52 protein-coding genes and 2 tRNA genes are annotated in these 56452 nt (G+C 69.3%); 31 read left to right on the top strand and 23 right to left on the bottom strand.

Going from position 1 to position 56452, the window contains the following annotated elements:
- The first annotated feature begins 21 nt into the window (after positions 1-21).
- Both QRN44_RS02330 and QRN44_RS02325 read left to right on the top strand, forming a co-directional pair.
- Positions 22-405, top strand: a complete 384-nt coding sequence (locus QRN44_RS02330; protein ID WP_064296559.1) for a cold-shock protein — start codon at positions 22-24, stop codon at positions 403-405.
- A complete protein-coding gene (locus tag QRN44_RS02325; protein WP_285038191.1) occupies positions 398-1099 on the top strand; it encodes a DUF3027 domain-containing protein in 702 nt (233 codons plus the stop codon). The genes QRN44_RS02330 and QRN44_RS02325 overlap by 8 nt, the downstream gene beginning before the upstream one ends.
- A gap of 86 nt (positions 1100-1185) precedes the next feature.
- Here QRN44_RS02325 and serC read toward each other — a convergent pair whose 3' ends face one another.
- Positions 1186-2298, bottom strand: coding sequence for a phosphoserine transaminase (gene serC / locus QRN44_RS02320; RefSeq protein WP_071261172.1), 1113 nt, complete (start codon positions 2296-2298; stop codon positions 1186-1188).
- Positions 2299-2441: 143 nt separating this feature from the next.
- On the opposite strand from serC, the gene QRN44_RS02315 reads away from it, so the two are divergent.
- From QRN44_RS02315 to QRN44_RS02290, 6 genes are all read left to right on the top strand, one after another.
- Complete coding sequence (locus QRN44_RS02315) at positions 2442-3143, top strand: iron-dependent transcriptional repressor DtxR (RefSeq protein ID WP_079001918.1); 702 nt, start codon at positions 2442-2444, stop codon at positions 3141-3143.
- 249 nt (positions 3144-3392) lie between these two features.
- On the top strand, positions 3393-4562 hold the full coding sequence (locus QRN44_RS02310; RefSeq protein WP_158596534.1) for a CHAP domain-containing protein: 1170 nt from the start codon (positions 3393-3395) through the stop codon (positions 4560-4562).
- A gap of 427 nt (positions 4563-4989) precedes the next feature.
- A complete protein-coding gene (locus tag QRN44_RS02305) occupies positions 4990-5487 on the top strand; it encodes an HNH endonuclease (RefSeq protein ID WP_175116209.1) in 498 nt (165 codons plus the stop codon).
- A gap of 25 nt (positions 5488-5512) precedes the next feature.
- A tRNA-Arg gene (locus QRN44_RS02300) sits at positions 5513-5584 on the top strand.
- Between the two features lie 78 nt (positions 5585-5662).
- Positions 5663-6505, top strand: a complete 843-nt coding sequence (locus QRN44_RS02295) for a LysR family transcriptional regulator (protein ID WP_064296553.1) — start codon at positions 5663-5665, stop codon at positions 6503-6505.
- Between the two features lie 182 nt (positions 6506-6687).
- On the top strand, positions 6688-7341 hold the full coding sequence (locus tag QRN44_RS02290) for a ScbR family autoregulator-binding transcription factor (RefSeq protein ID WP_285038190.1): 654 nt from the start codon (positions 6688-6690) through the stop codon (positions 7339-7341).
- Positions 7342-7557: 216 nt separating this feature from the next.
- Here QRN44_RS02290 and QRN44_RS02285 read toward each other — a convergent pair whose 3' ends face one another.
- Together QRN44_RS02285 and QRN44_RS02280 are read right to left on the bottom strand one after the other, a co-directional pair.
- Complete coding sequence (locus QRN44_RS02285; protein ID WP_285038189.1) at positions 7558-8229, bottom strand: response regulator; 672 nt, start codon at positions 8227-8229, stop codon at positions 7558-7560.
- The gene (locus QRN44_RS02280) at positions 8226-9968 is read right to left on the bottom strand and encodes a sensor histidine kinase (protein ID WP_285038188.1); all 1743 of its coding nucleotides are present in this window, start codon (positions 9966-9968) and stop codon (positions 8226-8228) included. The genes QRN44_RS02285 and QRN44_RS02280 overlap by 4 nt, the downstream gene beginning before the upstream one ends.
- Positions 9969-10196: 228 nt before the next feature.
- On the opposite strand from QRN44_RS02280, the gene QRN44_RS02275 reads away from it, so the two are divergent.
- Positions 10197-11621, top strand: a complete 1425-nt coding sequence (locus QRN44_RS02275; RefSeq protein ID WP_121290346.1) for a CitMHS family transporter — start codon at positions 10197-10199, stop codon at positions 11619-11621.
- 19 nt (positions 11622-11640) lie between these two features.
- Here the strand turns inward: QRN44_RS02275 and QRN44_RS02270 are convergent, their stop codons facing one another.
- Positions 11641-12138, bottom strand: coding sequence for a LysM peptidoglycan-binding domain-containing protein (locus QRN44_RS02270; protein ID WP_175116207.1), 498 nt, complete (start codon positions 12136-12138; stop codon positions 11641-11643).
- A gap of 164 nt (positions 12139-12302) precedes the next feature.
- Here QRN44_RS02270 and QRN44_RS02265 point away from each other — a divergent pair, with 164 nt between their 5' ends.
- Positions 12303-13337, top strand: coding sequence for a Gfo/Idh/MocA family protein (locus tag QRN44_RS02265; RefSeq protein ID WP_085510392.1), 1035 nt, complete (start codon positions 12303-12305; stop codon positions 13335-13337).
- On the opposite strand, the gene QRN44_RS02260 is transcribed toward QRN44_RS02265, so the two are convergent.
- Positions 13300-14502 (bottom strand): glycosyltransferase family 4 protein, encoded by a 1203-nt coding sequence (locus tag QRN44_RS02260; RefSeq protein ID WP_285038187.1) that lies wholly within the window; start codon positions 14500-14502, stop codon positions 13300-13302. The genes QRN44_RS02265 and QRN44_RS02260 overlap by 38 nt on opposite strands.
- A gap of 116 nt (positions 14503-14618) precedes the next feature.
- Here QRN44_RS02260 and QRN44_RS02255 point away from each other — a divergent pair, with 116 nt between their 5' ends.
- The 3 genes from QRN44_RS02255 to QRN44_RS02245 all read left to right on the top strand — a co-directional run bounded on the left by QRN44_RS02255 (position 14619) and on the right by QRN44_RS02245 (position 19902).
- Positions 14619-15833: an ROK family transcriptional regulator gene (locus QRN44_RS02255; RefSeq protein ID WP_285038186.1), complete on the top strand. Its 1215-nt coding sequence runs from the start codon at positions 14619-14621 to the stop codon at positions 15831-15833.
- Positions 15834-15932: 99 nt separating this feature from the next.
- A complete protein-coding gene (locus QRN44_RS02250) occupies positions 15933-19670 on the top strand; it encodes an AAA family ATPase (protein WP_194602036.1) in 3738 nt (1245 codons plus the stop codon).
- 16 nt (positions 19671-19686) lie between these two features.
- Positions 19687-19902 (top strand): hypothetical protein, encoded by a 216-nt coding sequence (locus QRN44_RS02245; RefSeq protein ID WP_121289797.1) that lies wholly within the window; start codon positions 19687-19689, stop codon positions 19900-19902.
- 36 nt (positions 19903-19938) lie between these two features.
- Here QRN44_RS02245 and mscL read toward each other — a convergent pair whose 3' ends face one another.
- From mscL to QRN44_RS02230, 3 genes are read right to left on the bottom strand one after another with little or no spacing between them, the layout of a single operon-like run.
- On the bottom strand, positions 19939-20385 hold the full coding sequence (mscL, locus tag QRN44_RS02240) for a large conductance mechanosensitive channel protein MscL (RefSeq protein WP_064296544.1): 447 nt from the start codon (positions 20383-20385) through the stop codon (positions 19939-19941).
- Positions 20386-20436: 51 nt separating this feature from the next.
- Positions 20437-20778 (bottom strand): FmdB family zinc ribbon protein, encoded by a 342-nt coding sequence (locus QRN44_RS02235; RefSeq protein WP_285038185.1) that lies wholly within the window; start codon positions 20776-20778, stop codon positions 20437-20439.
- Positions 20779-20810: 32 nt separating this feature from the next.
- Positions 20811-21410 carry a 5-formyltetrahydrofolate cyclo-ligase gene (locus tag QRN44_RS02230; RefSeq protein WP_285038184.1) on the bottom strand — a complete coding sequence of 200 codons (600 nt, stop codon included), beginning with the start codon at positions 21408-21410 and terminating at the stop codon, positions 20811-20813.
- 153 nt (positions 21411-21563) lie between these two features.
- Here QRN44_RS02230 and galU point away from each other — a divergent pair, with 153 nt between their 5' ends.
- The 9 genes from galU (at position 21564) to QRN44_RS02185 (ending at position 30601) form a co-directional block, all read left to right on the top strand.
- Entirely contained in the window at positions 21564-22457 is an 894-nt protein-coding gene (gene galU / locus QRN44_RS02225) for a UTP--glucose-1-phosphate uridylyltransferase GalU (protein WP_064296542.1), read from the top strand.
- A gap of 135 nt (positions 22458-22592) precedes the next feature.
- Positions 22593-23246, top strand: coding sequence for a GNAT family N-acetyltransferase (locus QRN44_RS02220; protein WP_064296541.1), 654 nt, complete (start codon positions 22593-22595; stop codon positions 23244-23246).
- A gap of 84 nt (positions 23247-23330) precedes the next feature.
- Entirely contained in the window at positions 23331-24356 is a 1026-nt protein-coding gene (locus QRN44_RS02215; protein WP_285038183.1) for a hypothetical protein, read from the top strand.
- Between the two features lie 107 nt (positions 24357-24463).
- Positions 24464-25117 (top strand): hypothetical protein, encoded by a 654-nt coding sequence (locus tag QRN44_RS02210; RefSeq protein WP_147427088.1) that lies wholly within the window; start codon positions 24464-24466, stop codon positions 25115-25117.
- A 51-nt stretch (positions 25118-25168) separates the two neighbouring features.
- Positions 25169-25245, top strand: a tRNA-Ala gene (locus QRN44_RS02205).
- 147 nt (positions 25246-25392) lie between these two features.
- Positions 25393-26568: a N(5)-(carboxyethyl)ornithine synthase gene (locus QRN44_RS02200; protein WP_285038182.1), complete on the top strand. Its 1176-nt coding sequence runs from the start codon at positions 25393-25395 to the stop codon at positions 26566-26568.
- 335 nt (positions 26569-26903) lie between these two features.
- Entirely contained in the window at positions 26904-28175 is a 1272-nt protein-coding gene (locus QRN44_RS02195; protein ID WP_285038181.1) for an HNH endonuclease signature motif containing protein, read from the top strand.
- A 402-nt stretch (positions 28176-28577) separates the two neighbouring features.
- The gene (locus QRN44_RS02190; RefSeq protein ID WP_064296592.1) at positions 28578-29753 is read left to right on the top strand and encodes a mechanosensitive ion channel family protein; all 1176 of its coding nucleotides are present in this window, start codon (positions 28578-28580) and stop codon (positions 29751-29753) included.
- A 185-nt stretch (positions 29754-29938) separates the two neighbouring features.
- Positions 29939-30601: a MurR/RpiR family transcriptional regulator gene (locus QRN44_RS02185; RefSeq protein ID WP_197479103.1), complete on the top strand. Its 663-nt coding sequence runs from the start codon at positions 29939-29941 to the stop codon at positions 30599-30601.
- A 13-nt stretch (positions 30602-30614) separates the two neighbouring features.
- Here the strand turns inward: QRN44_RS02185 and QRN44_RS02180 are convergent, their stop codons facing one another.
- Positions 30615-32078 carry an MFS transporter gene (locus QRN44_RS02180; RefSeq protein WP_064296535.1) on the bottom strand — a complete coding sequence of 488 codons (1464 nt, stop codon included), beginning with the start codon at positions 32076-32078 and terminating at the stop codon, positions 30615-30617.
- 229 nt (positions 32079-32307) lie between these two features.
- On the opposite strand from QRN44_RS02180, the gene QRN44_RS02175 reads away from it, so the two are divergent.
- Positions 32308-33768, top strand: a complete 1461-nt coding sequence (locus QRN44_RS02175; RefSeq protein WP_285038180.1) for a serine hydrolase domain-containing protein — start codon at positions 32308-32310, stop codon at positions 33766-33768.
- A gap of 62 nt (positions 33769-33830) precedes the next feature.
- Here the strand turns inward: QRN44_RS02175 and QRN44_RS02170 are convergent, their stop codons facing one another.
- From QRN44_RS02170 to QRN44_RS02160, 3 genes are all read right to left on the bottom strand, one after another.
- Positions 33831-34082 (bottom strand): response regulator, encoded by a 252-nt coding sequence (locus QRN44_RS02170; RefSeq protein WP_079001938.1) that lies wholly within the window; start codon positions 34080-34082, stop codon positions 33831-33833.
- 25 nt (positions 34083-34107) lie between these two features.
- Positions 34108-35073, bottom strand: a complete 966-nt coding sequence (locus QRN44_RS02165; RefSeq protein ID WP_436278712.1) for an aldose 1-epimerase family protein — start codon at positions 35071-35073, stop codon at positions 34108-34110.
- A gap of 72 nt (positions 35074-35145) precedes the next feature.
- Positions 35146-36492: an MFS transporter gene (locus tag QRN44_RS02160; RefSeq protein ID WP_285038179.1), complete on the bottom strand. Its 1347-nt coding sequence runs from the start codon at positions 36490-36492 to the stop codon at positions 35146-35148.
- Positions 36493-36621: 129 nt separating this feature from the next.
- On the opposite strand from QRN44_RS02160, the gene QRN44_RS02155 reads away from it, so the two are divergent.
- The gene (locus QRN44_RS02155) at positions 36622-37758 is read left to right on the top strand and encodes a hypothetical protein (protein WP_285038178.1); all 1137 of its coding nucleotides are present in this window, start codon (positions 36622-36624) and stop codon (positions 37756-37758) included.
- Positions 37759-37770: 12 nt separating this feature from the next.
- Here the strand turns inward: QRN44_RS02155 and QRN44_RS02150 are convergent, their stop codons facing one another.
- Positions 37771-39048 carry a DUF445 domain-containing protein gene (locus tag QRN44_RS02150; protein WP_285038177.1) on the bottom strand — a complete coding sequence of 426 codons (1278 nt, stop codon included), beginning with the start codon at positions 39046-39048 and terminating at the stop codon, positions 37771-37773.
- Between the two features lie 83 nt (positions 39049-39131).
- Between QRN44_RS02150 and QRN44_RS02145 the strand changes: the two genes are divergently transcribed.
- The gene (locus QRN44_RS02145) at positions 39132-39410 is read left to right on the top strand and encodes a metal-sensitive transcriptional regulator (RefSeq protein WP_064296530.1); all 279 of its coding nucleotides are present in this window, start codon (positions 39132-39134) and stop codon (positions 39408-39410) included.
- 27 nt (positions 39411-39437) lie between these two features.
- Here QRN44_RS02145 and QRN44_RS02140 read toward each other — a convergent pair whose 3' ends face one another.
- The 4 genes from QRN44_RS02140 to QRN44_RS02125 form a co-directional block, all read right to left on the bottom strand.
- Positions 39438-40628: an acyl-CoA dehydrogenase family protein gene (locus QRN44_RS02140; protein ID WP_285038176.1), complete on the bottom strand. Its 1191-nt coding sequence runs from the start codon at positions 40626-40628 to the stop codon at positions 39438-39440.
- Positions 40625-41539, bottom strand: coding sequence for a DUF4349 domain-containing protein (locus tag QRN44_RS02135; RefSeq protein ID WP_285038175.1), 915 nt, complete (start codon positions 41537-41539; stop codon positions 40625-40627). Before QRN44_RS02135 ends, QRN44_RS02140 begins: the two co-directional genes overlap by 4 nt.
- A 128-nt stretch (positions 41540-41667) precedes the next feature.
- Positions 41668-42516, bottom strand: coding sequence for an alpha/beta fold hydrolase (locus tag QRN44_RS02130; protein ID WP_064296527.1), 849 nt, complete (start codon positions 42514-42516; stop codon positions 41668-41670).
- Between the two features lie 22 nt (positions 42517-42538).
- Positions 42539-43390: an aldo/keto reductase gene (locus tag QRN44_RS02125; protein WP_121289817.1), complete on the bottom strand. Its 852-nt coding sequence runs from the start codon at positions 43388-43390 to the stop codon at positions 42539-42541.
- Between the two features lie 48 nt (positions 43391-43438).
- Here QRN44_RS02125 and QRN44_RS02120 point away from each other — a divergent pair, with 48 nt between their 5' ends.
- Positions 43439-44005: an NADPH-dependent FMN reductase gene (locus tag QRN44_RS02120; RefSeq protein ID WP_285038174.1), complete on the top strand. Its 567-nt coding sequence runs from the start codon at positions 43439-43441 to the stop codon at positions 44003-44005.
- Between the two features lie 11 nt (positions 44006-44016).
- Here the strand turns inward: QRN44_RS02120 and QRN44_RS02115 are convergent, their stop codons facing one another.
- On the bottom strand, positions 44017-45225 hold the full coding sequence (locus QRN44_RS02115; protein ID WP_079001947.1) for an MFS transporter: 1209 nt from the start codon (positions 45223-45225) through the stop codon (positions 44017-44019).
- 353 nt (positions 45226-45578) lie between these two features.
- On the opposite strand from QRN44_RS02115, the gene nrdH reads away from it, so the two are divergent.
- From nrdH to nrdF, 4 genes are all read left to right on the top strand, one after another.
- Positions 45579-45812 (top strand): glutaredoxin-like protein NrdH, encoded by a 234-nt coding sequence (gene nrdH / locus QRN44_RS02110; RefSeq protein ID WP_056007615.1) that lies wholly within the window; start codon positions 45579-45581, stop codon positions 45810-45812.
- 84 nt (positions 45813-45896) lie between these two features.
- The gene (gene nrdI / locus QRN44_RS02105; protein WP_064296523.1) at positions 45897-46310 is read left to right on the top strand and encodes a class Ib ribonucleoside-diphosphate reductase assembly flavoprotein NrdI; all 414 of its coding nucleotides are present in this window, start codon (positions 45897-45899) and stop codon (positions 46308-46310) included.
- Positions 46311-46333: 23 nt separating this feature from the next.
- Positions 46334-48439, top strand: a complete 2106-nt coding sequence (gene nrdE / locus QRN44_RS02100; RefSeq protein ID WP_285038457.1) for a class 1b ribonucleoside-diphosphate reductase subunit alpha — start codon at positions 46334-46336, stop codon at positions 48437-48439.
- A 194-nt stretch (positions 48440-48633) separates the two neighbouring features.
- A complete protein-coding gene (nrdF, locus tag QRN44_RS02095; protein ID WP_056007612.1) occupies positions 48634-49608 on the top strand; it encodes a class 1b ribonucleoside-diphosphate reductase subunit beta in 975 nt (324 codons plus the stop codon).
- Positions 49609-49696: 88 nt separating this feature from the next.
- Here the strand turns inward: nrdF and QRN44_RS02090 are convergent, their stop codons facing one another.
- From QRN44_RS02090 to QRN44_RS02080, 3 genes are all read right to left on the bottom strand, one after another.
- Positions 49697-49912: a hypothetical protein gene (locus QRN44_RS02090; protein ID WP_285038173.1), complete on the bottom strand. Its 216-nt coding sequence runs from the start codon at positions 49910-49912 to the stop codon at positions 49697-49699.
- Between the two features lie 128 nt (positions 49913-50040).
- Positions 50041-50421 carry a DoxX family protein gene (locus QRN44_RS02085; RefSeq protein ID WP_064296521.1) on the bottom strand — a complete coding sequence of 127 codons (381 nt, stop codon included), beginning with the start codon at positions 50419-50421 and terminating at the stop codon, positions 50041-50043.
- Between the two features lie 96 nt (positions 50422-50517).
- Positions 50518-51141: a flavin reductase family protein gene (locus tag QRN44_RS02080; protein WP_502928601.1), complete on the bottom strand. Its 624-nt coding sequence runs from the start codon at positions 51139-51141 to the stop codon at positions 50518-50520.
- A 208-nt stretch (positions 51142-51349) separates the two neighbouring features.
- On the opposite strand from QRN44_RS02080, the gene QRN44_RS02075 reads away from it, so the two are divergent.
- Positions 51350-52201, top strand: coding sequence for a sulfurtransferase (locus QRN44_RS02075; RefSeq protein WP_285038172.1), 852 nt, complete (start codon positions 51350-51352; stop codon positions 52199-52201).
- Between the two features lie 81 nt (positions 52202-52282).
- Here the strand turns inward: QRN44_RS02075 and hrpA are convergent, their stop codons facing one another.
- Both hrpA and QRN44_RS02065 read right to left on the bottom strand, forming a co-directional pair.
- Positions 52283-56158 (bottom strand): ATP-dependent RNA helicase HrpA, encoded by a 3876-nt coding sequence (gene hrpA, locus QRN44_RS02070; RefSeq protein ID WP_285038171.1) that lies wholly within the window; start codon positions 56156-56158, stop codon positions 52283-52285.
- A partial coding sequence (locus tag QRN44_RS02065) for a hypothetical protein (protein WP_285038170.1) occupies positions 56158-56452 on the bottom strand: 295 nt, incomplete at its 5' end. The genes hrpA and QRN44_RS02065, both read right to left, overlap by 1 nt.

Genomic DNA, 56452 nt, shown 5'->3' with positions numbered 1-56452 from the left:
ACGACACACAGCGAGGTTCCCATGCCCACCGGCAAGGTCAAGTTCTACGACGAGGAGAAGGGCTTCGGCTTCATCAGCTCCGATGACGGCCAGGAGGTCTTCCTGCACGCTTCCGCACTGCCCGCGGGCACGGCCGGCGTGAAGCCGGGGACGCGGCTCGAGTTCGGCATCGCCGACGGCAAGCGCGGCGCCCAGGCGCTGTCCGTGCGCGTCCTCGAGGCTCCGCCCAGCCTCGTCAAGCTGAAGCGCAAGCCGGCCGACGACATGGCGATCATCGTCGAGGACCTCGTGAAGCTCCTCGACGGCATCGGTGGCGACCTGCGCCGCGGCAAGTACCCGAACAGCAGCCACAGCAAGAAGATCGCTGCCGTGCTGCGCAAGGTCGCGGACGAGCTGGATGCCTGACGCGGGCCAGGAGACACCGGCCGAGGATCGCGACGTCACGGCCGACGCGGACGCCCGACCAACGTCGGACGAGCACCGCTCGGACGACGGCGCCGACGGCGAGCCGACCCCGGCACCCGTGCCGGACGAGACGCTGATCGCGGCCGTCGAGCTCGCGCGTGAAGCGCTGCAGGAGATCACGCCCGCGAGCACGGTGGGCGAGCCGGCCGGGCACGTCGTGGTCGACGATCACGTCGTCTCGTTGCTGTTCGCGAACACGATGGCCGGCTACCCGGGATGGTTCTGGACGGTGACGCTCTCGCGGACCGCCGACGACGCCGCGCCCAACGTGCTCGAGACGGAGCTGATGCCCGGTGACGGCGCGTTGCTGGCTCCGCAGTGGGTGCCGTGGTCGGAGCGCCTCGCGGACTACCGCGCCGCGCAGGAGGCCGCGGCCGCTGCCGCGGCTGACGACGCGCTCGACGACGCTGATGACACCGACGAGTTCGACGACGACGTCGCGCTGTCCGGGGATCCCCGCGACCGGGACCGCGACGGCATCGAGCTCGAGTACGACGAGGACGACGTCGATGCGGCGTCGGACGACTCCGACGACGACGAATCGGACGACGACGACTCCGATGAGGACGACGAGGACGATTCCGACGAGGAAGACGACTCCGACGAAGACGACGACCGGTTCGAGGACGAGTAGCACTCGCGCACCACGCGACAGACGAACGGGCGGCCGGACCTCGAGAGGATTCGACCGCCCGTTCGGCGTTCAGCGGGGGAGGCGGATCAGAGCGCCCCGACGACGTGTTCGATGCTCGCGATGAGCTGACGGACGTCTGCGGGGTCGATCGCCGTGAAGGTCGCGACGCGCAGCTGGTTGCGACCGAGCTTGCGGTAGGGCTCGGTGTCGACGATGCCGTTCGCCCGCAGGGTCTTCGCGACCAGCGCCGCGTCGATGGCGTCGTCGAAGTCGATCGTGACGACGACCTGCGAGCGGTGGTCGGGGTCCGTCACGAACGGCGTCGTGTAGGAGGTGCGCTCGGCCCACTCGTACAGGGCGCCTGAGGATTCGGCCGTCCGTGCCGACGCCCAGGCGAGGCCGCCGTTGCCGTTGATCCACGAGATCTGTTCCTCGAGGAGCACGAGCGTCGACAAGGCAGGCGTGTTGAGCGTCTGCTCGAGCCGGGAGTTGTCGACCGCGTTCTTCAGGCTCAGGAACTCCGGGATGTAACGCCCGCTGGCGGCGATCCGTTCGATGCGCTCGATCGCTGCGGGGGAGCAGAGGGCGAACCACAGGCCGCCGTCGGATGCGAAGTTCTTCTGCGGTGCGAAGTAGTAGACGTCCGCCTGGCTCGCGTCGAAGTCCACACCACCGGCGGCACTCGTCGCGTCGATCACCGTGAGTGCACCGGCGTCGCCGGATACGCGTCGCACCGGGGCCATGACACCGGTCGAGGTCTCGTTGTGCGGCCAGGCGTACACGTCGACGCCCTCGACCACCTCGGGATCGATGCGGGATCCACCCGGCACCTCGCGGACGTCCGGGGCGGTGAGCCACGGGGCGCCGGCCGCCTTGGCGAACTTGCCGCCGAACTCACCGAAGACGAGGTTCTGGCTGCGCTGCTCGATGAGGCCGAAGGCGGCGGCATCCCAGAACGCGGTCGAGCCGCCGTTGCCGACGATGATCTCGTAGCCCTCGGGAGCGCGGAACAGCTCGGCCAGGCCGGCGCGGACACGGCCGACGAGCTGCTTGACGGGAGCCTGTCGGTGGGAGGTGCCGAGGAGGGACAGGCCGGCCTCGGAGAGCGCTGCGATCTGCTCGGGTCGGATCTTGGAGGGGCCGCAGCCGAATCGACCATCGGCGGGCAGAAGGGACGTGGGAATCGTGATCTCCGGCATACGGCGATTCTAGAGGCGGGGGCCTCATGGCGTCGTGCCACGCAGCCGGATGCGTCCACCCGGGGCGGAGTGGCTTGGCGCGGGAACGTCGCCGCCGCGCACTAGGCTTACCGGGAACGTGCAATCGGGCAGGGAGGGCGTCGATGACCGATTTGATTGACACCACAGAGATGTATCTCCGCACCATTCTGGAGCTCGAGGAGGAGAACATCATCCCGCTTCGTGCGCGGATCTCCGAGCGCCTCGGGCACTCCGGACCGACGGTCTCGCAGACGGTCGGGCGGATGGAGCGCGACGGACTCGTCGTCGTGTCGGGGGACCGGCACCTCGAGCTCACCGAACCGGGTCGTCGCAAGGCTGTCCACGTCATGCGGAAGCACCGCCTGGCGGAGCGCCTCCTGAGCGACGTCATCGGCCTGGAGTGGGAGTTCGTCCACGAGGAAGCCTGTCGCTGGGAACACGTCATGAGTGAGCAGGTCGAGCGCAAGCTGCTCGACATGCTCAACCACCCCACCGAGTCGCCGTACGGCACCCCGATCCCGGGACTCGACGAGTTCGGCGACAGCCCCGCCGTCGCCTTCTCGCAGGGCGTCATCAACATCGTGGGTCTCGTCGAAGGACGCACCGAGCCGGTCACGGCGACGGTCCGACGTCTCGGCGAACCGGCGCAGGTCGACCCCGAGCTGCTCCTGCAGCTCAAGCAGGCCGGCGTCATGCCGGGTCGCGCGGGAACCTTCGCGGCAGCGGGCGGCTACGTGCTCGTCACCATCGACGGTGTCGAGGGCGGCCTCGAGCTGCCCAACGAGCTCGCGACGCACATCTTCGTGGAGACCCCTGCCGCGTGAGCATGAGACGCGTATGAGGATTCCCTCATGTGCCCGTTTTCCCGTGATCGAAACGTGACTTTCTGAGGGGTAACCCGTAGGCTGTCACTCGTCCTGAAGGCCATGATCTGGCTCAAGGAAGACGACCGAGGCACCCCCTAGCCCGTCCCTCGGCCACACGAACCGACATCAATCGTCGGATGGGGCTGCGCCATGCCGATCGCACGACCGCGATCGTCGTCGCTCATGCGGGGTGCCGGAGGAATCCACTTGACTGCAGCTGGCGAGAGCGGCCCCGACCAGGCCGAGACGACCCCGAACGTCCCCCTCACCCGGAAGCAGCTCCGACTCCAGGAGCAGGCCGCGAAGCAGGCGGAGGCGACCACCCCGTCCCAGACGGAAGCAGACGACGCGCTCGTCACCGAGGTCGCTCCGGACGCACCCGTCGACCACCCCGAGATCGTCCTCGACGATGCCGTGGTCGAGGAGGTCGACGCCGCCGTCACGACCGGTGAGGTCCGTGTCGACCAGCGGCCGCTGACGAAGCCCGCCGCACCGGAGCCGACGGCCCCGCAGTCCTTCACCGTGACGTCCGCCACCGACGCCTCGCTCGCGACCGTCGCTCCGCTCCGCACCGGTGCGGATCGCGTCGCCCGCAACAAGCCCCCGGTCAAGCCGTCCGCGTCGACGGTCGCCGTGCGCAAGCCGAAGCCGTCCGGAGCCCGACCCGGCTCCGTCCGCGGCGTCGCCACCATGGCCTTCCTCGTGCCGGCACTGGTCGCCACCGTCGCCCTCCCTGCCTATGCGGCGAGCAGCAGTGCGCAGACCGAGTACGGGACGTCCGCCTCGGAGCAGCTGAAGGCCTCCGGTGCCCAGAGCGTCGTCGCTTCCGACAAGGTGGCCGACGCACCGATCTCCCGCGACCTCTACAGCGCGACGACGCCGGACGAGCTCGCCGAGCGCCAGCGGCAGCTCGACGCCGCTGCAGCTGCCAGCAACGCCACCTACTCGATCACCGTGGGCGCACGTCAGGCCGGCGACGACTACCCGTGGTTCGACCAGGCGACCGACGACGAGGGCGGCGGGCTCTCGCCGCTGCGGTACTACTACCGCGAGTGCGTGGACTTCGTCGCCTGGCGACTCAACCGCGACGCGGGTACGCCGAGTGGGAACTGGGCCTTCACCTGGGGCAACGGCCTGCCGCCGAGCAGCGCCTACGGCTGGGCCGACTCGTGGCAGTACAACAAGGGGACCAACGCCATCGCCGGCTCCGTCGCCTGGTTCAACTACAACCACGTCGCCTATGTGCAGTCGGTCAACGCCGATGGGACGGTCACCCTGGAGGAGTACAACTGGGGATCCGCACGGCACAGCTACAACACGCGCACCATCGCGGCCAGCGCCGTGGCGCTCTACCTCTACCCGCCGGGTGTCGGCTGAGCCGAACCGCTCGACCTGGATCGCGTCCCTCCGTCGGAGGGACGCGATTCGTCGTCGTACGCGGTGACCGTTCGCGACCGAGCGGTGTCCGTCGTCCGAAGCCGAGGTGGCGCGGAGGGGAATTCTCCTGCAACGTGCGGAAATCCGGTCGGTGTGGGTTAATCTGGTGCTCTGCAACTCGGAGAGGTTCAGGAGCTGATGCACGCTATACGTCGCCACGTGGTCGCGAATGGTCGCGGCCTCTACGTGCTGCGGCATTCCAGCCAAGCGTGCCGTGGCTCCGCCGTGGGTCAAGAGGGTGCTGTCGTCATGACAGTGCCCTTTTTTGTTCCCCGGAAACGACTCGATCCGCCGCGTCAGGGACGCAGCAGGTGATGATCGTCGACCGGTCGCGGCAGCCGTCGTGGCCCTTCGGAAGGGAACGTGCATGCGCACACTGGTGTTGAACGCGGGCTATGAGCCGCTCGCGATCGTCTCGTTCAAGCGGGCCCTCGTGCTCGTGATGCATCACAAGGCGACCGTCGTCGAGATCGACTCCTCGCATCCCGTGGTGGCGACGAGTGGATCGTTCGATCGGCCGTCGGTCATCCTGCTCACCAGATACGTCCGGATCCCGAACGCCCGCCGGGTGCCCGTGACCCGCCGCGGCGTGCTGCGCCGCGACGGCCACCGCTGCGCCTACTGCGGGAAGGCGGCGACGACGATCGACCACGTGCAGCCGCGCTCGCGCGGGGGTGTGGACAGTTGGGAGAACCTCGTGGCCTGCTGCCTGCGCTGCAACAACGTGAAGGGCGATCGCACGCCGGTGGAGATGAACTGGAGCCTCCGGGTCTCGCCGCGGACGCCGCACGGCTCGCAGTGGATGGTGCGGGGCGTCGAGCGCTCGGAGCCCGACTGGGAGCAGTACCTGGCGCCTGCCGCCTGAGCGACCGGCTACACTCGACGGGTCAGCCTCTGTAGCTCAATGGAAGAGCAGTTCCGTCCTAAGGAAAGGGTTGGGGGTTCGAGTCCCTCCAGGGGCACTGTCCGAGGTGCGGCCGTCCAGGCGAGCACGGCTTCGCATGTCGGGTAGCGCTGCGAGCACGCCGTAGGCTCGAAGCATGACGCACGACCTCCACCGCCAACTCGAACGCGACGCCATCACTCTTCGTCAGCTCCGGTCGGCCGTGGTCGTCGCGGATGCTCGGACGCTCGGCGCCGCGGCGAACCTGCTCGGGGTCGCACAGCCGAGCCTCGCGCAGCAGCTGCGGCGGCTCGAGGCAGCGCTCGGGGTCGAGCTGTTCAGCGTCCTGGGGGAGGAGTACCGCCCGACGCGCGAGGGGCAGCGCTTCCTGCTGAAGGTCCGTACCTTCATCGACGTGGTCGCCGACATGGACCCAGCGTCACCGGCGCGGCACATCCGGGTCGGCCGTCCGCCGACGACGTGGGACGCGGTCGTCTCCGAGGCCGGTCGCCGCATCGACGTCCCGGCGATCGCGGTCACGATCGAGCCGGTCGAGCAGCTGCACCTCGTCACCACCGGTCGTCTCGACGCCACCATCGTGCGCCTGCCGATCGAGCTGCCGGACGAGCTCGCCGCCGAGGAGATCGCCGCACTCCCGCTCGGGGTCGTCATGCGAGCGGCGCACCCGCTGTCGGCGAAGGACGTCATCGAGTGGTCCGATCTCGCCGACCAGGAGCTGCTTCGTCCCGAGCCCGGCAAGGACCCGGCGTACTCGGCCTGGCTGGCCGGCGCGCTCGCGGCGCGCGGCTGGTACCCGCGCTCCCTGACGATCGACGCGGGGAACGACACGCTGTTCCTCGACGCCCTGCGCTTCGGTGAGCGACTCGTCGCCCTCCGTCCGGTGGCCGCGATGCGGGAGGGCGACGGCCTGTGCTGGCGGCCGTTCGCCGACGCGCCTGAGCTCCGCGAGCGGTTCGCCCTGGTCACACGACGCGAGTGAGTCCGCTCGGGGCCGGTCGGCGATGACACCCTCTACGCGCCCTTTTGCGACGCGACCGGGATCTTCTCCCGATCAAGTCGGTCGACTTGTTCCGGATTTCTGCCGCGTTCGACACCGTGTTCTCAGCTCGGAGTGGGTACGCTTATCCCTGAATCGGGGGATGACAGAAGCAGGATACGCACATGCCCGAACGACGACCACAGCAGCAACGAGGTCATGAACGACGCCAGACCGTCGTCGAAGGTGCCGCGCGCATGTTCGACCGGGTCGGCTACGGACAGGCGAGCCTGTCGGACATCGCCCGTGAGGCGGGGACGACGCAGGGCTCGCTGTACTTCTACTTCCCCTCGAAAGAGGAACTGGCGATCGCCGTCATCAACGAGCAGAGTACGCGCTCGATCGCTGCGCTGACCGCGCCGACCACCGCGCCCTCGCCGTTCGGCGGGCTCGTCCAGGCCTCCCGCGCCATCACCGAGCAGCTGCTCACCGACCCCATCACCCGCGCCGGCCTGCGGCTGTCCCTCGAGCAGGGCGTCATCCAGGCTCCGACGACCGCGTTCCACGAGCAGTGGATCGCGAGCGTCGAGGAGCGGGTGCGGGCCTCGATCGAGCTCGGTGAGTTGCAGTCTCCGCTCGAGCCGGCGGAACTGGCGAGGTCCTTCGTCGCGTTCTTCACAGGGACCCAGCTCGTCTCGAACCTGCTGGCCGGTCGGACCGACCTCCTCAACGCGGTCGACGCCATGTGGCGGATCCTCATCGCGGCGGTCATCGTCGCGGACCGGCAGGCCGAGGTGCTCGCCGTCCTTGACGCCGCCTTCGACGCGCAGGGCGCCTGAGCGGCCGGGTGCACGTTAGGGGGTAGCCCTGACGCATGCGCCGTGAGGTCACCCTAAACTGAATCGGGTGATTAACTCACTTTGCTGATCGTCGTGCGACGACGGATGGATCACGGTGTGCGGGGGCATTCCGCGTTCCATCGGCGAAGAGTTGGTTCACGTGCCGGGCTGGGCGATGTCGTGGGGGGATCGCCCAGCCGACGGCGTGTGGACGCCTCAGCGGCTGATGTTTGGCGGCGCGTACCGGTGCTCTGGACGCCCCGTGGTCCCGTACCGCAGCTGCGTCGTCAGGAGACCTCGGGCGGCCAGCGCGGAGAGATACCGTTGCGCCGTCGCGCGTGAGACGCCGACCAGCTCGGCCACCTCGGCGGCCGAGCGCTCGCCGTCCGCCTCCGACACCGCTTCGAGGACGGCCGTCTCCGTGGCGGACCTCGACCGGGTCGTCGCCCCGGCGTCGCCGGAGTGCAGGATGCGCAGAGCGCGCTCGATCGTCTCCTGGTCGGCGTTCACCGCCTCGCCGAGGACGTTCCGGAACCGGGCGTAGGCGGCGAGTCGGTCCTGGAGGACCTGCGGCGCGAACGGTTTCACCAGGTAGCCGAGGGCTCCCGCACGAAGCGCTCTGCGCACGGACGCTCCGTCCGATGCTGCGGAGACGATGATGGTGTCGATCGGGAGGTCCACCAGGAGCTCGAGCCCGTTCCGATCGGGAAGGTAGCCGTCGAGGAGCACGAGGTCGGGTGGCTCGGTGGCGATGCTCTGCGCGGCCTCGGCGGCCGACCCGACAGGACTGAGCGCGCGGAAGCCGTCGACCTCGTCGACGATCCGGCAGTGCAGGCGGGCGACGTGGAAGTCGTCGTCGACGACCAGCACGGTGAGATCGGCCGTCATCGTCCCTCTCCCGCCAGGGACGGCGCCGGATCGACCGTCCCGGGGAGCCGTGCGCAGAAGACCGCTCCGTGTTCGCCGCGGACGCCGGGGGACGCCAACCAGACGTCGCCTCCTCGACGACGCGCGATGTCGCGCGAGAGCGGCAGACCGAACCCGTGGCCGTGGACGTCGTCCGGGTCGCCAAGGCCGATGGTCGGGGCGGCGGTTGGCGCGTCGTCCTGGCCGGTCGCCGCGACGCCGTCACCTGAGTCCATCACGGAGCAGTGCAGCTCGGTGCCGTGGTCGAGGACCTCGACCTCCACCCAGGCCGGTCGGACCCGGCCCGCGACGGCCGCGTTCACCGCATTGTCGAGCAGGTTGCCGAGGACGGTGGTCACGTCCTCAGGATCGCACAGGGAGCCGGTGACGAGGGTCTCGGAGCCGATGGTGACGAGTACCCCGCGTTCCGCGGCTTCGACCCCCTTCGCACCGAGGAAGGCCTGGAGGTAGGGCTCGGTGAGGCGGTCAGCGTGCTGGACCGGGTACTTCAGCGGTCCGTGGTCGAGTACGTTGGCGAGATACTCGCGTGCCTCGGCGTCCTGCCCGGTCTCGAGGAGGCCGGAGATCGCGTGCAACCGGTTCGCGAACTCGTGCCGCTGCGCGCGGAGGGCGGTCGTCATCGTCGCGACCGCGTCGAGCCGCCGGGTGAGCGCCTCGACGTCGGTGCGGTCGCGGACGACGACCACTCGCCCGAGGTCGACGCCGTCCCGGGACACGGGCCGGACGTCGACGAAGAGGACGCGGGACCCGACGACGAGCTGGGCCGAGGTCGGCCTCGCGGCGTCGTCCGCGACGAGGTGCACCAGTCGCTCGGGCAGGTCGAGGTCGTCGAACCGACGCCCGATGACCGACCCGATGTCGAGGAGCCTGGCCGCCTGCTCGGTGCACACCGTCACGTCGCCGTCCGGCGAGACACCGAGGACGCCTTCGCCGACCCCGCCGAGGACCGCAGCCTGGTTCTGCACGAGCGCGGCGAGTTCCTCCGGTCCGAGGCCCAGGGTCAGCCGCCGCAGCCGCCGCCGGATGAGCATCGAAGCGATCAGACCGATCGTCAGCGCGAGCAGCGCTGCGCCCGCGACCAGCATGGTCTCGCCCACGACGTCGGCGAACACGCGCTGCGGGGCGAACCCGACGCTGATCTCGCCGACGACCTCGCCGGCGCCGGACGAGACCACGGCCCCACCGGTGTCGGAGGACTCGGCGGCGAAGACGGGCACCTTGGCGCGGGCGGACGGGCCGAGGGTGCCGGTCTCCCACGAGACCGACTCCGTCCCGGCCAGGGCCGCCTCCGCACTGGTGCTCACCCGGAGCCCGAGCTGGTCGGGGTCGGGGTGCGCCAGACGGATCCCGCGCTCGTCGGTGATGACGACGAAGAGCGCCCCGGTCCGTGTGCCGACCTCCGTGCCGAGCTCCTGCAGGGGACCGGTCCGAAGGTCGGCCGCCGTCGGCGTCCCCGGGGTACGTGCCTCGAGCGTCACGGCGGTCCGGACGTCGGGATCGCTCGCGACGCTCTGGGCGATCGCGAGCGCGGTGGACTGGGCTTCGTGCACGAGGCGCTCGCTGCTCATCCAGGCGAACACGCCCGTGCACACGGCGACGACAGCGATGACGACGACCAGCTGCAGCACCAGCACCTGCGCCGCGAAGCTGGAGCGCCCGGCCCGTCGTCGACCTGGCAGCTCCGCTTCCTCGCCGATCATGGCTCCGATCGTACGTCGCCGGGGCGATGGGCGGCGTCGACCGCGTGATGAGCAGAATGCGCAGAAGGCGGTGTAACCCGCAGTTCCGAGCCGAACGCCCACAAGCGAGACAGCTCCGTGCCACTCCCGTACGGTTCCGGGAACGCCCGCCGCGCTCGGTCCATCGCCCGTGTCGCCGCGTGGCGTCCCGTCGTGCACACCGCGGTGCACGCAGACGAAGGAGTCGACATGCTGGTCATTCTCGGATTCGCGATGATCCTCACCTTCATGGTGCTGATCATGACGAAGCGCCTCACCCCGATGGTGGCGCTCATCATCGTCCCAACGGTCTTCGGGCTGTTCGCCGGCGCCGGACTCGGGCTCGGCGACATGGTCATCGAGGCGATCGGCAGCCTCGCTCCGACCGCCGCCCTGTTGATGTTCGCGATCATGTACTTCGGGATCATGATCGACGTCGGGCTCTTCGACCCGCTCGTCCGGTTCATCGTCCGTGCGCTGGGCAACGACCCGGCGAAGATCGTCGTCGGTACGGCGCTCCTGGCGGGCGCGGTGTCACTCGACGGCGACGGGTCGACGACCTTCATCGTGACGACCGCCGCGATGCTGCCGATCTACCTCAGGCTCGGCATGAACCCGGTCGTCCTCACCTGCGTCGCCGGGCTCGCGAACGGCACGCTCAACATCGTCCCTTGGGGCGGGCCGACCGTCCGCGCCGCCTCGGCCCTGGGCGTCTCACCGACCGAGATCTTCGTCCCGATGCTGCCGTCGCTCGCCGCCGGCCTCGTCCTCGTGTTCGCCTTCGCCTGGTTCCTCGGGCTGGGGGAGCGCAAGCGCCTCGCGGGCGTCGACCTCCTCGGCGAGGGTGCCTCCGGCGTCGCCGCACCGGCTTCGGGTTCCGGGCCCGCCGACCACCCGCTCACCGGCGGCATGTCGACGACCTTCTCGACCAGTGCCCGTGGGCGCCTCGCGACCCTCGTCCGCCCCGACGACACGGCCATGGCGGACACGATGCTCGACCCGGAGCGCGACACCCTGCGCCCGCGACTCATCTGGGTCAACCTCGTGCTCACGGTCGCGGTCATGACGATGCTCGTGCTCGACCTCGTGCCGTTGCCGTACGTGTTCATGGTCGGCACCGCCATCGCCCTCCTGGTGAACTTCCCGAGGCTCGCGCAGCAGTCCAAGGAGATCGTCGCCCACGCCCCGAGCATCGTCGGCGTGGTCTCGATGGTGCTCGCGGCCGGTGTGCTGATCGGTGTCCTCAACGGGACCGGCATGGTCACCGCGATGGCCGACTGGATCGTCGACATCATCCCGACGGAGCTCGGTCCGTTCCTCGCGGTCATCACCGGGGTGCTCAGTATCCCGATGACGTTCTTCATGAGCAACGACGCGTTCTACTTCGGCATCCTGCCGGTGCTGGCCGAGAGCGCCTCGACCTTCGGCATCGAACCGGTCGAGATGGCGCGTGCGTCGATCACCGGTCAGCCGGTCCACCTGCAGAGCCCGCTCGTTCCGGCCATCCTCCTGCTCGTCTCGCTCGCCAGCGTGAACCTCGGCGACCACCACAAGAAGGTGCTGTGGCGCGCCGCGATCGTCTCGCTCGTGATGCTCGTCGTCGGCGTGCTCGTCGGCACCATCCCGTTCGGCTGACGCCGGCGGGCGCCGAGGCTCAACGCGTGGTCGTCCAGTCGAGGTTGACGACGTCGCCGATGTAGATGTCGAGTCCGAGGCCGGGGATCGACGGGTTCATGCGGAGCAGCTGCTGCTGTGGTAGGTCGAAGCGCTGCGCGATGTCGAAGAACACGTCGCCGGCGACCACCGTGTAGGTGAGCGGGTTGCCCTCGGCATCCGTGGCGACCGGGCCGAGCGCGCCGTCCCGCGGCCCGAGGTCGAACGCGGGGCCCTCCGGAAGGGGTTCCGCCGGTTCCGCCGGCGCGTTCGGCACGATCGGTGCCGGCTCAGGAGGCAGGGCGTCGCGCGCGGTCGAGGTGGGCACCGGGGCGACCGAGGGCGACGGGTCCGGCTGCTGGGTGACGACCACCGTCACCGGAGGCGGGGCCGGCTGCGAGACGCAGCCGCTCAGGGCGAACAGACCGGCCACGCCGATCGCGAGGGTCCGGGCGTACGCCAGTGCACGTCGACGCCCGGTCGATTCCTTCGGCCCCACAGCGCATCCCCCCAGGATGGACCAGGCCCGCAGCGCGGTCGGCTGGGCTCGGTCGAACCCTCAGCCTACGGCGAGGCGCGGCGAGTCCGAGCAGGGCTAGCCCCGAAATCGCGAGCGCCGGAGGCCCTCCAGTAGGCTGCTGGAACGCGCATCGAAGGAGAGCCATGACGGAGCAGGACATCGACCGGACCGGAACGGGAACCCCCGCGGCAGGACCGTCCACCGGTTTGCGATGGGGCATCCTCGGCCCCGCCGGTGTCGCGAAGAGCTTCACCGCCGACCTCCGACGGCACGGCTTCGACGTCCGAGCCGTCGCCTCGCGATCCGCCGAGACCGCAGCCGCGTTCGCCGCCGAGTTCGACATCCCGAACGTCCACGTGGGGTACGAGGCGCTCGCCGCCGACCCCGAGGTCGACGTGATCTACATCGCGACCCCGCACCCGTTCCACGCCGAGCAGGCGGTGCTGGCGCTCGACGCCGGGAAGCACGTCCTCATCGAGAAGCCCTTCACCCTCAACGCCGCCGAGGCGCAGGCCGTCGTGGCGCTCGCCGCGGAGCGTGGCCTGGTCGTCCTCGAGGCGATGTGGACCCGGTTCCTCCCGCACATGGTCCGGCTCCGCGAGTTGCTCGCCGACGGTGTCATCGGACAGCCGCGCAGCCTCGTCGCCGATCACACCCAGCTGCTCTCGGACGACCCGGAGCACCGCATGAACAACCTCGAGCTGGGCGGCGGGGCGCTGCTCGACCTCGGCGTGTACCCGGTCTCCTTCGCGTCGTCCGTCTTCGGGACCCCGACGACGATCCAGGCCACGGCCGCGCTCCGCGACACGGGGGCGGACATGCAGGTCGCGACCCTCTTCGGCTACGCGGACGGCCAGGTGGCGAACACCCTGTCGGCGAGCAACACCGTCGGCCCGAACCGCGCGGCCATCGTGGGGACCGACGGCTGGATCGAGTTCGACCGCGTCTGGTACACGGCGACGACCTTCCGGGTGTTCGGCACCGACGGCGAGGTCGTCGAGACCTACCGTTCCGAGGTCGACGGCCGCGGGATGCACTTCCAGGCGTGGGAACTCGAACGGCTCGCCTCCGAGGGCCGCCTCTCCGGTGACATCATGCCGCTCGCCGAGACGGTCGCGATCATGGAGACCCTCGACGAGGTCAGGCGCCAGATCGGCGTCCGGTACCCGGGCGAATGACCCGAGGCGCCTGAACACGCGGGTCGAGACCGATCCGTCGTGCCCGAGCGCCCTCGTGCAACTCGATGGCGTCGCTGTAGTGCCCGATCAGGGCGCTGCTGACGCTCTTCCAGCTGCGCGGCAGGACGCCGGCCCGAGCTGCGGCACCGAACGCCGCCCGCTTCACCTCGTCGCCCACGAGGTCCTGGACGAACCCGCGCAGCTGTTCGAGCCTGCCGGGTTCGTAGAGCCACCCGGTGCGGCTGGAGTCGACGAGGTCCACCGGTCCGCCCCGACCGGTCGCGACCACGGGTACCCCGGAGGCCATCGCCTCCTGGATGGTCTGGCAGAAGGTCTCCGACTCGCCGGGGTGGACGAACACGTCCAGCCCGGCCATCGCGACCGCCAGCTCCTCGCCGCCCAGGAATCCGGTGAAGACCGCGTTCGGAAGTCGCTGTTCGAGCGAGGCACGCAGCGGCCCCTCGCCGACGATGACGAGCTTCACGCCCGGGAGTCCGCCGAGCACCGCGAGGTCCTCGACCTGCTTCTCGGCTGCGAGTCGACCGACGTAGCCCACGATGCGCTCGCCGCCGGGAGCGATGGACCGACGCCAGGCCTCGCTGCGCCGTTCCGGGGAGAACCGGACGGCGTCGACGCCCCGCACCCACAAGCGGACCCGCGGGATGGCGTGCGCCTCCAGCTGCGCGATCGACTGCCGTGACGGCGCGAGCGTGAGCGTCGACCGGCCGTGGAGGCGCTCGACGTGTTGCCACAGCAGCGCTTCGGCGACCGGGAACCCGTACCGTCCGGCGTAGGCCGGGATGTCGGTCTGGTACACGGCGACGGTCGGGACGCCCAGGCGCTCGGCGGCCTGGACACCGCGCCAGCCGAGGACGAACGGCGAGGCCAGGTGCACCACGTCGGGGCGGAAGCCGCGGAGGAGCTCCGTGATCCGGCCGACCCCGCCGGCGGCGACCCGCACGTTCCGGTAACGGGGGAGCGGGATCGACGGGACGCCGTCCACCCGGAAGCCCTCGTGGAGCCGCGGCGTCGAGGCTCCGGCGCCGGGGGCGATGACGAGCACCTCGTCCCCTCGGTCCGCGAAGTGCTCCATGATGCGGAGCAGGGAGTGGGTGACGCCGTTCATCTGCGGCAGGAACGACTCGGTCACGATTGCGATCCTCACACCCACGATGCTCCGCGTCGTACGGGTCGCAGCGGTGCCCGGCGGGCGACGTGTCGGTGACCATCGGGTGACATCGCGGTGCCGCACGATGAGGCGCAGCCTGCTTTACTTATCGCATGAGTGCTGGTGGATTCGGAAGCGGCGGCGGGAGCGCGTCGGAGCGGATCGAATCCTTCTCGTACACTCCGGCGCGGCGGCTCCGGCCGAACGCGAAGGTCCTGCCGGAACACGCCCGTGGTCATAACCGGGCGCTCGTCCTCCAGACCCTCTTCGCCAGCGGTGCCATGAGTCGGGCCGACATCGCCCGCGCCACCGGCCTGACCCGGGTGAGCATCTCCGACCTCGTCGCCTCGCTCATCGCGGACAACCTCATCGTCGAGGTCGGCCTCCGCGAGACCTCCCGCCCGGGCAAGCCCGCCACACTCATCGACATCAACCGCGACGAGTTCCAGATCGTCGGCCTCGACCTCTCCGACACCGAGGTGTTCAGAGGTGCTGTGCTGACCCTCGACGGCGAGGTCGTGACGATGCTCGAGGTGCCGCTCGACGGTGCCACGGGGGCGGACGCGATCGCGAAGGCCGTCGCGCTCGCCGCAGACCTCGTCGAGGAGGCGACGGTCGAGGTGCTGGGCATCGGGGTCGGTTCGCCCGGCGTCGTCGACATGACCGGGACGGTCCGCAGCGCGCCGAACCTCGGCTGGACCGACGTCGACCTCCAGGGGGCTATCGAACAGGTCGCCCAGGTGCCGGTCCTCGTCGCGAACGACGCCAATGCCGCCGTACTCGCGGAGTACAGCTTCGGCGGGGCGGACGGCGACCTCATGCTCGTGAGCGTCGGGAACGGTGTCGGGGCGGGGCTGCTCGTGGGCGGTCACCCGCTCTTCGGGAGCCGGTTCGCAGCCGGCGAGATCGGCCACGTGGTCGTCGGCACCGACGGCGGACCGCTGTGCGCATGCGGGAAGCGCGGGTGCCTCGAGGCCTGGCTCGCCGTGCCGCACCTGCGTGAGCTCCTCGCGGGGGCTGAGGCGAGCGATCTTCCCACCGCTGAGATCGAGCGGCGTCGCGAGGAGATCCTCCGCGCCGCGGGGGAGCGCCTCGGTGTCTCGCTCGCCGCGATCGTCGGTGCGCTGAATCTCTCGGAGATCGTGGTGAGCGGCCCGGAGGAGTTGCTCGCCGGCGTGCTCCTCGACGCGGCGATCGAGACCGTGCGGGCGCGCACGATGACCGAGTTCCACGGCGGCGTCCAGATCCGGATGAGCGAGCAGGGCGCCGACATCGTCCTGCGGGGCACCGCGGTGATGGTGCTCTCCGGCCTCCTCGGCGTCTCCTGACCCTCGGACGACGCGCGCGTCGCACATTTCCTCGGCGGACTCGGCGAAAAACCGCACCGCTTCCCGGTGTTTCCACTACCGGGCACGTATGGTGCAAGTGTGTGGCGGCTAGAGAAGAGACGGGATGACGGCGACGTGACGTCCGGAGTCGAACGGGAAGCAGCGGAGGCGCAACTCCGCGAGGGTCCCGTGGCGGCATCGGCAGGCGTGGTCGACACGGCGCTGCACGCCTGGCGTCAGCAGCTCAGCACGGTCGGCGGCCCCTCGCCGCTGCTCCATTTCGTGGACGCCCCGACGACCCGGGTGGAGCTCAGCTCGACGCATCCCGGTGGTCTGCCGCAGTTCATCTCGGGCAAGTCGACGCTGCTGTCGAACCTCATCCGCGACGAGATCGCGCTCCGCGGTGCGAAGCGCGCCGCCGACCGCATCACGACGAAGGGCATCGAGCTCTCCACCGTCCGCGGCATCGACGCCGTCCACCTCGCCGTCGGCCTCGCCCAGTGGACGCATCAGGGTGAGGACTTCAGCGCGCCGGTCCTGCTCCGGCCGCTGGCCATCCGCCGGTACGGTCGCGACTACGAGGTCAAGCTGCGCGGCGCCACGACCGCGAACCCGGAACTCGTCCGCGCCCTCCGCGAGCAGTTCGGCATCGTCCTCGATCCCGACGAGTTCGTCGCGCTGAGTGAATCGGGTGGCGTGTTCAAGCCGCAGCCCGTCATCGACCGCCTCCGCTCGCTCGCCGCCGGGCTCGAATGGTTCACCGTGCAGCCGCGTCTGCTCGTCTCCTCGTTCGCCGCCGTCGGTCACTCCCTGCTCGACGACGCCGCCAAGCTCGACCACCCGATCCTCGACGCCGTCGCCGGCGACGAGGGTGCGGTCGGCCTCGTCCGCAGCAGCTTCACGCCCGTCGACGCGCCGGGCCAGGACGACCGCCCGCCGTCGACCGACACCCTCCTGCTCGACGCGGACGTCGAGCAGGAGAACGTCATCGCGCAGATCGGCGCCGGCAACTCGCTCGTCGTCACGACGCTGCCGGGCACCGGCGGGACGCAGACCATCGTGAACGCCATCGGCGTGCTCGCTTCGCAGCACAAGCGCGTCCTCGTCGTCAGCCCCCGTCGCTCCACGCTGGAGGGCATTCGCCACCGCCTGACCAAGGTCGGTCTGCCGGGCCTGTGCGCGTCGCCGTCGACCCTCCGTCGCGACCTCATCCAGGCGATCACGCGCAACGAGCGGGCGATCCCGCCGCAGGTCGGCGAGGTCGACGACGCGCTCGTCCGGCTGCGTCGGGTCCTCATCGACTACCGCACCTCGCTGCAGGCGAAGGACCCCGATCTGCGGGTCTCGGTCATCGACGCGCTCGAAGCGCTCTCGAAGCTCTCCAAGCTGCCGCACCCTCCGGGAACCCTGGTCCGCCTCGACCGCCAGACGCTCGTCGGACTCGCAGCGGGCCGCTCCCGCGCGGCGGAGGCGCTCGAAGGCGCGGCCGCCCTCGGTGAGTTCCGCTACGGACCGGGCGACTCGCCCTGGTACGGCGCGTCGTTCGACACGACCGCGGAAGCCCAGGAGACCCACGACCTCGCCAAGCGCCTGCACCGCAAGGACCTGCCGCAGTTGCTGGAGCGTGCGTACGGCCTCATCGGGCAGACGCAGATGCGGCCGTTCGAGTCCATCGACGAGCTGGGCATCTACCTGCGACTCCTCGCGGACATCCGTGAGACGCTCGACCGTTTCCAGCCGGACGTCTTCGACCGGTCGCTCGCCGACCTCATCGTCGCCACGAGCCCGCGGAAGGACTCCGCCGCGATGTCGTCGGCGAGCCGCCGGCGACTCAAGGCCCTTGCCAAGGAGTACCTGCGGCCCGGCGCACACGTGCCCGACATGAACGCCGCGCTCCGCCGGATCCAGCAGCAGCGCACCCTGTGGCAGCGCTACGTGACGACCGGTGCGCCGCCCGAGGTGCCGCTCGGCATCGCGGACGTCGAGCAGGCGTACCAGACGGTCGCCGCGAAGCTCGAGCTGGTCGACCAGCCGCTCGGCATCGCCGACACCCCGGACCGCCTCGGCCGCCTCGCGATCCCGAGTCTCGTCCGCACGATCTCCGAGCTCGCCGCCGAGTCGGAGGTCCTCCACAACCTCCAGGAGCGCACTGCGATCCTCGCCGGCCTCCGCGAGCAGGGTCTCGGCGAGCTCATCGTCGACCTGTCCCAGCGGCACGTGCCGCGGACGCGCCTCGCCGACGAGCTCGAACTGGCCTGGTGGCAGTCGATGCTCGAACTGGTGCTCACCGAGGACCGCGGTCTGCTCGGCGCGAACACGAGCGTCGTCGAGCGCCTCGAGTCCGACTTCCGACTGGTGGACGAGGCGCACGCCTCCGCGTCCGGGCAGCTCCTCGCCTCGCTGCTGGCCGACACCTGGAAGATCGGTCTCGTCGACCACGCCACCGAAGGTATGGCGCTCCGCTCGCTCCTCAAGCGCGATCGACCGCTCCGAGCGGCGGAGCTCGAGCAGGCGGCACCCACCCTGTCCCGCGTCCTCGCTCCGGTCTGGCTCGTCTCGCCGTACGAGGTGCCCCGCATCCCCGAGAGCGCGTCCTTCGACGCCGTCTTCCTCGTCGACGCGGGGGCGACGCTCCTCGCGGAGAACGTGGACGCCATCCGTCGTGCGCGTCAGGTCGTCGCCTTCGGTGACCCCGTGACGCAGAGTCCTTCGCCCTTCGAGATCCGTCTGACGGATCAGGAGGCGACGCCCGAGCAGCACGCCGACATCGCCGAGCTGCACCGTGAGTCCGCGCTCGAACAGCTGAGCTCCGTCCTGCCGACGCTCATGCTCACGCGCTCCTATCGCGCGGGAGGCGAGGACCTCGCCGAACTCGTCAACGAGCGGTTCTACGGTGGTCAGATCGATTCCCTGCCCTGGGCGGGTTCATTCCTGGGCCACGGCAGTCTGAGCCTCGACTACGTGCCCGGCGGGCTCGGCATGCCCGACCCGGTCACCGGAGCGGTGGAGAGTGTCGACGTCGAGGTCGAACGGGTCGTGGAACTCGTCCTCGAGCACGCCTCGAACCGCCCGAAGGAATCCCTGATGGTCGTGACCGCGAGCGACAAGCACGCGGTCCGGGTCCAGCAGGCGGTCCTCGCAGCGTTCTCCCGTCGTGCCGACCTCTCCGACTTCCTCCTGCGCGAGCGGGCGGAACCGTTCACCGTCCTGACACTCGAGCAGTCCGTGGCCGAGAGCCGCGACCGCGTCATCTTCTCGATCGGGTACGGTCTGACGCCGCACGGACGGGTCCTGTCCGATTTCGGCGCACTGGGTCAGCCGGGTGGCGACCGGTTGCTCGCGGTCGGTATGACGCGTGCGCGGCGGTCCATGGTGATCGTCTCCTGCGTCCGCCCCGAGGACCTCGACCAGAACCGGATCCAGCACGGCATCCTCGCGCTCGCACGCATCCTCACGGACACGTCACGCCGCGCCTCCGAGGATCAGGCGACGCACGAGGCCGAGCCGATGCTCGTCGACCTCGCGACGCGCCTCGAGACACTCGGGATGCGGGTCGACATGGGCTACCGCGGCAAGCTCGCTTTGGTCGCCTCGTGGGGTGGCCGAGCCGTGGTCGTCGAGTGCGACGAGGAACTGGGTGACGCGAGCCTCCGGGAGTCGCTGCGGCTCCGCCCCGACGTCCTGCGCCGTCTCGGCTGGCACTACGTCCGCGTGCACAGCTTCGACCTCTTCGCCGACGCCGAGGCGGTGGCGCAACGCGTGGCCGGTGTGCTCGGGCTCAACACGACCGAGCACCTCGACACCGCGCCGATCGCCGTGCAGGTCCCACGCCACTGATGGTCGGACACTGATCATGGAGGACGATCAGGAGCCACGGATCGTCCGTCCCCGAGGATCGAGGCGGGCGATCCGCCCCGGTGCTCCCGGGACGGATCCCGCGCCGCAGCTGCCGGCCGATCCCGTCAAGGCTGCGGAGGACACCGACGCCGCTTGGGGTGGAACCGCCAAACCCGCTGGCGGCGGTGGCAACGACGACGAGCTGCAACGCAACGTCCCGCCCCACTGGTGAGCGGGACGGGACGTCGGTGCTGCTCGACGAGTCGGACTAGCGGCCGTCGGTCGTGTCGTCGCGAGCGGGCGGCAGCGGAGCGCTCGTGCCCGTCTTCAGCACGTCGCGGATCTCGGTAAGCAGCGACAGCTCGCTCGGTGCTGCCGGCTCATCAGCGATCGTCGGCTTCGTCGTGACGCGCTTGAAGTGGTTCATCGGCAGCACGATGACGAAGTAGACGACGGCGGCGACCAACAGGAACTGGATGGTCGCGCCGATGAACGCGCCGAAGTGGATGACGGCAGGGTCGCCGTCGACCGTCGGGATGGAGACGTTGAACGCGTCGTTCAAGCTCTCCGCGCGGAAGAGCGCCCCGAGCAGCGGGTTGAAGATGTTCTCGACGAGCGAGTTGACGATGGCGGTGAACGCGGCCCCGATCACGACGGCCACTGCCAGGTCGATCACGTTGCCGCGGAGGATGAACTCCTTGAAGCCTTTGAGCATGGGGTCTCCCTGAGGATCGGGGATGGACAGGACCCTGGCTACGCTACCGGCTCAGGACGCGGCGCTCCCGGCGGAGGCCGGTGTGGCGCTGGAGCCGGAGCTGGAGGAGCCGCCCGAAGAGGAGGATACGCCCGTGGTGTCTGAGGAGGACGAGCTCGACGACCCCTCCGAGGACTTCGAGGAGGCCGGGATGGAGCTCGAGCCCTTGCCTGCACCGGCGCGGGAGTCCGTGCGGTAGAAGCCGGAGCCGTTGAACGTGACACCGACCGCGCTGAACAGCTTGCGCAGCTTGCCGGAGCACGCCGGGCACTCGGTGAGGGAGTCGTCGGTGAAGGACTGCTGGACGTCGAAGGCGTTGCCGCACTCGGTGCAGCGGTAGGCGTAGGTGGGCACGGGGTCTCCTGGGATGTGGTGGGTCGGCGCGCTCAGCGGCGCGGTCTGACCTGGTCGAAGTCGAGGATGCGGCTCGGGGTCACGGCACCGCCGACGGGTTCGTCGTGGATCTCGCTCGGGACCTCGTCGAGGATCTCGGTGTCGTACAGCACGGCGTAGACGGGAGGGCAGCGCTCCATCGAGCCCAGCGTCTTGTCGAAGTACCCGCGCCCCCAGCCCATGCGCATGCCGTGGGCGTCGACGGCTGCCGCGGGGACGAGGATGAGGTCGACATCGTTGATCGCGATGGGGCCGAGGGTGGTACCCACGACCTCGGGGGTGCCGGCGAAGCCCACCGTCTCGATGCCCTCTTCGCCGATCGTCCAGTCGAGGAGCCCGTCGGTGCGGGTGATGGGGAACAGGATGCGGATGCCCGCCTCCTGCGCCCATTGCAGGAAGGGCCTGGTGTCGGGCTCGCTCGGGGAGGACAGGTAGCAGGCGATCGAGCTCGCGCCGAATCGGGAGACCAGGGCTCGGAGGTTGTCCGTGAGGCCGGTGGTCGACCGCTCCTTCTCGAGGGAGGTGAGCAGCTCCCGTCGCTCACGGAGCTCGGCGCGCAGCGCTCGTTTCTCGTGTTCGGAGGGGCTCGTCATGCGACCCATTCTAAACGGCTCGTCGTCGCGCCCGGCTCGTTGCCCGTCGTCCTACCCGACATCCGCCGCCTCGTCCAGGGGTTCAGGGGATTTCACCCTCGATCGAGGGGGTATTCGGGTACTTCACCGACTCCACACGATAGGTTTTTCCTCATGACCACTCGTGTTACCAAAGCAGTCATCCCCGCAGCAGGTCTCGGCACCCGGTTCCTTCCGGCGACGAAGGCCCTGCCGAAGGAGATGCTCCCCGTCGTCGACAAGCCGGCCATCCAGTACGTCGTCGAGGAGGCCGTCAGCGCCGGGCTCGCCGATGTGCTCATGATCATCGGCCGCAACAAGAACGCACTTGCGAACCACTTCGACCGCGTGACCGAGCTCGAGCTCAACCTCGCGAAGAAGGGCGACACCCAGCGCCTCGAGAAGGTCAACGAGTCGAATGAGCTCGCCGACATCCACTTCCTGCGCCAGGGAGACCCGAAGGGCCTCGGCCACGCCGTCCTCCGGGCGAAGCGCCACGTCGGCGACGAGCCCTTCGCCGTGCTCCTCGGCGACGACCTGATCGACGCCCGCGACGTCCTCCTCGAGCGCATGCTCGAGGAGCAGGACAAGCGGAACGCGACGATCATCGCCCTCATGGAGGTCGACCCTGACTCGATCCACATGTACGGTGCGGCAGCCGTCGAGGCGACCGACGACTCCGACGTCGTGCGGGTGACCGGCCTCGTCGAGAAGCCTGCGAAGGAGGACGCCCCGTCCAACCTCGCCATCATCGGTCGCTACGTGCTGAAGCCCGAGGTGTTCGAGATCCTCGAGCGCACCGAGCCGGGCAAGGGTGGCGAGATCCAGCTGACCGACGCGCTTCAGGAGATGGCCGCCGACGTCGAAGGCACGGGCGGCGTCTACGGCGTCATCTTCCGTGGCCGTCGCTACGACACGGGCGACCGCCTCGACTACATCAAGGCGATCGTGCAGCTCGCGGTCGACCGCGAGGACCTCGGTCCCGAGCTGCGTCCGTGGCTCAAGGACTTCGCCGGGGACCTCGACTGACTCCAGCCGACGACACACGCCGCGCCCCGGGTCCGCAACCGCGGATCTCGGGGCGCGATGCTGTCGACGACGTGGTGTCGGTGCATCGGTGAGCGCTCCACTAGGCTCACCACAGAACGCGAGAGGGGTGGCACGGTGGCGCAGGTCGTACCCGTTCTGAGCAGTGGGCGAGTGAGCATCCGGCCGATCAAGGTCCGTGACGCGAGACCACTCGAGCGCGAGCTCGCGGAGAACCGAGCCTGGTTGCGCCGCTGGGAGGCGACGAGTCCCTACGGCCCGGTCCCGGCCGACAGCCGTGCGGCGATCCGGTCGCTGCAGAACCACGCGCGCTCGGGCGCGGGCCTTCCGTTCGTCATCGAGGTCGACGGGGAGTTCGCCGGCCAGCTCAACGTCTCCGGCATCACGTACGGATCGCTGGCCTCGGCGTCGATCGGCTACTGGGTCTCCCAGCGGTTCGCGGGTCTCGGTGCCACACCGATCGCGACCGCTCTGGCCACCGACCACTGCTTCACCGCCCTGCAGCTCCACCGGCTGGAGATCTGCATCCGGCCCGAGAACGCTCCGAGCCTTCGGGTCGTCGAGAAGCTCGGGTTCCGATACGAGGGTCTGCGCCGCCGCTTCATCCACATCGACGGCGACTGGCGCGACCACTTCTGCTTCGGCCTCGTCCGCGAAGAGGTCCCGGGCGGCGTCCTCAACCGGTGGTTGGACGGCCAGGTCCCGAAGGACGCGTGTGTGATCCCCGAAGCCGACCGTCTCGCGGCCGCGGCGCCGTTCCCCACTCGCTGAGCAGGTAGCCGTTTTCCCCCTCCATCCGGGGACACACCCAGCTGTTGATCGGTCTCAGGTCATCGACCCGCTACGGTCAGGGACATGGACGGCGGATTCCTGAGCGGTGGGGTGATCATTCTGGTCGCAGCGATGCTGTGGCTGGTGTACCTGGTGCCGTCGTGGGTGCGCGACAGTCAGTTCTCGGCCAGCGAGCGCAACGCGATCCGGCTGCAGCAGACGCTCCGTGTGCTCGCCGAGACGGCTGAGGTCCCGGAGGCCGTCCGGCTCGAGGCGACGTCGCGTGAGGTCGCCGCGCAGCGCAAGCTCCTCAAGCAGCTCGAGGCCAGGACGAAGGCGACGGCCGAGGCCGCGGCGCGCGTCGAACTCGCCGAAGCCGACCGGATCCGCCGCGAGGAGGAGGCCAGGGCCGTGCAGGCCGAAGCCGCCGCCCGTGCCGCGGAGGACGCGCGTCGCGCCGCCGCTGCCGCAGCCCGTGCCGTGCAGCGCAACGCCCGAGCGGCGAAGCTCGCGCGGAGTCGTCGTCGGTCGCGGTTGCTCGCGACAACCGTGTTGGTCGCCTCCATCATCGGCTTCTGCTCCGGCGTGACCGCGTTCCTCGCGGGTGGCGGTCTCGTCCTCGGTATCTCGTCCACGGTCGTCGGGCTGCTCGCGCTCTCTGCGCTCTCCCGGATGTCACGTATCGCCCACCGTGCCGTCGCGCCGGTACCGGCGGTCGCGGTCACGACCAGGCGCGTCGAGTCGGCGCTGTTCGAGTACAACGAGCCCGTCAAGGCGGCCTCGCAGGCGCAGACCTGGACGCCGACGTCCATCCCGAAGCCGCTCCACCTCTCCGAGGGGTCCTCGGCTGCCGCTGAACTGGCCAAGGCCGACGCCTACGACCGCCTTCGCCAGGCGGCCATGCAGGAGGCCATCGCCTCCCGCGCCGAGCGTCTCGCGCCGGTCGTGCCGACGATCGTCCGGCGTCCGGAGCCCGTCGCCGCTCCGCAGCCCGAGCGCGTCGAACCGCAGCCGGCCCCGAGCCGTTTCGCCTCGATGGGTGTCGTCGACGAGGGCGAGATCGCCGCCGGCGGATCCGCCCTGTTGCAGCGTCGCCGCGCCGCGGGCTGAGCCCCGACCGCGCCCGTCCGGTCGTTCATGAACCGGTCACCGGCGACGGATAGACTCGTCGAGGGGGTTCGTCGCTCGGTTCTCGTCGACGCCCTGGAACGCGAAAGGTGACCATGGGCGTGTGGCGGAAGAGCCGGCGGAAGCCGATGAAGCCCTACGTCGCGCCCCCTGAGGTGGCTCCGCCGCCGGTCGAGCACGCGGTCGAGGAAGGCCTCCTCATCGCGCGGTCCTGGACCGTGGTCGAGGTCACGAACTGGATCATCGAGCGTGCACTCCGCGACGGCGCGTCCTACGACGCGGAGGCGACGCAGGCGGCTGTGCGGCGCGAGCTGGGTCGCATGGCGGACGAGCAGGAGGAGTACGCGGACCTCGCACGGGAGGCGCGACAGACGGCGTTCCAGCGGCGGGGGAGTGCTCGTCATCAGCACGACTACCGTGCTGGCGACCTGAGTGCCCTGTCCCGTCGCCGCGAGGTGTACTCGGGGCTCGCCGCCGAACTCCGTCGGGTGAGCAAGGACGAGGAGTTCGTCGCGGGGATCGCGGAATCCGCTCGTGAGCGTGCGTGGGGCGACCTGGAGCGCGCCATCCAGGCGAAGCTCGACCGGGTCCTCGACGAGCCGGTCGTCGACGAGCACTATCGCCGTGCCCGGAGCCAGCGGCTCCGCTGGTTCCGGGATCTCGACCTCGCTGCCCTCATCGCCGCCAATCCGAAGGACGGCAGCATGCCGGTCGACGACGGCCCGAACCCCTACGAGGACTAGCGCGGCCGGTTCGAAACGGCTCGCCGGTTCTGCTAGCCTGGACGAGTAGTTGGGCCCATGGCGCAGTCCGGTAGCGCACCTCGTTCGCATCGAGGGGGTCAGGGGTTCGAATCCCCTTGGGTCCACCAGCTGCAACGACAACCCCGCGCCTCACGGTGCGGGGTTGTCGCGTTTCCGGGTGTCGGTGGCGTCCTGTCCCATGTCGGCGGCGCCCCGCGTCCTGTACGGTCAGGGGCACGGCGCCGCTTCGGTTCCCGTGAACGGGACGAGCAGTCATGCCAGCACCAACCGAACCGACCGTGCAGCACGATGCCGTCCTCGGGGTGATCGGCACTTCGCTGAAGCCCGACGAACGACGCGTGCCGATCCACCCGGCGCACTTCGAGCGCATCCCGGAGGAGTTCCGGTCTCGGATCGTCGTGGAGCACGGCTACGGTGCCCGGTTCGGTGTCTCCGACGAGGAGATCGCGCCCTCCGTCCGCTCGTTCGCGACGCGCGCCGAGGTCATCGCGCAGGCCGATGTCGTCCTCTTGCCGAAACCGCAGCTCGAGGACGTCCAGGAGCTCCGTGACGGGCAGACACTCTGGGGCTGGCCGCACTGCGTCCAGGACACCGCGCTGACGCAGCTCGCGATCGACAAACGGCTCACGCTGATCGCCTTCGAGGCGATGAACCACTGGGCCGCCGACGGCAGCTTCGGCTTGCACGTCTTCCACAAGAACAACGAACTCGCGGGCTACAGCTCGGTGATCCACGCGTTGGAACTCTGCGGCTCCACCGGCAGCTACGGCCGTCGCCTGACCGCTGTGGTCATCGGCTTCGGCGCGACCGCCCGAGGTGCGGTGACCGCGCTCAACGCCCACGGGATCCACGACGTGCGCGTGCTCACCAACCGCAGGGTCGCGGCGGTCGCGGCGCCCATCCACTCCGCCCGAATGATCCAGTTCGACCACGACGACGGCCCGTATCTGAGCGAGGTCATCACCGACGAGGGTCGCGTGCCACTCGCGCCTTTCCTGGCGGAGAGTGACATCGTCGTCAACTGCACCCTGCAGGACCCCAACGCACCACTGCTCTACCTCCGTGAGGACGACCTCGGCGCGTTCCGACCCGGGAGTCTCATCGTGGACGTCTCCTGCGACGAGGGCATGGCCTTCGAGTGGGCGCGCACGACCGGATTCGACGACCCGATATTCACCGTCGGGCCCGGGGAGATCAACTACTACGCGGTCGACCACAGCCCCTCGCTGCTGTGGAACTCGTCCAGCTGGGAGAACAGTGAGGCGTTGCTGCCGTTCCTGCCCGCCGTCCTGGCCGGACCGGACGCCTGGGTCGACAGCCTGACCGTCCAGCGGGCCGTCGAGATCCAGGACGGCGTCATCCGCAACCCTGCGATCACCGAGTTCCAGCACCGGTCGGCGGAGTACCCGCACGAGGTCCTCCCTGGCTGACCGGTTCTCGGCCGACCGTTCAAGCAGCGGGCCGCGGCGGGCCTTTCGGTGAACCACTGACGGAGGCACCGCGCCCGGGGGGCCTCTCGCGGGCACTTCGACAGGCTCAGTGACCGGGGGTGGTCCACCCGGAACCCTCCGGTCCTCGAGCAATCGTTCCCCGGTCCCTGAATGACCCCTTTCGGTCCCTGAGCCTGTCGAAGGGCGCCCGGAGAACCTCACGAATCCGGCGCCCTTCCCGCGGTCCCTGAGCCTGTCGAAGGGCACACGAGCAACTTCCACAGTCACCCTCACTCAGCATCTGGAATGTCAGTGGTCCGTGGTGGACTTGTCCCATGACCGAGACCACCCTCACCGTGACCCGCGTCGGCGACGAGTACGCCGCGCAGCTCGCGGAGTTCTCAGACCACTATGCCGACATCCAGCGTCGGCGTGCTGCTCTGGACGCCGAGGAGGTCCGCCTCCTGGCCCGTTCCGCCGCCTACGCGGACGCTTTCGCCGACGCCACGGTCCCGGCGATCTTCCCGCCGGCGGAGCGCCAGGCGCTCTCGCGCCGTTCGACCTGCGCGGCCCTCGCGATGGCGACGCGCACGCCCGAGCGGACGGTCCAGCGGGCGACGAACGACGCCGAGCGGCTCGTGAACGAAGCGCCCGCGGTATTTGAATCCCTCGAAGCGGGCCGCATCTCGGCCAGGCACGCGCAGACGATCATCGACCAACTCAGTGACGTGCCGCCTGCGGGGCGGGCGGTGTTCCTCGCGGAAGTCCTGCCGGTTGCGGAAGCGTCCACCAACGCGAACCTCCGGAGACTCGCCCGCGTCCTCCGCGAGCGCCTCCACCCGGAATCGATCACCGCCCGAGCGGTCCGCTCTGAGGCGGACCGCCGGGTGGAGTTCGAGCCGGCCGCCGACGGCATGGCCTGGGTGCACCTGTTCACCACCGCGCCGATCGCGCAGGGCATCATCGAGCGGGTCGAAGCGGCCGCCGCCGAATCGCGCAAGGCCGGTGACACCCGCACCTGCGGACAACTGCAGGCCGACGCCCTGGCGGCGCTTGCACTCACCGGCGTCACGCCCGAGGACGTCCTGTCGAGCCCGGTCCTCCCGCACCCGATCGAGGTCCAGGAGCACATCAAGCCCACGGTCCACATCACCGTCCCCGCGCTGAGCATGGCCGGCGTCTCCGATGCCCCGGCCACGCTCGACGGCTATGGCCCGATCGACCCGGCGACCGCGGCCCGGATCGCGGTGAACACGCCAAGCTTCACCCGGATCCTCGTCCAGCCGGACACCGGCGCGGTCCTCTCCGTCGGCCGCAACCAGTACCGGGTTCCGGCCGATCTGAAACGCGCGGTCCGGCTGCGGGACGGCACTTGTCGGGCACCGGGCTGCGGGAGACGAGCCCGGGCCTGCGACCTCGATCACTCGGTCGCGTGGGAAGACGGCGGCACAACAGATGTGGGCAATCTCGCCTGCCTCTGCCCACATCACCACCGGATGAAGCACTTGCCCGGGTGGAACCTCGACCACGGGCCCGGCGGGGTGCTCGAGTGGACGACACCTGACGGGAAGCAGTATCGGACCGAGCCTGATCCCGCGCCGTTCTGACCCTTGCCGGTCTTTGATCTGCACGAATCGAGCCGGTCGACGTGTCGAAGGGTTTCTCGTGGGCACGTCGACAGGCTCAGTGACCGGGGGAGGTGTGCCCGGATTGATGAGGCGTCCTCGTGGGCACTTCGACAGGCTCAGTGACCGGAAGAGGTTTGCCCGCCATGTCTCGGTCCCTGAGCCTGTCGAAGGGCAGCCTGGGCCGCCTTAACTCGGTGAACGGGGAGGTTCGCGCCGTTCACGTGGGACGGGTCGGGCACGTGAACACGGCCTGAGAGGTTCGTGGCAGGCCGCGCAAGCGGTCGAGCGCGGCATCCACCCGCCCCTACGCTTGACGCTTGCGCCGTACGGCATCGGTCGGCGGAGGAACACATGGTGCACGACCGGCTCGAGGAGGCATGGATGTTCGTTTGGCAGAGCTGGTGGGGTGTCGCCGCAGCGGCCGGGATAGCGCTGATCGCAGCGCTCGTCGTCATCGTGATCGTGTCGGTCTCCTTCCGGATGGCGGCGCGACGGAGCGAGTGGCCGGGAGCGCTCGCCGGGAGTGCCCGTCACCCCTTCCGAGCGCTCGTGATCCTCGTGGCGGTATGGCTGGCGGTGGCGGCGACGCTCCCCGATGAGAACACCCGCGGGTTCGTCGACCAGACCTTCCGGATAGCGGTCATCGCCGCGGCCACATGGCTGGTCGCCGCGCTGCTCGCCTTCGTCATCGGGCTCGGTCAGGCGCGGTACCGCATCGACGTCCCGAACAACAAGGTCGCCCGCCGCATGCAGACGCAGCTCGCGCTCGTCCGTCGCTTGGCGATCGCGGTCGTCGTCATCGTCGGTGTCGCGTCGATCCTCTTGACGTTCCCCGGCGTCCAAGGCGTCGGGGCGAGCGTGCTGGCCTCCGCCGGTGTCGTGAGCATCGTCGCCGGCCTCGCGGCGCAGTCCGTCCTCGGGAACGTGTTCGCCGGGATCCAGCTCGCCTTCAGCGACGCGATCCGGGTCGACGACGTCGTCATCGTCGAAGGGGAGTGGGGCCGGATCGAGGAGATCACCCTCACCTACGTCGTCGTCGGCATCTGGGACGACCGCCGCATGGTGCTCCCCTCCACCTACTTCACCTCCACGCCCTTCCAGAACTGGACACGGAACACGAGCGAGCTGCTCGGGTCGGTCGAGTTCGACCTCGACTGGTGGGTGAGCCCCGCGGTCATGCGGACCGAGCTGGAGCGCATCCTCGACCGCACCGACCTCTGGGACGGTCGGGCGCAGGTGCTGCAGGTCACGGACGCCGTCGGCGGCTACGTGCGCATCCGCATCCTCGTCACCGCGGTGGACGCACCGACCCTCTTCGACCTCCGATGCCTCGTACGCGAGCAGATGGTCGAGTGGATCCTCGCGCAGAACCCGTCGGCGATCCCGCGCAACCGGGTGCAGATGGTCGAGCAGGAGCCTCGTCCGGAACCGAAGCGCGGCGGTCCGGTGACCGAGCCGGTCGGGCTGTTCAGCGGCAGTGCCGAGGCCGAACAGCGCGCAAGCCTCTTCACGTCGTCGATCACCCTGCCCGACCTGGACGACGAACCCGAACGCTGACCGTCGCGCGGCCGGACGCGTGTGCACCGAATCGTTGTCGTTCCGGCGATCCTGTATGCGCTTCCCATCGCTACCATCAAGGGAACCTCGCCGGGTGACCTGCCGGCGGGCCGTCGGCGCTGCTGCCGACGTGAACGGACGGCGCCGGCCCGAACCCCGGCGACGGCATGCGAAGGAGACCGCGCGTGAACGACGACACCCTCTTCCTCACCGATGAGGACACCGCCGTCCCCGGCGAACGCCCGGAGCAGCGTCTCGAACGACGCTCCGCGTCCGTCCTGAAGCACCGGCTCCTCGAGCAGGAACGCAAGCAGTTCGAGGAGTCCCTCGCCTCGGCGAAGGCGGACGGCGCCCTCGAACGCGCAGCGGCCCTCATCGTCTCCGCTCGACGACGTTTCCTCATCGGGGCGTCGAAGTCCTTCACCTACGCGTCCCTCCTCGCCGCGGACCTCAGCTACGGCCTCGCGAACGTGACGCTCATCGACGGCACCATCGTGCGTCCCCTCGACGTCCTCAGCGACGTGCGGACGAGCGACGTCATGATCGCCGTGTCGCTGCAGCGGTACCGGAAGTACACGATCGACTCCGTCGTCCCGTTCGCCGAGGCGGGAGGCAGCCTCGTGCTCATCACCGACGCCCCGGACGCCCCGTTGACCCCGTACGCCGACGAGACGATCGTCCTCGGCCGTGCCGAGGACGGACACCCGAGTTCCTCGATCGGGATCGCGCTCACCCTGCACGTCCTCGCCACGCTCACGACGGCCAGCGCCAAGGGTGCCGGCCGACGGGCGGTGGAGCGGGAGCGCCTCGCCGAGACGCTCGGGGTCTACGTCTCCGACGAGGGCTGAGCGCGGACCGGGCTCAGCTGCCCGAACCCTTCCCCTCGCGCACGATCGACAGGGGTTCCGTGATGTCCTCGAGGGACTTCCGCGCGGCGTCGACCCCGAAGATGAGGGCGACCAACCCGCCGAGGATCATCACGCCGGCGCCGACGAAGTATCCGACGGTGAGCGGCCCACGGTCGGTGCCGTCGCCGATCAGGATCCCGTACAGCAGGGGCGCGACCGAACCCGCGATCTGTCCGATCGCGAAGAAATAGCCGATCACCTGGCTGCGGAGCTCGAGCGGGAAGATCTCGCTCACGGTCAGGTAGGCGCTGGACGCGCCGGCGGAGGCGAAGAAGAACGAGACGCACCAGAAGATCGTCTGCGTCGTCGCGTCGAGCGCACCGGCGTTGAAGAGCACCGCAGACACGGCCAGGACCGCCCCCGAGACCCCGTAGGTGAGGAAGATCATCTGGCGACGACCCCAGGTGTCGAACAGCCTGCCGAGGAGGAGCGGGCCGAGCAGGTTGCCGATCGCGAAGGGGAAGAAGTAGTACTGCGTCGACGAGGGGCTCGTGCCGTAGAAGTTCTGCAGCACGAGCGCGTAGGTGAAGAAGATCGCGTTGTACAGGAACGACTGCGTGATCATCATCGCGAGGCCGACGAAGGTGCGCTTCGGGTACTTCGAGAAGAGGACGCCGAAGATGGTCCGGATCGGGATGTGGCCCTGGGCCTGCACCGTGAGCGCCTTCGACTCGTCGACCGGCTCGATCGTCCCGCCCTGTTTGCGGACGGTCGCCTCGATGTCGTCGACCGTTGCCTCCGCCTCCTGTTCCCGACCGTGCGTCATGAGCCAGCGCGGACTCTCGGGGATGTGGCGTCGCAGGAAGATGATGGCGAGGCCGAGGACCGGCCCGATGAAGAACCCGATGCGCCAGCCGACGTCCTCCGCGAAGTAGTCGGTGTTCAGCAGGAAGAGGTTCGCGGCCGATCCGAGGGCGGCGCCGCCCCAGTAGGTGCCGTTGATGGCGATGTCGACGTGCCCGCGGTACTTCGACGGGATGAGCTCGTCGATGGCCGAGTTGATCGCCGCGTACTCGCCGCCGATGCCCATGCCGGCGAAGAACCGGAAGATGGCGAGGAACCAGAACGTGGGGGACAGGCCGGCGATGCCACTCGCGACGAGGTAGATCGCGAGGGTCAGGATGAAGAGCTTCTTGCGGCCGAGGCGGTCCGCCATGCGGCCGAAGACGAGCGCTCCCGTCACCTGGCCGAGCAGGTAGATCGTCCCGAGGAGGCCGACCTCCGCCGCCGACAGCCCCAGCGACTTCTGGAATCCGGCGGAGGCGACGATCTGGATCTCGAGGCCGTCGAGCACCCACGAGAAGCCGAGACCGACGACGATCATCCAGTGGAACCGGGTCCACGGCAGTCGGTCCATCCTGGCGGGGACGAGGCTCCGCACCGGGGCCGGCTGCCCGGAGGTCGACGTGTTCGACATGGAATGGCTCCTTCCACGGCCGTCCCGTCGACGGTCGATCCGGGAGATGACGCTACTCCCGCGGCGGGCATCGGACGTCGCCGATCGGTGCCCCTTGACTTCGTCCTGGTGGAGGAGCACCCTACGCCCGGCACCCCGTGCGATGGCGCCCCGTGGCGCGGAATGGTCGTACGCTCGAAGCGCGACGAGATCGCGGACGGCTGCCGAGGGCCGTCGAGGAGGAGGCGGCATGCACCTGGTCGAGGACAGCACCGAGACGGACATCACACGGGTCTTCCAGGACCGGATCAGCTCCGGCGTCGCCCCGGGATCGTACGTCGCCGTGTTCGACCGCGAGCGGGTCCGGTTCGAGCAGGGGTTCGGCGGAGTCACCGTGGGCGGTCCGGTGCCCGACGCCGACACGCTGTTCCGCATCGCCTCCTGCACGAAGAGCTTCACCGCCGCCGTGCTCCTCATCCTCCGCGACGCCGGCCGCCTCGACCTGGACGCGCCAGTGGACGAGTTCGTGCCGGAGTTCGCGCCGGTGCTCCCTGACGGCATCGCCGTCCGGCCGACCGTACGGATGCTCCTGACGATGTCGGGTGGGCTCGGAACGGACGATCCGTGGGGTGACCGCCAGGAGTCGATCACCGTGGACGAGTTCCGGCGGCTGCTCGTGCGCGGCGTCCGATGCGTCACGACACCCGGGACGGCCTTCTCCTACTCGAACCTCGGCTACGCGTTGCTCGGGCAGGTCATCGAGCGTGTGACCGGTGGCTCCTACATCGATGCGGTGACCTCGCTCCTGCTGGAGCCGCTCGGGCTCGGCGCCGTGTTCGAGCGACCCGAGGGCGACGGGGCGGTCACGGCGACCGGTCATCGTGTCCGCCGCGAACGGGCCGTCGATGAGGACGGCCGATTCGTCGAGGTCCCGTTCTCCGGGCCCGGGGTCTTCTCCTCGATCGGCGGGCTCTTCGCCTCTGCCTCCACCCTGATCGGATGGGTGCGCTGGCTCGACGGCGCGTGGACCGGGGACGAGACCGGACCGCTGTCGAGCGCCAGCCGCCGCGAGATGCAGCAACTGCACCGGCTGGCTCCGTCGCGGCCCACCCTCGACGGCGTGCCGCCGAGACTCGCGCTCGGCTACGGCTTCGGCCTCTTCGTCGAGGAGGACGCCGACCTCGGGACGCTCGTCTCGCACTCGGGCGGCTACCCCGGCTACAGCGCCCACATGCGGTGGCACCCGACATCGGGGTTCGGCGTCGTCGCCTTCGAGAACGCCGGCTACGCGGCCGTGGCGAAGCCCGCCGAACAGGCCTTGCGGCTGGCGATCGCGGGAGCCCAGGCCTCCGGCGAGCTGCTGGAACCGGCGATCCGCCCCTGGCCGGAGACCCTCGTGGCGTCGATGACCGCGACCGGGCTGCTGTCGCATTGGGACGACCGCGTCGCCGCGTCGCTGTTCGCCGAGAACGTCGCCCTCGACCGACCGCTGGACGAGCGACGCGAGGCGGTCGACGCCGCTGTCACCGCCGTCGGCGGCATCGCCGAGGTGGCTTCGGGACGTGCGACGCCGATCTGCGATTCGCCTGACCACCTGGTCTGGTTCGTCGAGGGGACGGAGGGTCGCCTCCGCCTGGAGGTCCGGATGACACCTGTGCTCCCGCTCCGGGTCCAGACCTTCACGGTGACGGTCGACGACCAAGGCGAGTGAACGCCGAACGCCGGCAGCTGAGGCTCAGCTACCGGCGTTCAGGTGGAACAGGGCGGTTCGGTTCAGCCGATCGAGTCGTCGTCGCCGTTGCCGTTGCGGTTCGTCGGGGAGATGTCCTCCGTCGACTCGACGTACTCGTAGTCGGTCGTCGTCGGGCCGTCGTGGTCGCCGGTGTTCGTCGCTTCGCCGACGGGGCGGTAGATGAGCTGGCCTTCGCCGTAGGGCAGGACGAGCTCGCCGTCCTGACCGTCTTCGAGCGGGATGATCTCGCTGTCGAGCGGGCCGCCGGTGAGTTTCGCAAGAGTCTGTGACATGTCGCCAGCCTAGCCCCGACGACTGTCAGAGTGCTGCGATGGTCCAGGACACCCGGTGTGGTGTATTGGGAGCCAGGACGACGAGGTCGGTCCCGGTCGAGAAGGCGTCGGGGGGACAGGTCATCGGTTCGACCGCGAGCCCCAGTCGGTTCAGCTCCGCGACGGGCTGATCGGCCGTATGCACCTGGACCCAGGGCAGACCGTCACCCCAGTGCATGGCGACGCCGCTGCCGGAGGGCGTCGTCACGCGCACCGTGACCCGGCCGTCGACGTCGCGATCGAGCGCCGTGTACGCGTGATCGATGAAGGTGTCGCCGATGGTCCGGGGTGCGCGGAAGTCGAAGTGCTCCGTCGCCTCCGTGTCGACCGGCTCCAGCGAGACCGGGATGAGCCGGTCCGGTGTGACGGTGAGCACCTCGGCGGCGGGCAGCTCCAGCGTCCAGTCGTCGACACGGCCCTCACCCGCGACGAGGTACGGGTGTGGCCCGGTGCCGTAGGGCGCGTCGACGTCGCCGAGGTTCAGGGCCTCGACGTCGGTGTGGAGTCCGTCGTCGTCGAGCGTGTAGGTCGCGGTGACCTGGACACGGAACGGGTAGCCCTCCTGCGCCTCGATGACCACGCGGAACGCAGCCGACGCGGCGCTCGACGCCACGAGTTCCCACTCCGACCAGGCGGCGAGCCCGTGGAGGGCGTGACCGCGAGCGGGTTCCGTGAGTGCGAGCTGGTGGTCGACGCCCGCGAAGGTGTACCGGCCGTCGACGACGCGGTTGGGCCACGGGGCGAGCATCGCACCGCGGAAGGCCGGACGGACCTCCTCGGCGTCGAACGGGACCACGAGGTCTCGACCGTCGTGCCGCAGGAACCGCAGCGAGGCACCGACCGAGGCGATCGACGCGGTGTACGCACCGTGCTCGAGGTCGACCCGCCGTCCCGAGATCGGACGTCGGTCGACGGAGGCGGACGGGGACACGGCGCTGGTGGATTCGGTCACGGCCCCATTCTGTCGCATCGACACCGACCGACCCGGCCGACTGGCGGTGCGGGTCGGTCGATGGGACGCGGCTCAGTCGAGGGATCGGCCGCGCATGTCCGAGAGGAACAGCGCGGCGACCGCGGCGACGACGAAGAAGGCGGCGAACACGGAGAAGAGCAGGGCGTTCCCTCCAAGGAGGAGCACCGGAACCGACAGCGGGGCGATGATCGAGGCGATGCGGCCGATGCCGGCGGCCCACCCCGCCCCCGTCGCACGGAGCGCCGTCGGGTACAGCTCCGGGGTCGTCGCGTACAGGGCGCCCCAGGCACCGAGGTTGCAGAAGGACAGGCACATACCGAACACGATGATCATCGGTTCGGTCGTCGCCGTGCCGAACAGGACCGCCGACACCGCGGAGCCCGCGAGGAAGGTCGCGAGGGTCTGCTTCCGGCCCCAGGCCTCGATCAACCACGCCGAGACGGCGTAGCCCGGGATCTGGGCCAGGGTGATGATGAGGGTGAAACCGAAGGACCGCACGAGCGAGAAGCCGGAGGCGACGAGGATCGTCGGGATCCAGATGAACGCACCGTAGTAGGAGAAGTTGACGCAGAACCACACGATCCACAGCGATCCGGTGTCGCGGCGGTGCGTGGGCACCCACAGCCCACGGAGGCGCTCGCCGGCGGAGAGGCCGGCGCTCACGGGGGTGTCGGTGGTGGTGTCGCCGGCGGCTTCCGGGTGGGCGACGCCGGCCGATGCCTCGAACTCACGGACGACGGCTTCTGCCTCGCGGTGGCGCCCACGCGACTCCAGGAAGCGCACCGACTCCGGCAGTCGCGTCCGCACGATGGCCGCGTAGACCGCGGGCAACGCGCCGATGGCGAGCGCCCAGCGCCACCCGTCGTCGCTCGTCGGCACGACCAGGTAGCCGATGAGGGCGGCGGCGATCCATCCGATCGCCCAGAACGCCTCCAGGAACACGATGATCCGCCCGCGGATCCGTGGCGGGGCGAACTCGCTCATGAGGGTCGAGGCGACGGGCAGCTCGGCGCCGAGTCCGAGGCCGACGATGAACCGCAGCACGATGAGCACGCCGAGTCCCCAGGCGAGGGCCGACGCGCCCGTCGCGATGCCGAACACGAGCAGGGTGATCGCGAAGACGTGGCGTCGACCGACCCGGTCGGCGAGCAGACCGCCGAGCGTCGCACCGATGGCCATGCCGAGGAACCCGGCTGAGGCGATCCAGGAGAGCTCCGTGTTCCCGAGCTGCCACTGCACGGCGAGTTGGGCGAGCACGAAGGACACGAGTCCGACGTCCATGGCGTCGAGGGCCCAGCCGACGCCGGAACCGACGAGCAGTCGCCCGTGGGCCTTGGTGAACGGGAGCGCGTCGAGGCGCTCGCTGCGGGTGCGGGGTGTGGTGGGGGCGGTGGACACGTCACCATTCTGGTGCAGGATGTGCCCGCCGGCGCCGGTCCGTCGCAGATAGGCTGACGACACGAACTGCAGGCGTGCGGCCGGGCAGTTCACCCGCTCCGCCCGCCGTTCCGTCGAAAGGCCACTCCCGTGACCGATGCACCGCCTCCCGACCCGCAGCAGCCTGACGGCCGCCCGCCGCAGTGGCCGATGGGTCAGCAGCCGCAGCAGCCGTATGGTCAGCCGCAGCAGCAGCCGTATGGCGGGCAACCACAGCAGCCGCCGTATGGGCAGGGACCGCAGCAGCAGAACCCGTACGGTCAGCAGCAGAATCCGTACCAGCAGAACCCCTATGGCGGGCAGCAGAACCCTCATCAGCAGAGCCCGTATGGCGGGCAGCAGAACCCTCATCAGCAGAGCCCGTACCAGCAGAACCCGTATGGCGGGCAGCAGAACCCCTCCGGCGGGCAGCCGTATCAGCCGCAGCCGCCGTATCAGCCGCAGCAGAACCCGTACCAGCAGCAGCCACCGCAGGGCCCTCCCGGGTACGGCCAGCAGCCGCCGCCTCCTCCCGCTGCCCCGAAGCGCAAGCGGACGGGGCTCATCATCGCCCTCGCGGTCGGTGTTCCGCTCGTGTTGGCGGCGATCATCACCGTCATCGCCCTCGTGCTCTCGCAGGGTGGCGCGCCGGTCGCGGACCCGAGCCCCACCCGCTCGGCCACGCCGACGAAGACCGCGTCTCCGACGCCCACGGAGACGGACTCGACGCCGGAGCCGACGAAGACCTATGTCTCCATCCCGCCCGACCTCGACTTCGCGGCCGGGCAGGACGTCCCCGCCGAATGGACGGCTTACCTGACGAACGACCTGGATTCGTCCTGGGCGGCGATCGGTCCGGACCGGAACGGCGTCGAGATCTACCGGAACGCGGCGACCTCCTGCGACGTCGGACTCGGCAACATCGCGCTGACGCCTGACGAGATCGCGGTCGGAGACGACGAGAAGTCGAGCGACGCCTACATGGCGAAGTACGTCGGGGCCGACTACGTCAAAGCGGACGGCACGACGGAGCAACTGAACTACAACAGCGGTGGGGGCCTCATCGAGTTCCGGGTCCTGTCGTGGACGCAGCCCTCGGGGGAGCGCACGTACTGGGGCGTCCGGTCGCTCACGAAGATGGGGATCCTCGTCGTCTTCACCTTCACGTGCAAGGACCAGGGGTCGCTCGACCTGCTCGCAAGCGACGTCGTGAACCTCATCTCCGTGGAGCTGCTCCCGAAGCGCTGACCGGTCCCGTCGTCAGAACGCGCGGAGGACCGCCTGCGCGACCGTGAAGATCGCGAGGCCGGCGAGCGCGCCGACGATCGTGCCGTTCAAGCGGATGAACTGCAGGTCGCGTCCGACGAGCAGCTCGATCTTCTGGGTCGTCTCCCGGGCGTCCCAACGCTCGACGGTCTCGGTGATGATGCTCGCGATGTCGTGCCGGTAGCGGGTGACGACGTAGGACAGGGCGTCCGCGACGCGGGTGTCGACGCGGGTGGAGAACGCCCGGTCGGTCGACAGCCGCCGGCCGAAGTCCGCGATGGTGCCGGAGATGCGCACGCGGAGGTCGCTGTCGGGGGCGTCGAGTGCCTCGAGGAACGCGCTCTTCGCGGCCGTCCAGGTCTTGCCGGCGACCTCCCGGACGCGAGGACTGTCGATGACCTCGTGTTTGGCGTTCTCGAAGCGGGTGATGGTCGCGTCGTCGTGCTGCAGCTGCTCCGCGAGCTCGCCGAGGTACCCGTCGAGGGCATGACGGAGCTGGTGGTCGGGGTCCGCGCGGACGGCCTGGACGAAGGACACGGCCTCCCGGTAGAGCTTGTCGTCCACGAGCCGGTCGACGAAGGACGGCACCCAGGTCGGCAGACGGCTCGAGACCAGGCGCTCGAACGCCTTCGGGTTCATGCTCAGCCACTCACCCGTGCGGTCGAGGAGGAGGTCGACCGCGTCGTGGTGCGCGCCCACGCCGACGATGTGCTCGACCCAACGGCCGATGTTCGGGGCCCACTGCGGGTCGATGAGGTGTTTGGACGCCAGCGCCTCGATGACCTCGCGGACGTCGTCGTCGGACAGCGTCTCCAGGAGACCCCGCACCGCGATGGACCCCTCGGCGGTGACCCGCTCGGCGTTCGCGGGCTCGGACAACCAGCCGCCGAGCTTCTCCGAGACGGAGACGGACGCGAGCTTCTGCCGCACGACCTCTTCGGAGAGGAAATTGGTCTCCACGAACTCGCCGAGGCTGACGCCGATCTCGTCCTTGCGCTTCGGGATGATCGCCGTGTGCGGGATCGGGATGCCGAGCGGGTGCCGGAAGAGGGCGGTGACGGCGAACCAGTCCGCGAGCGCCCCGACCATACCGCCCTCGGAGGCGGCCCTGACATACGCCAACCACGGGTAGCGCCCCTCGAGCGCGAACGCGACGGCGAAGATGACCGCCATGACGAGGAGCAATCCGGTGGCGAGGCGCTTCATCGAGCGCAGGGCTCGCGCACGGTCCGCATCGGCGGCGGTGAGTTCGAGTGTGGGGGAGCTCGTCATCCGCCCATCCTAGGCTCGTCGACCGTGTCCTCCGGTCCGACGGAGCAGGAGGGCACCGTACCCCCTGGTGGTACTCTGAGCCGGTGATCGAAGACATCAAGAAGCGGGCCCTGCACCGGACGAAGATCCTTGAGGGCCAGATGCGCGGCCTCGAGAAGATGATCGAGAACGAGGACTACTGCATGGACATCATCACGCAGTCGCTCGCCATCCAGAAGTCGCTGGGATCGCTCAACAAACTGCTCGTCGAGAACCACCTGCTGACGCACGTCACGCAGATGTTCGAGGAGGGCGGGGACAGCAAGGACGCCGCGGTCGGCGAGCTCCTGCGGATCTTCGAGCTCAGCAACAACCGCGGCTGAGCCGCGCCTTCAGGCCGGCCCGAGCGATCACACGGGCCCGAGCCAGGCGTTCGCGACCGTGGCGTGGGCGGACTCGTCGTCGGAGGGATGGAACATCCCGGCGAGGACGTCGCGGTACAGCCTGCCCAATTCGCTCGCGGCGAAGTAGCTGCCGCCGCCGGCGACCCGGATCGCCTGATCGACGACCTCGCGGGCGGTCTCCGTCGCGCGGACCTTGAGCCCGACGAGTTTCGGGAACCAGAGCGCGCCGTGGTCGACCCCCTCGTCGAGGTCCCGGGCGATGCCGGCGAGCTGCGGCAGCATGCCGTCGTAGGCGATGGCGGCCGTCGCGATCCGACGGCGGATGTCGGGGTCGGCCGCGTAGCTCGCACCACCGGCCTTCTTCGACGTCTTCCGGTGGGCGGTCTCGACCGCAAGTCGGAGGGCGCGTTCGCCGATGCCCGTGTACACGGCGGCGATGAGGGTCTCGAAGCAGGCGAAGATCCCGAAGACGATGGGATCCGGGTTGGGGCCCGGGTCGAGGCGTCGGACGATGTGTTCCGCCGTCGACTCGGCTCCCTGAAGCAGGGTCGTCCTACTCTGGCTGGCGCGCATCCCGACGGTGTCCCAGTCGTCGAGGATCTCGAACCCGCCGCGCGAGCGCTCGATGAAGCCGTAGACGACCTTCGGACCGTCGGCCGAGGTCGTGTCGAGCCCGGTCGTCCCCAGCCACGTCCATGCGGGTGACAACGAGGTGAAGATCTTCCGGCCGTGGAACCGATAGGAACCGTCGGGGCCCGGACGGGCTTCGGTGTCGGATCCGAAGAGCACGAGGTCGTTGCCCGCCTCGCTCACGCCGAACGCGTAGAGCTCGTCGCCGGCCGCTCCCTCGAGGACGAAGCGGAGCGAGTCGTCTCCTCGAGTGTGGAGCAGTCGCGCGACCCCCGTCCACACGAGGTGCATGTTGATCGCGAGGGCGGTCGCCGGGGCGGCGGTGGCGAGCCGGGATTGGAGCAGCGTGACCTCGCTCAGGCCGAGGCCGAGGCCGCCGAACTCCTCGGGGACGAACGCCCGGAGGTAGCCGCACGCTCGCAGCTCCGCGAGGTCTTCGTCGAAGAAGGCGTTCTCACGGTCCGCCACGGCGGCACGTTCGCGGATGCGCTCGACGAGCCCATCACTGAGGATCGAGGCGGGGTCGAACGATCGATCGGACGGGTGGTGCTGCGCTTGAGCGGTCACCGGTCCATTGTCGCATCGGGCCCGGCCGAGGTGGCAGGTGTCTGCGAGCGGCGAGCGGCGCGCCGGCGGCCCGACCTGACGAGGAGGACCACGACCGCGGCGACGACTGCGAGGGGGAGCAGCCACGGCACCAGGACGCCGACCACGACGACGAGCCCCGAGGCGGCGGCGACGAGCGCGTTCCACCCGGTGACCACGCCGCCCCAGAAGTCGGTGGGCACGCCCGGCGCGACCACGCCTGGGGCCACGAAGCTCACGAACACGGAGGAGAAGTCGACCTGGTCGGCGAGCGCGTCGCGCTGGGCGACGAGCCCGTCCAGTTCCGCCTGCCGCTGGGACAGGCTGGTCTCGGCGGCGAGGAGGTCGGCCGTCGTGGTCGAAGCCGCCATGAGTCCGAGCAGTCGGTCGACGGAGGCCTGGAGGGCGGTGACCCGCGCGTCGAGGTCGGCGGCCTGTGCCGTGACATCCACCGCGGACACGGAGAGGCTGTTCACCGTGCCGAGTGCCTGCATTTGTGCGAGCACGTCGTCGAAGTCGTCGGCGGGGATGCGGACCGTCAGCGTCGCCTGCGCGGCTTGGTCGGAGGTGCCCGGAGTCTCGTCGCGGCTGTCGACGCGCCCGCCCGCCTCGGTGACGATCCGGGTGGCGTCCGTCGCGGTGCTGATCGGGTCGTCAGCGGTGACGGTGAGTGAACCGGTCGTGACCACCTGCTGTTGCGTGAGGTCGGGCGAGGCGGCGCCGTCGACGCCGAGCTGCGCGTCGCCGGCGACCTGGCCGGGCGCGGGCATCGCAGCTCGCGAGTCGCTGCCGGCCTCGGTGCTCGACCCGGCCGAGCAGCCCGAGAGGACGAGCCCGACGAGGACGGCCGAGACCAGCACGGTGGTGGTGCGGATCACTACTGAGCGCTTCATGGCATCACCCTAGGGAGCCACCGCACCGCGGAGGTGCAGGGACCCTGGGAAGCGGGTCACGATCAGGTCTCGCGACGCGCATCACCCGAGGGAGCCGCGGTGCAGGGACCGTGGGAAACAGGTCGCGATCAGGTCTCGCGTCGCGCCCGCTGCTCGAGTTGCAGCTCGGCCCAATCACCGATGGCCTTCGTGGTCTCCGCCGGGCGGTCCCGATGCACGTTGTGACCGGCACCCTGGACGATCGTCAGGCTGACCTGGCGGTTCGCGAGGACCTCGGCGGCGAGCGCGCCGCGGAAGAGGCTGTACACCTCCGGATCGGAGGCGATCACGAAGGTCGGGTTGCGCAGAGCGGCCGCCGCAGGACGGACGTCCCACGGGTGGTTCTGCTCGCTCGTCTGCTCGATCGCCCATCGGCTCGCCTCGGACACCGCCTGGACCTTGATCTCCACGTCCAGCGGGTGCCACTCCGGGTTCTTCGCGCGGACGGAAGCGATCGTGTTGTCGGCGAAGGCGGCTTCCTGGCTGGCGCGGATGATCTCGGCGTCGTGGTCGTCGAGCGCGATGGCGGGATCGAGCAGCACGACCGCCGCGGCCCACCGGGGGTCGGCTGCGGCGGCGACCGCGGTGGCGGCGCCTCCGAGCGAGTGTCCGACGACGAGGTCCCACGCGGCGTGCCCGACGCCGGGCACGGGGGTCGGCCTGGTGGCCAGCAGATCGGCGGCGTAGGCCTCGACCCGGTAGTCCAGCGCACGAGGGGCGACGCCGTGGCCGCGGAGGTCGACCGCCTCGACGAGCCAACCGCGATCGGCCAGGGCGGCGCAGATGCGCCAGGTGCTCGGACCGTTGCTGCCGAGTCCGTGGACCACGAGCGCCCGAGCCGGCGCGTCGTGACGACCCCAGCGGTGACGTGGGAGCTCCACGGGCGTGATCGTGCGGGCGGCGAGGCTGGACGCGGTGTCGACGACGGGCTCGGTCATGGGTTCAGCCTACGGTCTCGCGTCAGTCGAGCCGGTCCGGGTCGGTGCCGGTGCGCTCGCCGTTCTCGAGCGCCGAGATGGCGGTCAGGTCGTCGGCGTCGAGGGTGAAGTCGAACACCGTGAAGTTCTCCGCGATCCGCGCCGGTGTGGCCGACTTGGGGATGACGATGTTGCCGAGCTGCAGGTGCCAGCGCAGCACCACCTGTGCGACCGTGCGCCCGTGCTTCCGTGCGATGGCCCCGAGGTCGGAGGTGGCGTCGTATCCGTCGGCGGCGGGCGTGAAGAAGCGGCCGCGGGCGAGCGGCGACCAGGCCTCCGTCGCGATGCCGTGTGCCGCGTTGACGGCGCGCAACTCCCGCTGGGGGAGGAAGGGGTGGAGTTCGATCTGGTTGACGGCCGGGGTGACCTCCGCCGACTCCAGGAGTCGTTCGAGATGGCTGCGGTGGAAGTTGGAGACGCCGATGGAACGCGTACGTCCTTCGGCCCGCAACCGCTCGAGCGCGCGCCAGGTCTCGCGGTACCGGTCCTGCCCCGGGGCCGGCCAGTGGATGAGGTACAGGTCGACGTGGTCGAGGCCGAGGAGGTCGAGGCTCCTGTTGAACGCGCGCAGCGTCTCCTCGTACCCCTGATCGGTGTTCCAGACCTTCGTCGTGACGAAGAGCTCGTCGCGGGGGATGCCCGACTCGCGGATCGCGACGCCGGTGCCGCGCTCGTTGCCGTACAGCGAGGCGGTGTCGATGTGGCGGTACCCGACCTCCAACGCCGTCCGCACGATCTCGGTGCTGGCGAGGTCCGGGACCTTGTAGACGCCGAAGCCGAGCTGGGGGATCGTGTGCCCGTCGTTGAGGAGGACGGTCGGGGTGCTGTCTGCCATGGCACCAGTATCCTCGACAGGGCCACCGTCACCGTCGAAAGGGAGCCCATGCCGCAACTCATGATCGTCACCGGGAGCGTCCGTGCCGAGCGGGTGGGCGGCGCCGTCGCCGACTGGGTCGCCGGCGTGGCGGAGACGGACGAGCGGTTCACCGTCGACGCGGTCGATCTCCGGGAGCTGGCGTTGCCGTTCATGGACGAGCCCGCGCACCCGCGGAAGCGTGCCTACGTCCACCCGCACACGATCTCCTGGAGCGAGCGGGTCGACCGGACGGACGCCTTCGTGTTCGTGACGCCCGAGTACAACTACAGCTACGCGCCCGCCCTCAAGAACGCGCTCGACTACCTCATGCACGAGTGGGCGCGGAAGCCGGTCGGGATCGTCAGCTACGGCGGGCTGTCGGGCGGAACCCGCGGCGTCGTCGCGCTTCGACCTGTCCTGCAGGCCCTCGGTCTCGTCAGTACCGGTGCGAACGTGGAGATCCCGTACGTCTCACGGCAGATCGCCGACGGGGTGTTCACGCCCAACGACCGCCAGACGACCATGCTCCCGATGCTGCTGGGCGAACTGGCCGCACTCGACGGGGCCCTCGCGCCGCTGCGCGCCGACGACTGAAGCGGGGCGGCTCAGGACGGGTGGGTGTTGATCGGCTCGGTGTCGGGGATCGGGCTCGCATCGCGGCCGCGGAGGTCGGGGTGCCAGCGGTGACCGATCCAGGGGATGACGAAACCGAGCAGCGCGAACAGGCCGGCGACCCAGAACGCGCCGACCGCTCCGGAGCCGTCGATGAGGAAGCCGGCCGCCGCCGACCCCATCGCGGCACCGATGAGCTGACCGGTGCCGACCCAGCCGTAGGCCTCGGCCGTGTCGCTGAACTTCACGCTCGCCGAGACGATGGCGAACAGCACGGCGAGGGCCGGTGCGATGCCGATGCCCGCGACGAAGAGGGTGACCGACAGCCACCAGGCGTTGAGGAAGAGGCTCGCGACGGCGAGTCCGGCGAAGACGATGAAGATGCGGCGCGCCAGCGCGTAGGGACCGATCGGGGTGTGTCCGAGGGCGAGGCCGCCGGCCAGCGAGCCGACCGAGAAGATCGCGAGGACGATACCGGCTTCGAGGCCGTCGTGCCCGAAGGTCGCGACGACGCCAGCCTCGACGGCCGAACAGGCGCCGATGAGGAGGAACCCGACGACGGTGGCGAGGAGGACCGGCGGGCGCTTGAGCACCTGCCCGAGCTTGCGACGGCTCCTCGGGATGCGCACGCGCCCGACCTCCGGTGAGGAGATGAACCACAGGCAGCCGACGACCATGATCGCCGCCGCCAGGGCGATGCCCCAGACCGTGCCGACCTGGGTGGACACGAAGGTGGTCACGACGGGCCCGAGCACCCAGATGATCTCCTGGGCCGAGGCGTCGAGGGAGAACAACGGGGTGAGCTGCTGGGAGGTGACGAGCTTCGGGTAGATGGTGCGGACCGCGGGCTGGACGGGCGGGGTGCTCAGCCCGGCGACGAATCCGACCGCCATGTACGCGGGGACGGTCATGGTGACGAGGGCGATGGTCGTGACGGAGACGGCACACACCGCGAGGGTGAGGAGGAGCACCTTGCGGATGCCCCAGACGCCCATCCACCGGCTCGTGAGGGGGCCGGCGATCGCCTGCCCGATGCTCGTCGCGGCGAGGACGAGCCCGGCGGCGCCGTAGGACCCGGTGACCTGTTCGATGTGGAGCAGGAAGGCCAGCGAGAGCATCCCGAACGGGAAGCGTGCGGTGAGCTGCGCCGCGATGATCCGGGCGACGCCGGGGGTACGAAGGAGGTCACGGTAGCTGCTCACAAGGACACCAGTCTAGGGACCGGTCCCGACACGCGCGACACGCCCGCGACACGCCCAAACCGACAACGGATGTCGGAGGTGCGGAGGAGAATCCTGCCTGTGGACAGATATCCCTCGGACGGGGGAGAAAAGGCCGTCAATCCGGGATTTTCGCGTCGCCCAGGGGTGTTGTACCCAGTGGAGAACCGGTGGATAACTCGCCCGAAACGGTGGAGAACCCGGTGGAAAACTACAGGGCTGTAACTACTAGCCCTTGTGGTCGACCTGAAGACCGCCATCTATATGTAGTATTGGAACCCCGGCGCAGGACGCCGCGGGAATCACCAGATTTTGAGGGGAAGGCACGAAGAGCTATGGCAATCACGGTCTACACGAAGCCCAGTTGCGTGCAGTGCACCGCGACGTACCGCGCACTCGACAACAAGGGCATCGAGTACAACATCCTCGACCTGTCGGTCGACGAGAACGCACTCGAGCAGGTCAAGGCCCTCGGCTACCTGCAGGCACCGGTCGTCATCACCGAGGAAGACCACTGGTCGGGCTTCCGTCCCGACAAGATCGAAGAGCTCGCCGCACGTCTGGCTTGAGCCCACGGTCGCAGGCGTCATCATGAGCCGGCTCCAGCAGCACCGCACCATCCGACCGTCCGGACGTCGACGAGGAGGCCACCCGTGCAACCACGGCTGATCTACTTCTCCAGCATTTCCGGCAACACGCATCGCTTCATGCAGAAGCTCGACCTGCCCTCGTTGCAGATCCCGCTGTATGCGAAAGACGAAGCCGTGCACGCCACGGCACCCTACGTCCTCGTGACCCCCACCTACGGCGGGGGCAACGGCGACGGAGCGGTGCCCAAACAGGTGATCCGGTTCCTCAACGTGGAGGCCAACCGCTCCCTGATCCGCGGGGTCATCGCCGCAGGCAACACGAACTTCGGCGAGGCCTACGGGCTCGCCGGCGACGTGATCGCCAGCAAATGCAAGGTCCCGCACCTGTACCGCTTCGAACTCTTCGGAACCCAGGACGATGTCACCACCGTCCACAATGGATTGGAATCATTTTGGCAGCAGCGCCAGTTTCAGTGATCGACGCACCGTCGACGAGCCAGATGGACTACCACTCGCTCAACGCGATGCTCAACCTCTACGGCCCGAACGGCGAGATCCAGTTCGACAAGGACCGTGAGGCCGCGCGGGAGTACTTCCTCCAGCACGTCAACCAGAACACCGTCTTCTTCCACTCGCTGAAGGAACGGCTCGACTACCTCGTCGAGAAGGAGTATTACGAGCAGGCAGTGCTCGACAAGTACTCGTTCGACTTCATCCAGGAACTCAACGACCTGGCCTACTCGAAGAAGTTCCGCTTCCAGACCTTCCTCGGCGCGTTCAAGTACTACACCTCGTACACGCTGAAGACCTTCGACGGCAAGCGCTACCTCGAGCGGTTCGAGGACCGCGTCGTCATGACCGCCCTCGGCCTCGCCGACGGCGACCAGCAGCTCGCGGTCGCGCTCGTCGAAGAGATCATCGCGGGTCGGTTCCAGCCGGCGACGCCCACCTTCCTCAACTCGGGCAAGGCCCAGCGAGGCGAGCTCGTCTCCTGCTTCCTCCTCCGCATCGAGGACAACATGGAGTCGATCGCCCGCGGCATCAACTCCGCGCTCCAGCTCTCGAAGCGTGGCGGTGGTGTGGCGCTCTCGCTGTCGAACATCCGTGAGTCCGGTGCGCCGATCAAGCAGATCGAGAACCAGTCGAGCGGCATCATCCCCGTGATGAAGCTCCTCGAGGACTCCTTCAGCTACGCGAACCAGCTCGGCGCGCGTCAGGGCGCCGGTGCGGTGTACCTCAACGCACACCACCCCGACATCCTGCGCTTCCTCGACACCAAGCGTGAGAACGCCGACGAGAAGATCCGGATCAAGACGCTGTCCCTCGGCGTCGTCGTCCCCGACATCACCTTCGAGCTCGCGAAGAAGGGCGAGGACATGTACCTGTTCTCCCCATACGACGTCGAGCGCGTCTACGGTGTGCCCTTCGGCGACATCTCGGTGAGCGAGAAGTACCACGAGATGGTCGACGACTCCCGCATCAAGAAGACGAAGATCAACGCCCGCGAGTTCTTCCAGACCATCGCGGAGATCCAGTTCGAGTCCGGCTACCCGTACATCGTGTTCGAAGACACGGTGAACAAGGCGAACCCCATCAAGGGCCGCATCAACATGTCGAACCTCTGCTCGGAGATCCTCCAGGTCAACACGCCGACCACCTACAACGAGGACCTCTCGTACAAGGAGATCGGCAAGGACATCTCCTGCAACCTCGGCTCGCTGAACATCGCGCTCACGATGGACTCGCCCGACTTCGGTCGCACGGTCGAGACCGCCATCCGCGGCCTCACCTCCGTGTCCGACCAGAGCCACATCTCCTCGGTGCGTTCGATCGAGGACGGCAACGACAAGTCGCACGCCATCGGCCTCGGCCAGATGAACCTCCACGGCTACCTCGCCCGCGAGCGCGTGCACTACGGCAGCCCCGAGGGCATCGACTTCACGAACATCTACTTCTACACGGTGGTGTTCCACGCGCTGCGTGCCTCGAACCTCATCGCCAAGGAGCGCGGGGAGACCTTCGACGGTTTCGCCGACTCGCAGTACGCGTCGGGTGAGTTCTTCGACAAGTACATCGACCAGGTCTGGGAGCCCGAGACACCTCGTGGCCGCGAGCTCTTCGAGCAGGCCGGCGTGCAGATCCCGACGCAGGCGGACTGGACGGCCCTCAAGGCGTCCATCCAGGAGTACGGCATCTACAACCAGAACCTCCAGGCCGTCCCGCCGACCGGTTCGATCTCCTACATCAACAACTCCACGTCGTCGATCCACCCGATCGCGTCGAAGATCGAGATCCGCAAGGAAGGCAAGCTCGGTCGCGTGTACTACCCGGCTCCGTTCATGACGAACGACAACCTGGAGTACTACGAGGACGCCTACGAGATCGGTGCCGAGAAGATCATCGACACGTACGCCGCGGCGACGCAGCACGTCGACCAGGGACTGTCGCTGACGCTGTTCTTCAAGGACACCGCCACCACGCGCGACATCAACAAGGCGCAGATCTACGCGTGGAAGAAGGGCATCAAGACCATCTACTACATCCGTCTCCGCCAGCTCGCGCTCGAGGGCACGGAAGTCGACGGCTGCGTCAGCTGCATGCTCTAAGGAGCTTCGCGCTTCGTCATCGCACTTCGACAGGCTCAGCGGCCGGGATTCCGGTCCCGGTTACTGAGCCCGACGCCGGTCCCTGAGCCTGTCGAAGGGCATCAGCACCACCGGTCCGTCGAGGGCCATCTGCACCACCGGTCCCTGAGCCTGTCGCAGGGCCAACCCCACTTCCCGATAGAGGACACCAATTCATGTCAGAGAAGCTCAAGCTGGTCGACCGCGTCCAGGCGATCAACTGGAACAAGATCGAGGACGAGAAGGACGTCGAGGTCTGGAACCGCCTCGTCAACAACTTCTGGCTGCCGGAGAAGATCCCGCTGTCGAACGACGTCCAGTCGTGGAACACCCTGACGCCGCAGGAGCAGCAGCTCACCATGCGCGTGTTCACGGGCCTCACGCTCCTCGACACGATCCAGGGCACCGTCGGCGCCGTCGCCCTCATCCCCGATGCGATCACCCCGCACGAGGAGGCCGTCTACACGAACATCGCGTTCATGGAGTCGGTGCACGCGAAGAGCTACTCCTCGATCTTCTCCACGCTCAGCAGCACGAAGGAGATCGACGAGGCGTTCCGCTGGTCGGTCGAGAACCCGAACCTGCAGAAGAAGGCGTCCATCGTCCTCGACCGCTACCACGGTGACGACCCGCTGAAGCGGAAGGCCGCCTCGACCCTCCTCGAGTCGTTCCTCTTCTACTCGGGCTTCTACCTGCCCATGCACTGGTCGAGCCGCGCCAAGCTCACCAACACGGCCGACATGATCCGCCTGATCATCCGCGACGAGGCCGTGCACGGGTACTACATCGGCTACAAGTTCCAGAAGGGCCTCGAGAAGCTCACGCAGGCTGAGCGCGACGACGTCAAGGACTACACGTTCTCGCTGCTCTACGAGCTCTACGACAACGAGGTGCAGTACACGCAGGACCTCTACGACGAGGTCGGCCTCACCGAGGACGTCAAGAAGTTCCTGCACTACAACGCCAACAAGGCGCTCATGAACCTCGGCTACGAGGCCATGTTCCCGAAGACGGTCACGGACGTGAACCCGGCGATCCTGTCGGCGCTCTCCCCGAACGCCGACGAGAACCACGACTTCTTCTCGGGTTCCGGCTCCTCCTATGTGATCGGCAAGGCCGTGGTCACGGAAGACGAGGACTGGGACTTCTAGTCACCGCGCTGTCGCTGCGCTGAACGCACGAGGGCCGGATGGAATCCACGATTCCATCCGGCCCTCAGGCGTTGAGCGCGTATCGGCGTCAGCCGCCGAGGCCGCCGCCGGCCGCCAGGAAGAAGTAGAGGAACGCGGTCACGCCCTGGACGACGGGGAAGAAGAGCGCCGCGATCGCGGTGACCACGATCGTGAGGATGGCGACGAGCGCGACCAGACTGACGACACCGTTGCGTCCTGCGCTCGGAGCCTCGACGGGTTCGGCGACGAGCAGCTCGTCCATGGTCGCTTCGGTCGTCAGCATCGTTCTCCCTGTGGCTCTGGTGTCCTCGACACTACCCGGAGAGCCGCCGTGCGCCGCTGACTCGCCCGAGGATGTTCGAATCCGACGCGGAAACGCGCAGATTCGGGCGACTCAGCGACGGTGGGTGGTCAGCGGCGGGTGGACCAGAGGGCCCAGGCGATGAGCACGGGCTGGAAGAAGAGGCGGGTGAACCGGCGGCTGTCGGTGTCGAGGCCGAAGGCGTCGCGGCGGTTCAGCCACTGGGAGAGGTTGCCCGGGAAGATCGCGGTGAAGAACGCGGCGGCGAGGTTGCCGACGGCCGTCCGCTTCACGCCTGAGGCGAGTGCCGCACCCAGGGCGATCTCGACGACGCCCGAGGCGAGCACGGTGGTGTCCTCGTCGATCGGGACCCATTCCGGTACCTGCGCCTGGAAGTCCTTCCGAGCGAAGGTCAGGTGACTGACGCCGGCGAAGACGAGTGCGCCTCCGAGCAGCAGACGTGCGGCGGTGCGGGCTTTCGATCCAGCCATGAGGGTCCTCTCGACGATGGTGATGTCACCACGCTATCCGGAGATCGGTGGACCGACGGCGGGTTGCGAGTGCACAGATGTCCAGCAGCAGGCCGCTCAGCCGTCGATCTGCGAGTTCGCGTCGAGGCGGTGCCAGGTGCGGTTGTGGTAGACGAGCGGCGCACCGTCGAAGCTCAGGGTGAAGGCCGGGACGGCGGGAGCGGGTGCCTCGGCGGCAGGCTCGGCCCGGACCGGCTTCTCGGCCGCTTGCGGCTGCGAAACGCTCGACTCCAGCGCGTGCACCGCGATGACCGTCGAGGTGCCCGCCTCCATGCGGTTGACGATGCGTCCGCGGATCCAGACGCCGTTGCCCGTGAAATACGGCTCGCCCGTCGGCAGGCGGTCCCAGATGGAGGTGTCGGCGAAGCGGTCGATTCCGCTCGTCGCGCAGAGCTTCGCGATGTGCAACTGCTCGGAACCCAGAAGGTGGACCACGACGGTGTCGGATGCGGTGATGGTCGGCGCGCTCGAGGACAGCGACGACACCGAGAAGACGAGGAGCGGCGGTTCCGCACTGACGGAGAAGACCGAGGTGGCGGTCAGCCCCACCGGCCCGGAGCCGTCGTCGGCGGTGATGACCGAGACGCCGGCGGGGTGCTGACGGAACGCCGCCTTGAAGTCGTCGGGGGACAGGGAGGCGAAACCGGGGGCGACCTCGCCACCGTCGACGGGGGACGGCAAGGCGGTCACGGAGGCGGCTGCCGGGTGGACTGAGCTCACGGGGGATCCTTCGAACGGCTGTGGACGACTGCTGCAACGCCGATTCGGTGGACGCTGCACAGGCTACGTTTCGCTCATCCGGCCGGAGCTGCAACTCTGTTACCCGGTGTGACGGTGACCGAGGGGTCGGGCGCAGGTCTCGTCGACCTCCCATGCGTACGCTGGACGCATGCCCATCCTCATCACCCCGGACGACCTCGCCGCTCTGATCGCCTCCGAGACGCCGGTGCGCGTCCTCGACGTGCGGTGGCGACTCGACGCACCGGACGGACGGCCCGCCTACCTCGAGGGACACCTGCCCGGCGCCGTGTACGTCGACCTCGACCACGAGCTGGCCGACCACGTGCCGCCCGGAGAAGCGGCCGTCCGAGGCCGTCACCCCCTGCCCGATCGCGAGGCGCTCCAGGCTTCCGCGCGATCGTGGGGCGTCGACGACGGTGACGTGGTCGTGGTCTACGACGACCTCAAGAGCCTGTCGGCGGCGCGCGCCTGGTGGGTACTGCGGAACGCCGGCATCGCGGACGTCCGCATCCTCGACGGCGCGTTCCGGGCGTGGACGGACGCCGGACTGCCCGTGGAGCGTGGCGAGGTCGTCCCGGAACCCGGGACCGTCACGCTGACGTCGGGTGTCCTGCCGAGTATCGACATCGACACCGCAGCGACGTGGGCGGGCGAGGGGCGGGTCCTGCTGGACGCGCGCGCCGGCGAGCGGTACCGGGGTGACGTCGAACCGATCGATCCCCGGGCCGGTCACATCCCCGGAGCGCTCAGCACACCGACGACCGCCAACGTCGGCGCCGACGGCCGGTTCCTCTCGCCTGAGACCCTCCGCGAGCAGTTCCTCGCCGCGGGCGTGCCTGCGGACGCGACGGTCGCCACCTACTGCGGCAGTGGGGTGACCGCGGCACACAACGCGGTCGCACTCACCCTGGCCGGCTTCGAACCGGCGCTGTACCCGGGGTCGTGGAGCGAGTGGGCGAACCACCCGGAGCGTCCGGTGGCGAAGGGACCCGAGGCCTGAGCCGTCGACCCGGTCGAGCTAGTCGGGATGCGCCCTTCGACAGGCTCAGGGACCGGCTCCATCGTCAGGGATCAGGGAGGGCTAGCCCGCGAGGACCTTCTGCAGGCGCTGCAACGACACCGACTCGGCCGTGCCCAGCTGCTGGGCGAACAGGCTGATCCGGAGCTCCTCGAGCATCCACCGGGCCTTCACGAGGTGCTCCGGAGCCTCGGCGGGCAGTGGGATCGTGCCGCCGGCGGCCTCGAACCGTGCCGACGCCGTCTGCGCCTCCGTCATCCACACCCGGTCGCGGTTCGGGTTGTCCGTCAGTCGCTCGGCGCGGTAACGGATGCCCGCGAGGTAGCGGGGCAGATGCTCGAGTCGTGCTGAGCCCGTCCGGGAGACGAAGCCCGGGAAGACCAGTCCGTCGAGCTGGCCCCGCATGTCGGTGAGGGCCGCGAGCAGCGTCATGCTCGTCGCCGCCTTCATGGCCTTCTCCGTGTCGCGCGCGGCTTGCAGGATGCGGGCGACGATGGCGACCGTCTGGAACATGCGGTCCATGACCGAGGCGGAGACGCGGTCGCGAAGCGTCTCGTACTGCAGCCGCGAGAACACCTGTCCGTCGGGCACCACGCGGAACAGGACATCGTCGATGCAGGCGGCGAGGCAGTCCTCGAACAACGCCGGCGTCGACCGGTACGGGCTCGTCGCGAGCGCGAGCTTCTCGTTGGCCTTGAGGTGCTGCTGCACGTACGCCGTCGGGGACGGGATCGCGAGCAGGAGGAGGCGGCGCACGCCGGCGGGCATGGCGCGGGCCTGGTCGGCCTCCGTGCTCATGATCCGGATCGACACGCTCGTGCCGTCATCGACGATCGCGGGGTAGCCGCGGATCACGCCGTCCTCTTGGCGGATGTCGATGAAGCGGGGGAGGTCGTCGAAGTCCCATCTGGTGAACCCGGAGCGCTCGATGGCGTTGGGCGCTCTGGCGGCCGCGACCTTGGCGACGCTCGCACGGGTGCGCTGCTTGAGGCGCTGCTGCAGCTCGACGAGGTCCTTGCCGCTCGCGAGCGTGCGGCCGCGCTCGTCGATGACGCGGAAGGTCACGAGCAGGTGCTCGGGGACGCGTTCCATCTCGAAGTCCGAGGCGGTGATGTCCATGTAGGAGAGCCGCTTGATCGCGTTCGCGAGACGGGTGGCGAACGAGTCCTCGGCGGCGGGACTGCCGGGGGCGACCGCCGGGACGTCGGCGGGGAGCTCGGCGAGCAGCTTCGCCGCCCAGTCTGCCGCAGGCACGATGTTCCGACGCAGGGCCTTCGGGAGCGCTTTGATCATCGCGGTGATGAGGTCTCGACGGAGCCCGGGGACCTGCCAGTCGAAACCCGCGGGCGAGAGCCGGTCGAGCAGGGCGAGCGGGACGATGACCGTCACGCCGTCGTCGTCGCTTCCGGGCTCGAAGCGATAGCTGAGCTTCAACCGCTGGTCGGCCTGCACCCACTCGGCGGGGAAGCGGTCCTCGTCCACCGCCGGAGCGTCCTCGGGGAGGAGGTCCTCCTGGCGCATCGTGAGCAGCTCGGGCTGGTCGACGCGCGTCTTGCGCCACCAGGACTCGAAGCCCCGCGTCGTCGAGATCTCGGCGGGGACGCGGGCGTCGTAGAAGTCGAAGACGGCTTCGTCGTCGAAGAGGATGTCGCGGCGTCGCGTCCGCTCCTCGAGCTCACTCAGCTCCTTGCGCAGCCGTCGGTTCGCGCGGTGGAAGTCGAACAGCTTGTCGCGACCGATGTCGTGGGTCCACTCGCCGTCGACGAGCGCGTGCCGCAGGAACAGTTCGCGGGCCTGCTCCTGGTCGATGCGACCGAACTGCACCCGGCGGCGCGGCACGATCGGCACGCCGAAGAGCGTCACCTTCTCGAACGCGACGGCGGAGCCCTGGTTCTTCTCCCAGTGCGGCCCGCTGTACGAGCGCTTGCAGAGGTCGCCGGCGATCTGCTCCGCCCACGCCGGGTCGATCGAGGCGTTGGTGCGGGCGAACAGCCGACTCGTCTCCACGAGTTCCGCGCTCATCACGGCGTTCGGCTGCTTCTTCGCGAGCGCGGACCCGGGGAAGAGGACGAAGCGCGTCTGGCGGGCGCCGATGTAGTCGCCCTTCTTCGCGGTCTTCGTCGCCGGGGGAGCGTTCCGGCCCTTCACGACCGGAGCGACGGTCTGGTCCTTCAGCCCGATGTGGGAGAGGAGCCCCGCGAGGAGCGACTTGTGGATGCCGTCGGGGTTCACCGCCGGCTCGTTGATCGTCAGGCCGAGGGGCTTCGCGAGCTGGCGCAGCTGGCGGTAGACGTCGTGCCACTCGCGGACGCGGAGGTAGTTGAGGAACTCGTTCTTGCAGAGCCGACGGAACGCGCTCGACGACAGCTCGTCCTGTTTCTCCTCGAGGTAGTTCCAGAGGTTCAGGAGGGCGAGGAAGTCGCTCGTCGGGTCGACGAACCGGCGGTGCAGTTCGTCGGCCTTCTGCCGGTGCTCGAGCGGTCGTTCGCGTGGGTCCTGGATGGTGAGCGCCGCGACGATCGCGAGCACCTCCCGCGACACCCCGTGCCGCTTCGACTCCACGACCATGCGCGCGAACCGCGGATCGATCGGCAGGCGGCTGAGGTCGCGCCCCACCCGCGTGAGGCGTGGACCGCCGCCGCGAGGTGAGCCGTCGGCGAAGGTGCGCGTCTCGATCGCGCCGAGTTCGGACAGCAGGTCGACGCCGTCCTTGATGCCGCGGGCGTCCGGCGGCTGGAGGAAGGGGAAGGCGGCGATGTCACCGAGGCCGAGGGAGATCATCTGCAGGATCACCGCGGCGAGGTTCGTGCGGAGGATCTCCGGTTCGGTGAACTCCGGGCGCTTCGCGAAGTCGTCCTCCGAGTAGAGGCGGATGGCGATGCCGTCGCTCGTGCGGCCGGAGCGACCCGAACGCTGGTTCGCCGACGCCTGCGAGATCGCCTCGATGGGGAGCCGCTGCACCTTGGAGCGCACGCTGTAGCGCGAGATGCGGGCGGTTCCGGCGTCGATGACGTACTTGATGCCGGGCACCGTGAGGCTCGTCTCGGCCACGTTCGTCGCGAGGATGATGCGCCTGCGGAGGCCTGGCACGGTCGACGGCTGGAACACGCGGTGCTGGTCTGCGGAGGAGAGCCGGCCGTAGAGCGGCAGCACCTCGGTGCCGGGCAGGTTGCGCCCGCGGATGGCGTCGGCGGCGTCGCGGATCTCCGTCTCACCGGACAGGAAGACGAGGACGTCGCCCATCGACTCCCGCGCCAGTTCGTCGAGGGCCGCGTTGATGCCCTCGAGGTAGTCGCGGTCGGCGGTCTCGGACTCGGGGGCGTCCTCATCGTCGTCCGTGGGCTCGTCGGCCACGAGCGGCCGGTAGCGGATCTCGACCGGGTAGGTGCGGCCGGAGACCTCGACGATGGGCGCTCCGTCGAAGTGCTTCGAGAAGCTCTCCGGGTCGATCGTCGCGGACGTGATGATGACCTTGAGGTCGGGGCGCTGGGGGAGGAGCTGCTTGAGGTAGCCGAGCAGGAAGTCGATGTTGAGGCTGCGCTCGTGCGCCTCGTCGATGATGATCGTGTCGTACTTGCGCAGCATCCGGTCGCGGTGGATCTCGTTCAGTAGGATGCCGTCGGTCATCAGCTTGATCTTCGTCGCCTTCGACGCCTGATCGGTGAACCGGACCTGGTAGCCGACGATGCCGCCGAGCTCCTGGCCGAGCTCTTCCGAGATGCGTTCGGCGATCGTGCGCGCGGCCAGTCGTCGGGGCTGCGTGTGTCCGATGGACTCGCGACCGAGCTCGAGGCAGATCTTCGGCAGCTGGGTGGTCTTGCCGGAACCCGTTGCCCCGGCGACGATGACGACCTGGTTCTCGCTGATGGCACGCGCGATGTCCGCGCGGGCGGCACTGACCGGCAGCTCGGGCGGGTAGGAGATTCGGAGGTCGGACATCAGCCCTCCATCGTATCGGGCTGGGCGGGTTGTGCTGCCGTTCCGGGCCTCCTGATCCCGCGAAGCCTGAGCCGCCTTCCCCGATCCTCGAGCCACCTTCCCCGGTCCCTGTGCCGCCTTCCCCGGTCCCTGAGCTTGTCGAAGGGCACACGGAGAACCCCACGGTTCCGGGGCTGTTCATCACGGTCCCTGAGCCTGTCGAAGGGCCCCCGGATCCCCTCCCGTCCCCGAGCAACCTCTCCCCGGTCCCTGAGCTTGTCGAAGGGCACACGGAGAACCCCACGGTTCCGGGGC

It is taken from the genome of Plantibacter sp. lyk4-40-MEA-4 (assembly GCF_030209415.1).
Taxonomy (GTDB): Bacteria; Actinomycetota; Actinomycetes; order Actinomycetales; family Microbacteriaceae; genus Plantibacter; species Plantibacter flavus_A.
Note: the sequence above shows the minus strand (reverse complement) of the source record. Positions and strands in the feature narration are given on the sequence as shown.

Excerpts from the sequence above, each read along its gene's own strand:
- QRN44_RS02330 (WP_064296559.1), top strand. The coding sequence starts at position 22 with ATGCCCACCGGCAAGGTCAAGTTCTACGACGAGGAGAAGGGCTTCGGC.
- QRN44_RS02325 (WP_285038191.1), top strand. The coding sequence starts at position 398 with ATGCCTGACGCGGGCCAGGAGACACCGGCCGAGGATCGCGACGTCACG.
- serC (WP_071261172.1), bottom strand. The coding sequence starts at position 2,298 with ATGCCGGAGATCACGATTCCCACGTCCCTTCTGCCCGCCGATGGTCGA.
- QRN44_RS02315 (WP_079001918.1), top strand. The coding sequence starts at position 2,442 with ATGACCGATTTGATTGACACCACAGAGATGTATCTCCGCACCATTCTG.
- QRN44_RS02305 (WP_175116209.1), top strand. The coding sequence starts at position 4,990 with ATGCGCACACTGGTGTTGAACGCGGGCTATGAGCCGCTCGCGATCGTC.
- QRN44_RS02295 (WP_064296553.1), top strand. The coding sequence starts at position 5,663 with ATGACGCACGACCTCCACCGCCAACTCGAACGCGACGCCATCACTCTT.
- QRN44_RS02290 (WP_285038190.1), top strand. The coding sequence starts at position 6,688 with ATGCCCGAACGACGACCACAGCAGCAACGAGGTCATGAACGACGCCAG.
- QRN44_RS02285 (WP_285038189.1), bottom strand. The coding sequence starts at position 8,229 with ATGACGGCCGATCTCACCGTGCTGGTCGTCGACGACGACTTCCACGTC.
- QRN44_RS02280 (WP_285038188.1), bottom strand. The coding sequence starts at position 9,968 with ATGATCGGCGAGGAAGCGGAGCTGCCAGGTCGACGACGGGCCGGGCGC.
- QRN44_RS02275 (WP_121290346.1), top strand. The coding sequence starts at position 10,197 with ATGCTGGTCATTCTCGGATTCGCGATGATCCTCACCTTCATGGTGCTG.
- QRN44_RS02265 (WP_085510392.1), top strand. The coding sequence starts at position 12,303 with ATGACGGAGCAGGACATCGACCGGACCGGAACGGGAACCCCCGCGGCA.
- QRN44_RS02255 (WP_285038186.1), top strand. The coding sequence starts at position 14,619 with ATGAGTGCTGGTGGATTCGGAAGCGGCGGCGGGAGCGCGTCGGAGCGG.
- QRN44_RS02245 (WP_121289797.1), top strand. The coding sequence starts at position 19,687 with ATGGAGGACGATCAGGAGCCACGGATCGTCCGTCCCCGAGGATCGAGG.
- mscL (WP_064296544.1), bottom strand. The coding sequence starts at position 20,385 with ATGCTCAAAGGCTTCAAGGAGTTCATCCTCCGCGGCAACGTGATCGAC.
- QRN44_RS02230 (WP_285038184.1), bottom strand. The coding sequence starts at position 21,410 with ATGACGAGCCCCTCCGAACACGAGAAACGAGCGCTGCGCGCCGAGCTC.
- galU (WP_064296542.1), top strand. The coding sequence starts at position 21,564 with ATGACCACTCGTGTTACCAAAGCAGTCATCCCCGCAGCAGGTCTCGGC.
- QRN44_RS02215 (WP_285038183.1), top strand. The coding sequence starts at position 23,331 with ATGGACGGCGGATTCCTGAGCGGTGGGGTGATCATTCTGGTCGCAGCG.
- QRN44_RS02200 (WP_285038182.1), top strand. The coding sequence starts at position 25,393 with ATGCCAGCACCAACCGAACCGACCGTGCAGCACGATGCCGTCCTCGGG.
- QRN44_RS02195 (WP_285038181.1), top strand. The coding sequence starts at position 26,904 with ATGACCGAGACCACCCTCACCGTGACCCGCGTCGGCGACGAGTACGCC.
- QRN44_RS02190 (WP_064296592.1), top strand. The coding sequence starts at position 28,578 with ATGTTCGTTTGGCAGAGCTGGTGGGGTGTCGCCGCAGCGGCCGGGATA.
- QRN44_RS02180 (WP_064296535.1), bottom strand. The coding sequence starts at position 32,078 with ATGTCGAACACGTCGACCTCCGGGCAGCCGGCCCCGGTGCGGAGCCTC.
- QRN44_RS02175 (WP_285038180.1), top strand. The coding sequence starts at position 32,308 with ATGCACCTGGTCGAGGACAGCACCGAGACGGACATCACACGGGTCTTC.
- QRN44_RS02170 (WP_079001938.1), bottom strand. The coding sequence starts at position 34,082 with ATGTCACAGACTCTTGCGAAACTCACCGGCGGCCCGCTCGACAGCGAG.
- QRN44_RS02150 (WP_285038177.1), bottom strand. The coding sequence starts at position 39,048 with ATGACGAGCTCCCCCACACTCGAACTCACCGCCGCCGATGCGGACCGT.
- QRN44_RS02135 (WP_285038175.1), bottom strand. The coding sequence starts at position 41,539 with ATGAAGCGCTCAGTAGTGATCCGCACCACCACCGTGCTGGTCTCGGCC.
- QRN44_RS02130 (WP_064296527.1), bottom strand. The coding sequence starts at position 42,516 with ATGACCGAGCCCGTCGTCGACACCGCGTCCAGCCTCGCCGCCCGCACG.
- QRN44_RS02125 (WP_121289817.1), bottom strand. The coding sequence starts at position 43,390 with ATGGCAGACAGCACCCCGACCGTCCTCCTCAACGACGGGCACACGATC.
- QRN44_RS02120 (WP_285038174.1), top strand. The coding sequence starts at position 43,439 with ATGCCGCAACTCATGATCGTCACCGGGAGCGTCCGTGCCGAGCGGGTG.
- nrdH (WP_056007615.1), top strand. The coding sequence starts at position 45,579 with ATGGCAATCACGGTCTACACGAAGCCCAGTTGCGTGCAGTGCACCGCG.
- nrdE (WP_285038457.1), top strand. The coding sequence starts at position 46,334 with ATGGACTACCACTCGCTCAACGCGATGCTCAACCTCTACGGCCCGAAC.
- nrdF (WP_056007612.1), top strand. The coding sequence starts at position 48,634 with ATGTCAGAGAAGCTCAAGCTGGTCGACCGCGTCCAGGCGATCAACTGG.
- QRN44_RS02090 (WP_285038173.1), bottom strand. The coding sequence starts at position 49,912 with ATGCTGACGACCGAAGCGACCATGGACGAGCTGCTCGTCGCCGAACCC.
- QRN44_RS02085 (WP_064296521.1), bottom strand. The coding sequence starts at position 50,421 with ATGGCTGGATCGAAAGCCCGCACCGCCGCACGTCTGCTGCTCGGAGGC.
- QRN44_RS02075 (WP_285038172.1), top strand. The coding sequence starts at position 51,350 with ATGCCCATCCTCATCACCCCGGACGACCTCGCCGCTCTGATCGCCTCC.
- hrpA (WP_285038171.1), bottom strand. The coding sequence starts at position 56,158 with ATGTCCGACCTCCGAATCTCCTACCCGCCCGAGCTGCCGGTCAGTGCC.